Origin of the sequence: Infirmifilum lucidum (assembly GCF_014876775.1) — an archaeon.
In the GTDB taxonomy this organism is placed as follows: Archaea; Thermoproteota; Thermoprotei; order Thermofilales; family Thermofilaceae; genus Thermofilum; species Thermofilum lucidum.
Genome location: NZ_CP062310.1, coordinates 1,232,673 through 1,286,411, shown reverse-complemented (window position 1 = coordinate 1,286,411; position 53,739 = coordinate 1,232,673). Strand labels below are relative to the sequence as shown.

The following is a 53,739-nucleotide window of genomic DNA, read 5'->3' as shown; positions in this document are numbered from 1 at the left end:
AGGCACCACAGCCGTGAAGTTTATAGCGACTCTCTCGCCTGGCTGCAGCGTCAGGCCCCACGAGGCACCTTCCCTAGTGCTCCTGCCAATATAGACCGTGTTGCCGTTGAACTCCACCTTCAACACAACCGTGCCGAGTTCCCAGTCACCACCCCGGTACTCAATCCTGAGACGCGCCGGGTGCTCCTCCCTATTCTCGACGACAATGCCGCAAGTATTGTAGACCGGGATGGGCACTTCTTCCCCGTTTACCAGCAACCTGACACTAATGGGGTTAACCGCCATAGCGTGCACCGGGATCTGTGGCAGAGACGCAGTTTATAAGGGATTTAGTTCAAACCTACCCGGAGTGTACCCAGGAACTCATCATGTTTTCAGGCGCGGCCAGCGTCCTCACGCTGTCGGCTATATTTTACCCTGCCCTAGCCCGTAAAATCGTTTTCCTCCAGGAGTTGCTCCCAGGTTTTGAACTAAATCTCTTAAAAAACCCTCCACTAGCGGGAAACGGGTGACATGCATGGCCTACCCGTTTAGACTGATACGGGTGAAGTGCCCGAGGTGCAGCTCAGAGGTGCTCGTGAGCATCGGCCAGGAAGTCATCGAGGAAGCCAGGTCTTCCCCGACAGGCCTCACAACAGTCGCAGTACCCCACAGTGGGCACGTGCTACTCATACACGTCGACGCAAACGGCCACGAGAGGGGGGCCAAGACCGTGAGTATAGTCCACGCGGAGGTCTTGCAGGTAGCTCCAGGTGGCAGGGAGTGAGCAGGGAAGTCGTGCTCGAGAGGGGGATCCAGCCCCTCCACTACTTCGTAGCCAAAGCTCTCGCCGCCTTCAGGGAGGAGGGTTTCCTCAAGTACGCAATAGTTAAGGGGGCCATGGCTAGAGTCGGGAAAAGCCTCGCCGACATCTACGGGAAGCCCGAAGACCCTGCTCAAGCAGTCATGTTTCTCAACGGCCTCCTAGGCTTCGCGGGGCGACTGGAAGCCCGGCTGGACGGCAACACCCTCAGAGTCGTGATTGACAGCTCCACGTGCAGGATATGCCCGAGAGTAGTTGGCGGGGCAGAGTTGACAGAGCCTCTATGCCCCATGCCCGGACTCCTGTCAGGGTACCTGGGCGCGAGGCTGAACGGGATAGGCCTGCGCAAGGAGGGCCAGACTTGCATCGTGGAGCTAGAGGCCAGCAAAACAGCGTGTCCCGCGTAGCACGAGGGTAATACGCTGTTTTGTGGACGCAAAACTGCAACATCCCCTTAAAATAACAGGCCTCCCGTGGAAAATTGGCCGTGGAGGCCCTTTTGGCGGGCTCAACGGGCCACGGTTTCTCGCAGGACTTCCACCGACCTCTTCACGTTAACGACGTCTCTGACCCTCTCGAGAAGCTTTTCGTCGTCTGAGACTAGGGTCAGCCCGTTCTCCGCGGCGTAAGTAACGTACGAGGAGTCGTACACCGTGAGCCTGAGCTTCACGGCATTCTCGAAGACCTTCTCTTCGAGCCCGTGTATACTGCGGACATCCATGGCTTCAAATACCTCGGCTAGAACCTCTACGAGCCTCCTGGCGGTCTCACCGTCTATGTTGCCGAGGAGGGCGTGCTCCTTCCAGACTGCGTTGAGCGCCTCGTAGACCACCAGGTTAATTGTCGCCCCGCGTGCTAACGTCCTAACACTCCCCCTCTTCAGCAGGTTAATGATGGCAGAGGCGTCGAAAAGGTACAACTCACTCACCTCCCTCTGTCCTCGCGTATTAGTCTCGCTATTTCTTCGTCCGGGATCCCCTGCAAAGTCTTCGCGAGCTCCTTGACTCTACCCTCGAGCCTCTCTAGGAGCTTTCTCCTAATTTCTTCTTCCAGGGCCCTCCTAACAATAGGCCCTGGCTTTATCCCCAGCTCTTCCATCATCTTCTTCATCTTCTTCGGAACCTTAACAGCGACAGTGGTATACTCTCCCACGAAGACATCTATTACAGGTTAACCTTTAAAAGGTTTACTTATTACAAGATGCCCACGCTTACCGGCTGTAGTGACTAGAGGCTGGCATTACCTCTCCCTAATAAGGGCTCTTGCCTTGAGTAGAAAGCCTAGCTTGGGGTTATACCCACCCGTCAGGTATACTTGCTTGTTCTTCCACGACTCTTGCTATAATAGTGTCTGCTCTATCCAGGGTATACTCCCAAGCTCTCCGCACCTTCTCCTCGACGTGTGCTGGAGGCCGGGAGTGGGGCACAAATACTCGGCCAAGCGAGGAGCGGAGGAGCATCCACTCCCGGAAGTAGCTGTACCCGAGGTTCTCGACGGTACTCCTGTCTAGAGGTTCCCCCCTTAGCCAGTAGAGATCCCGTATGAAGTTCCCTGCAATGATCCTGACAAAATACTTCTCGTCATGTTCCCCGAGAGTTGCCGCCTTGAGTTTGCTGCGGGCTAGTTCAAGGAATGTTTCGTGTTCCGGAAGAAATAATGCTCCGCTAGCCGAGTATACGTAGTCGCGAGCGTCCAGGAGTACGCTAAAGGAACCCGAGAGGTATACGGCAGAAGCCACGAGGAAGGAAGAGAACACGCTCTTCATTAGCCTGTCTAGAGCCTCCTCGGGAGAGCCCACGTAGATCTTACCACTCCTTACAAGCGAAATGACTTCCTCGTCGGTAAAATAGCCCTGCAGGACGACTTTACCCGAGAGCTCAAAAGCCGGAACCGAGAATATGCTCTTCGAGAGCGCCAGGAGAGGATTTTGTTCCGTGTTGGCTAATTTTACCAGCTCTAGGAGCGAATTTTTCTCCAAGAGCTTGTAGACGTGCCAGGAGTCACTGCACCTAGGGTGGAGGTAGACTGTTAACACGTCTAGTCTGGCTCGTTACTGGCTAATAACTTTGCCTGTCTCTCTGAGAGGATAAAACCGGGATGAATCGAAAGTTATCCCTCTCTATCCCCAGTAGATGGGATAGGATAAATCTTAAGCCTAATCTTTCCAGAAGTTATCTATTTTATACAGTGATTTCTGTATTACGAAAGCCGTATTACAGAAATCATACTATGATATACGTAATTTGTCCTATGTTATACGTACTATGTGATACAGCCTTTATTGTGATAAATTCCTCACTTGTTCCGCGTTTTACCATGAACTCTCCTGATTTCATCATAAGATTTTATGATCGATTTCTATTTTAAAGTAACCTTTATGTAAAGTTTAAAGGATGTTATTTTATACGCTATGTTTTTATTTTAGGTTTATGGCACTATTTTACGGTAATAGCACAGCAGTAGTATTCTTGTATCTTCCCGTTGTTTTAGCCAGGTAAAAGGTATATGTTAGAGTAGAAAATCCATTTTCTGTGACTGGGATTATAATCAAGAATGCCGAGTTTATACTAACAATGGACGGGCCCGATGGCATTCTAAGGAGGCAGTCGTTGCTGATACAGGACGGGATTATAGAGGCTATAGGCGACTACTCTAGCATCGTGTCGGCCTATGGACAGCCCGATGAAGTCGTAGACGGCCGGGAGAAAATAGTCTTGCCGGGCTTCATCGACCTGCATACACATGTTGCAATGGCGGGTTTTAGGGGGCTTGCATCGGACGTTGGGGATGCTATCTACAATGTTTTTTGGCCGCTTGAAAGGAGTCTGGATGCCAGTGCCGCCTACAGGCTAGGGCTCTTAGGGGCTCTCGAAGCCGTGAAAAGTGGTGTTACGTTGGTCGCAGACCACTACTTCTTTATGGACGAGATAGCCAAGGCTGTGGTAGAAGTTGGTATTAGGGGCTTTCTCGGCCACACTTACATGGATATGGATGGGCCGTTTAGTGGGCGCCTCGAGCTCGAAAAAGCACTTAACTTTGTCGAAAAGTGGAGGGGGCACAGCCTCGTGACTCCTGTACTCGCCCCTCATGCACCCGACACCGTGCACCGTGAAAACCTGCTTATGCTTGCTGAGAAGGCGCGAGAGGGGGGTTTGTTTTTGCACATGCATCTCGCGCAAACAGAGAGGGAACTTAAGACTGTTCGGGAAAAGACGGGCGACACTCCCGTGAGGTATGCTTTGAGGCTGGGGCTCCTGGGCAGCAGGACTATTGTCGCCCATGCGAACTACGCTGACCAGCAGGAGAGAGCACTACTGGCGCACAGCGGCAGCATTATTGTCCAGTGCCCTTCAACGTATTTCCTCGCAGGAGTACGGTTCCACGCCTTCGATTACTGGCAACTTGGAGGTAATGTAGCGATAGGCACTGATGCCCCTTGCTTCAACGATAATACTGACTTTTTTGAAGAGATGCGCATGCTGGTTTATGGCCAAAGAATACTACTTGAGAGAACCAGTGTGTGGACTGCCTACGACGTCCTCGAGATGGCTACCAGGGGTGCAGCGAGACTTCTAGGTCTAAAGAACGGCGTAATTAAGAGAGGCTTCGAGGCCGACGTTATACTGGTTGATATCAAGAAGCCACACCTTAGGCCCTCGTTTAACCCCTATTCTCTCGTCGTGTACTCGGCTTCGGCTGGAGACGTCGACACGGTAATCGTCAAGGGCAATATCGTCGTGCGCGGAGGTAGGCACGTCAAACTAGACGAGGAAAGAATAATCCATCAGGGCGAAGCCACCGCTCTAAGTGTTCTGAGGAGGGCTCTGGACGAGAATCCAAACCTGGAGAAAGTCTTAAAGATTAAAGAAATATAGGGGGTGGGCGATTTCTACGGGATGGCGAAACCTCTACACATACTGGCTAAACCTGGAGACATTGCACCTAGAGTTGTTGCTTCAGGTGATCCTGCCCGCGTAAAGCAGCTTTCAACACTACTTGAAGATGCGAGACTCGTTAACGAGAACAGGGGGTTCCTCGTCTACACTGGCAAGTGGAGAGGCGTAGACGTGACCGTTGCTACGCACGGCATTGGCGCACCTTCAGCTGCCATTGTTTTCGAAGAGCTGATAATGCTGGGCGCGAAGCTCATCGTCAGATTCGGCACTTGTGGTGGATTCTTGAAGGAGATGAGAGTTGGAGACTTCGTCATTGCCACAGGGGCATCGTACGTCCCCGGCGGCACGCTGAACACGTACACTAGGGGGGATTGCCTAGTAGCTGTGCCCGACTATGAAGTCTTGAAGAGCCTTGTCGAGAAGGCCGAGGAAAGAGGGCTGCGGTACTTTCTTGGGCCGGTGATAAGCAGTGACAATTTCTATGCTGGCGTAGACTTCCTCAACGAGTGGATTAAGAGGGGTATGATAGCTGTTGACATGGAGGCGGCAACTCTGATGGTTTTGTCCAGAATTCGGGGTGTAAAAGCTGGAGCTGCTTTCGTCGTGAGCGATGTTATTGGAGAGGTTTACGCGAAAATGGCTACGGCTGAAGAGTTGCGCGAGGCGGTGGATAAGGCTTCGCGTGCAGTCCTCGACGCTGTAGTCTCCGTGAAGATATAGGCTTTACACAATGGGTGGGGTTAGTCTCTTTCTGAGGATGTTAGAGAAGACGAGTGTTGTCCCGGAATTACTCGGCTCGAGTAGTACGGTTATTCCGTTCCCTCCATACCACTTCGTGATCCCGGTATCAGAAGTTGAGGAGGCTAAGCGTAATATTGAGCACATATTTGTATATAGGGATTACGAGAGGTTTCCCGAGTTCTCGCCGGCAGAGGCTCACAGTATTGTTGACCTGGGCGCCTACCTCGGCTTCTACACAGTTAGGGCACTCCGGTTGTCTCGTAAGTCTCGCGTAGTCTCAGTAGAGGCTAACCCTGTTTCCTGTATGTACACTATCTGGAATGTAGCCTTGCAGGGGGGTGCTGATAGGGCTAGAGTACTCTGTAGAGCCGTAGACAGTGAGAGGGGGGCCGGCAGGTTCTATGTAGGGTTGAGCATGGTGAACTCTTCTCTCCTACGAGAGTACGTAGATGAGTTTACCAGTGTTGCTAGAGAAATCATAGTCCCGAAAGTCACCCTTCTGGACGTATTCCAAGCGTCGGGCTTTAGGAGGATTGACCTCTTAAAAGTCGATATAGAAGGTGTCGAAAAGCGTGTCTTCGAAAAATCACTAGAGGCCCTGGAGCAATTTGGCGTTGAAAGGATAGTGGTTGAATTGCATGAAGGTTTTTCATACGCGAGGCAGCTCAGCGATATTCTGAGCGCTGGCTACAGCGTCTATGTTGTAAGGGATGAAGATGTGCCGTTTCAAAGTTTCCTCTATGCAGTGAGGAGGAGGTAACGCTAAAATACTTCCTCTCCGGGTTAGAAGTATGCCCTTCCACATCAAGGCTGAGCGTGTAGCTCCAAGAGTCATAGCAGTCGGGGATCCGGGCAGGGCAAAACTCCTCGCAAGTATGCTTGTTAACCCCGTGCTCGTCAACGATAACAGAGGGTTGCTGGTCTACAACGGCTCGTGGAGGGGTTTAGAAGTCACCATCGCGACACATGGGATGGGTGGCCCGGGTGCCGCAATAGTCTTCGAGGAGCTGGTTCAGGCGGGTGCCAAGGCAATTATAAGGTTCGGCACAACCGGGGGGATTAGCAGGGAGGTGGCAATTGGAGACTTCATCGTTCCTACGTCTGCTCACTATGTTCACGGCGGCTTTTTCAGGCAGTATTTCGGCGACCTCAATGTCTCCGCATCCCCCGACTTAACCCTGGCGTGGACACTCTATTCCAAAGGGCTACAGAGAGGCCTCAAAGTGCACGCAGGGCCGGTCGTCAGCAGTGATGCTTTCTACGCGGAGGACAAGAGCCTCGCAGAGAAGTGGGCCAGCTTCGGCGCCCTGAGCGTCGAGATGGAGTGCGCAACACTATTCTCTATAGCCATGTTGAGGAGGATTAAAAGCGCGGCTCTCCTGCTTGTAAATGGACACCTCCTTGAGCCTGAAAAGAGGATGGTTTCAGAGGGGGAGCTTGCCGAGAAGCTCAGGCTTGGAGGCGAGCTCGTACTCGATAGCCTCGTAAGTATAAAGGTGTAGTATTTTGGCTGATTGCGCCTATAAACGCCTAACAGAGGTAAACGTTGCCTCGAAACTCATTCGAGACACGCGAAGGATTCTAGTTTATGGCTCCTGCGTTAGAGACGAATACCCAGAGATTTTCGAAGAGTTCAGACTCGAGAGAGTCCCACTGGCTGTCTGCCTAGAGGCCGAGCATTTCAACGTAGTTGCCCTCAAGCTTGCATCCATGTTCGCTAGGGTAGACCTAGAGGAAGTTGTAGTTCTGACCGTCGACGGTTCTCCACACTGTGTGGGGCTACACCATGCAGTAGAAGAGGCTCTGAAGGTCACTCACAAGAGTATACAGGCTAAACACTACGTTATAGAGGGGGGTAAAGCCTTAGAGGTCAGTGACCAGGCCGTTAAGGTTTCCAGGTACCTCTCAAAGGTACAGCAGTTATTGGAGAAAACCTTAAATTCCAGCCCGTGATGTCACTACCGTGAGTCAGAAGAGGCTGAGCGTATTCCTGGCAGTTGTCGCAATTTTCTCCGCTCTCACTGCGGCTTTAACCTCGGTATCGGCTGTTCCAAGCCCCACAAGGGGCTTTACACACGTCGGCGACACCATAATCTACTTAGCGTCGCTCCTTTTCGGTAGCAGTGCTGGACTTGCTGTAGGCCTAATCGGGCCAACGCTAGCAGACATAGTTGTGGGCTACCCGAGGTGGTATGTTACCCTTGTAGCGCACGGGCTCCAAGGCTACATAGCTGGCATGGGTAAAGGCAAGGGCCTTAAAGTCCAGGTAATAGCGATGATAGCAGCCGGCCTCGTAATGAGCTTTACTTACTTCGTCGTCAATGTTTTCGTGAAGGGGCGCGCGCCAGCACTTGTATCCCTCTTCAGGGATACATTTGGTCAAACACTAATATCTGTGCTCCTCGCAGCCTTGCTTGTCAAGCCCCTGGAAAAGAATCCCATTATAAGAAAAGCGTCTCAAATGATGCCGTGAGCAAAATAATTTAAAATAGCGCTTTCTGCCTTAACTTGTGGAGCCAGAGCAAAGGGTTTTGTGGAGGGGCAAGCCCTCGTTCGCCTCTTTCCTGGGCATGTTTTCCCTGTACTCTACGCCGGCATGGAGCCAGCTCGTAGCCTTAGCTCTCTGGGGCTTCGCGCCAGTCAGTATCAAGAGCTTCCTTTCCTCTCTAGCCTTCGTCACTAACTGGGTTACTGGGCTCAGCGAGCCCTACAGCCTGATCTATGCAATGGGGGCTGTAATCGCGGTGACGGTCTGCGTGTTGGACTGGCTCATGCACGTAGACGCCAAGCCCTTGCTATTTGTATCTGTAAGCTACGCACTCCCAGAGATAGCTAGGTTCCTTCGCGTTCTGGACGGAGGGTATTTAGCAAGGTGCGGAGTGCTAGGCGTGGCTTCTATCATAGGCGTGCTAGGTGTAGAAGTCTATAGGAGGAGTTTTGAGTACTACGTCACGCAGGACTCCGTAGTTATGAAGGGGGGATTTCTGAGAAAGTGGGAAAGAGTGGTCAAAAAGGGGGCAATAAGCGATGTCCTGGTCATTAGACCCCTTCTCGGGGCTATATTTGGTTTCGCCCACATTATGCCTATAACTCAGAGCCAGCTCGGGCTAGGAGACACTTTTAGCTTGGGCGCGGTTGTCGCAGGGGAAAAGAGTGCAGGAGTAATTATTGGTGGTGGTAAGCAGATCAAGGAGGTAGAGGCGAGGCCCTGGAACTGTATCTACGGTGTTAGGGGTTTCCGTGAAGTTAAAGAAGCTATTCTAAAGTGAGACTTCCAAGGGTGCTCCGAGAATATACGAGAAGAGAGTCGAGGCAGAAACTACCGAGAGAACAGATAGAAGGAATGCTATGTCCCGCGGAGTTATTTGCGTCTCGTATAGGAATGTTCTTTTCGGGTACTTGCCGAACCCTCTAGCCTCCATAGATATCCCCATTAACACTGACCTCCTAACAGTTGTAAACAACAGTGGTGTTATCATCGAGAGAATGAGGTTCCATGGTCTGCTCACCTTTATGTAGCCTTTCATCTTCCTGAAGGCTATGATGTTTTCAAGATCCCGCTTGATTATGGGGAACATTCTGAGAGTGACAAAGGACAGGAAGGCATATTCGTAGGGGACTTTAAGTTGTAATGTCATGGAGGTTGCCAGATCCTTTGGCCTAGTGGTTGAGGCGAAAAACAGCGAGTAGAGCATTACGATGAGTATCCTTGAAGACAGTAGCAACGTTTTCGCTAGAGCTATTTGAGGGTCTAGCTTCACGTTAACTACGTAGAGTGTATAAGTGACCCATGTGTACCCTATAAGTGTAGAGGCGATCCCTGTCGCGACAACCCTATTTACTTTAGGCCTAGATAATATCGCAAGGGAGAGTGCCAGTAACAGGTGTGAAATCGTTACAACCACGTTCTGGAGTAGGGCTACATGGAAAATCGCTATTAAGAGCGATGTGAGTTTAACCACGGGGTTAAGTCTTTTCAAAGAATCCATAGATAGCTTCCACCCTAGACCTGTAACTATTAATAAGTTCCTGGGCTTCGCCCAGGCCCGATGCATTGCTAAGCTCCGAGGGTGGGAGGAAAGCAAGTTCTCTCCAGATGTTCCTAGACAACAGGAGCTCTGGGAGTGTTCCTTGAAAAACGACTCGACCCTTTGAAAGACCGATAATCCTTGACTGGATTAAGGGGAGAACCCACGAGTCATGTGTAACGAGAAGGATCGTCTTGCCGCTCTTGGCTAAACGCTCAACCCATTTTAATACATTAAGAGTGTTTCTGAGGTCAAGGCCAAATGTTGGTTCGTCGAGTAGGTATATTTTCCTGTCGAGGAGCTCTACCTCTAACAGCGAGATGAGCCTCTTCTCACCCTGGCTTAACTCATACAGCAACCTGTTTGAGAGATGCGCTAAACCGCGCTTCTCAAGCTCCTTCACTGCCGTCTTCATGGCTTTACTCTTCGAAAAACCCCTCAATAGAAGAGGGGACGCAACTTCTTCTAGAACCGTGCGCTCTGTGAATTGCAACTCGGGGACTTGTGTCGCAAACGCTACTTTTCTATAGTTTGGGGATCCTCCCATAACACTTAGTTCCCCGGTGTACTTCGTGAAGCCGGCTACTGTCTTCAAGAGGGTAGTTTTACCGCTCCCATTGGGTCCTACTACCGCAATTATCTCGCCTTCTCGCGCCCTAAAGGAGACCCCCTCTAATATCGTCCTCCCATCTATAGTGACGCTGAGCCTTTCTGCCCTTACCGTGGGTGCGCCACTCTGCACTTGTCCTGATCGTACTACTGGAGCATCACGAGTGAGTTTGCCGAGTAGATTCCTTGGAAGCCACACTCCTGCCTCGATTAGACTCTCTAATCCTACGAGCTTCACTAACTCGTCAAAGGTTCTACACAGGATGCCCTCTCCCCCTCTAATGAAGAGTATCTTGTCTATGATACCCTCGATGTACTCTAGTCTGTGCTCGACTATAACGAGCGTTCCACCGCTATCCTTGTAGGCCTTTACTATGCTGTAGATTTCCCTAGCCGATTTTGGGTCTATGTGTGCCGTGGGCTCGTCTAGGAGGAGGACTTTTGGCTCGTAGGAGAGAGCGCTCGCTATCGCTAGCCTCTGCTTTAAGCCCGTCGATAGAGTATCTGTCTCTTCACTAGAGTACTGGGAGAGACCTGTCACCTCAAGGGATCTGTTAACTCTTTCGATAATTCTGTCCCTGCCATACAGGAGGTTCTCAAGGGGGAATGCCACCTCCTCAAAAACTGTATCCATGACAACCTGAGCTTCAGGGTCTTGGAAGACTATGCCCACGTCGCCTGCTAGCCCTCTTAAACCCTCCTCCTTGGGGTTGTGTCCAGCTATGTTTATCTCGCCTGTTACGTGGCCGTAGACAAGTTCTGGTATAACGCCACTCAGAGTCTGGAGGAGCGTGGTTTTACCAGAGCCGGTGGGCCCTACGACCAGTAGCGCCTCTCCCTTCTTTAACGTGAACGAAATATTCCTTAATACGGGTACCTTCTTAAAACCCAGAAAAACATCCAGTGATTTGACGCTAATGATACTCAAACATTTTTCACCGACTTTGCGACTTCGAATGCGTCGAGTATCGGCGTGCTTTTGACTACGGCATCTATGATAGCTTTCACGAGTAGCCCCGCTATAAGCGCGCCGCTTACGAAGTATAGAGACCAGAATACTACACGTTGCTCTGGAGTTAGCGGGTTCGTTATGCCGTAGAGTATGGTGTCTGCAGGCGCAGCCCATAGAGCTGGCGCAGCGCCAGCTATAGCCATGGTAAGCCAGCCCCACTTCTTATACCCTGTAGCCATGAACACGAGCTCTGACATCAAGCCCTGCATGAACCCGTATAGGAGGACTGTTGAGGCAAACTGTGAGCCATAGGCTAGCTCTAGAACTGCTGCTAGAAATTCTCCCAGGAGAGCAATTCCAGGTTTCCTCACTATGTAAGCTGGCACTGTTGCACCTATGAACCACATGCCATAAATTATGGGTACAAATAGTAAGCCTACCAGGAGTTTCATGAAATCCCAGACGATATTGGACCATACGAGGAAAATTGCCCCTATGACTGCAGAGAGCGAGGCTGTTAACACTAGATCTATGACGCTGACTTTCTTCTGCATACTCTTTCATATTAGTTTCTCAATAACCTAGTTATTAATTTTACCCCTAACCCCTGCGTTATAACTGCGTGTTTTTTATAACTGGGTTTTAGAGATCCTTGACACAACTCAGTAATAATTAAAACATGTTTTCTCTTGCGCAGTAACATGAGAATGTTTATAACTATGTTTTAAGTAGAGGATTTTTGTAGAAGATGTTCCCAGAGGGAATAGCCTTTAATGTATTTGTTCCTGCATTTAGGAGAGTTCTCGTTAACGAGCTAAGAAGAAGAGGTTTCTCGCAGACTGACATAGCCCGTGCACTCGGAGTTACTCAGGCCGCTGTAAGCAAGATGCTGAGGAATACTAGGGATACTTTGGCCAAGGAGTTAGGAGACCTCAATGTCCAAGTTAAGGAAGTCGAGGCAATCGCCAGTAGAGTAGCAGACCTCATTGCAAGGGGAGATATAAACGAGGCGGGGACACTGGCGAATAGGTACTGGTGGCTAATACTCGCAAGCGGCGATGCTTGTAGGGCTCACGAGAAGTACGGATGGAGGAAGAGCGAGTGTTACATATGTACAAGGGTGGTTTACCCAGACCTCGACGTTATTAGGGGGCTTGTTATGGCAGATATAGAGCGCGCACTCCTTGTTCTATCATCGTCTAAATACTTCCCTAGGGTTATTCCGGAGGTACTGTCAAATTTGGCGGTGGCTGTCCCCGGAGCCAAGAGTCTACACGATATCGTGGCTGTCCCCGGGAGGATGTCGCCCGACAAGAAAGGAGGGATTCTCTACAGGAAGCCTGAGTTCGGGGCGAGTAGGCACCTAGGAGGAGTACTGCTGTCGATTGGAGGTAAGTATAGAGCCGTGATAAACATCAAGTACGACAAACTCATTGAGGAGGCACTTGTTACCATGGAGTTGAAGTTTAAGGAATTTAGTAGCCGCGACTATCCTTCTGCAAACCCTGTCGCTGCAGCCGCACCAGCTCTTTTTGACGAGTGCCCCGAGTGTAAAGTTTTGGTTGACATAGGATCAGATTACGTCGAGCCCAACGTGTACATATTCGGCAGTAGAGCCACTGAAGTTGCTAATACTGCCATTACAATAGCTGAACTCTACTATGTTTTATTTAAAAAATATAGTTTATCTGTAGATTAAGGTGTGAATAAACATTAATAATCCTGGTTAACTGTTACTATGAGCCTCAATGAGTGAGGGCGCAATAGGGGATATCTCGGTGGGCTCCCCCCGGGAGAACGCTATTCAGCTCCTAAGGATGCTTGGTCTTACGGGGTTAGAGGCTGAACTATATCTCACACTTCTCGAAAAAGGCCCTCTCAGCGCACCTGAGATATCAGATTACCTTGTTAGGCATCGCCCCCAGATACATGTCGCGTTGACCAGACTTTCATCCAAGGGCTACATAGAGGAGCTCGGTGGCAGGCCTAAAAAGTACCGAGCTGTGGATCCACAGATACTCGTCAACACTTTTATGAAAGAGCTTGATGGGCTGACGAGGCGGGCTCTCGAGTACATGAAGAGTATTTCGAAGCCTGCACTTGAGGAGAGATTCGGCGTTTGGATTATCCGGGAGCCTGAGGTTGCCAAAAATAGGATGGCTGAAATGCTAGACGGGGCGAAGGTCGACGCACTTGTTATGGGCGATATCAAGTTCATCCACCTCCTCAGCGACAAAATTGAGAGCGCTATAAAGAGAGGGGTTAGCGTCTACGTTCTATCATACGCCCTAGGCGAAAGAGGAGCTAGGTTTATAGTAGAAGACATGCCCTTCCTTAAGAAGCTTAGAGTCGCCATTTCCGGCGACATTGTGGTAGTTGTTGACTCTAGCCTTGGAGGCGTGCTGAAGGCTAGGCCCACACTGCCTATGAGGCACGGGTTCCTCATCGAGGAGAGGACGCTTGTCGACTACCTATCCCACGACTTTGTCAACAGGTGGGTTAGTGCTAAAGTGGTAGTGGACGAGAAGTACGATTTCCCCCTGAAGTTCACGTTCCACAGGATGGCTTTATACGAGGCCAGGAGGATGCTGTTAGAGGACAAGAAACTGAGGCTGAAGGCTACGGGCTACGAAGTAGACACGGGGGCGAGGGTGAACATTGAGGGTAGAATATTGGACGCTGTCCTGGATCTCCCAGCAGGGTATGCGCACTTCAAGGTGGATACTGACAGCGGGGTTTTAAGGGTTGGAGGGCTGGACGCTATAGTAGAGGAGGTTGCCGGAGAATACTTTGAAATTTACGAGGAGGGTTCTTAAGCGTCTACATCCCAATCTTGCACATTATGATCTCTGTTAAGGATCTTAACGTAAGGTAGCTGAGGGAGAAGCGCCTTACCGGGTAGAGCTCCTCTTCCTTCAGCGTCTCCTTAGAGTCCAGTCCGTATTTTGGCCTACCCTTCCTGGCGTTCTCTATCGACTCTATCACGCTCTCGTAGTACTCCTTGTCGATAGTCCCTGCCAGAAACTTAGCCCTGGTGAGGCTTTCAACAGCACTGTACGTTGCTTCGGCTATTTCTCTTCTATTCATCCAATCTGTCTCGTAGTTCAGCATGTTGTACCACTCGTTAGCTAGGAGTAATTTGCGGTGCTCCTCGAGTGTGTGCGCGAGTATATTGTACCCGTATTTTCTGGGAGAGTGGAAGGCGGGGCTACCGGGATCCACGAAGGGGGCTAGGGGGGCTACGAAGGCATCGACGATGCCTTTTCCAGCTTCATAGAGGTTGAGGTAAAAATCGCCTAAACCTTTCACGTTATCTACTGTCTGCAGCGGGAGGCCCACCATGAAGTAGAGGTCTAGGCGAGTAAACTCCAGGTCTCTGGCGTTTTTGACGAAGCTCTTCAGAGCGTCGTTTCCGTACGGCCTTCCATAGTTTCTCCTAACTCTCTCGTCGTGAGATTCAGGGGAGAGCTGTAGGTGCACCCTGTCCCCTGTACGGCGGTAAAGTTCTAAGAGGTCTCGACTAGGTGGCGTAAAGAACTCGAAGAACAACTCTACGTCTGCCTTCTCTCCGCTTAGTAGTTGCGTGAACTCCTCTACGAATTTCCTGCCTAAGACTTGGAGGTCGTTGACGAAGAATATCGGAGCCTTTAACCTTTCCGTGATTTCCTTGTACTCCTCGAATAGAACCTTAGGACTCTTCACGCCGAGACTTTTCCTGTGAAACAATACCCTGTACGTGAAGTTGCTCCCGCCGCACCCGAGGCAGTTGTAAGGACACCCTTTATACGTGATCACAGCGGTTATAGGGTGCTTGAGAAAAGTGCTCCACGGGAGAGAGTTTCTGATCCCGCTTCGAACTAACACTTTCAGCACTACGCTGTAGTCGGGTTTTAGGTCGTCGAGCTCGATGGGGACGTACCTTATGCCTGTATAGCGTATTTTGCCGTCGTCGCGGAAGGCTATGTTCGGTATTCCGTGCAACTTCCTTCTGTCGCCCCGCTCTAGAGCCTCTACTAACTCGAAGAAGACAGGCTCAGTAGTGTCCCCTAGAACAATAGCGTCTATGAAAGGATACCTTTCTAGGATCTCCCGCCAGTAGTAGGTCGCTGAGAGGCCACCAACTATTATAGGGGCCGCGTGCATCTCCTTTAACATCCTCGCTACTTCTACTCCCCCATGGGCGTGCACGAGCCAGTGGATGTCTATTCCATAAACCTCTGCCTTTATACGTTTCAGCAACCGAGGAACGTACAGATTTGGCTCGTTGACCATCCTGGCAGCGATATTGTATATTCCCGTCTTGACCCCCCTCTTCTCCAGGTAGGATGCTATGTAGAAGAAGCCAGCAGGGTACATGTCGAATATGGGCTTCGACGGTATAACGTCGCTTATTGGTCCATAGTGCTTGAACGTCATCTGCCTGAAGTCATACACGCTTGGAGCGTGGACTAAAGCTACTTCGTCGCGACGTGGCATGCTGGCCCGGAATGAGTTGTCCAAGGCTAAATATTTCATTTACGTAAAGGCATCCATTAAGAACTTTAAAGAGTAGTAAGCCATGAGTAGTATAAGTAGTGCCTGGATACCTTTGGAGAGCTTGTAGCTTGTAGAGAAGCCCTTTTCGGCTACGAGAGAAACTGAAGATAGCCATGCGAAGTCCATCCAGACATGTACTGGATAGTAGGACAGCGCGCTGAGCATGTTTGCTGTCGAGTCTATGATGTCGGACACCATTTTTACCCCGACAGTAGCCCACCATGCCAGAAAGTACGGGTTGAAAGCTGTAAACGTAAATCCAATAGCCACGGGTCCTGCCCGCGGAGTTACGTGCTTGTTGATGCTGTCGGGTGTATTTCCTCTCAGTAGATCCTGTATGCTCAGGTACACGAAGAACAGAACCACAACTCCTCCAATGATAGAAATAACTCTTTGCAGGTCTCGTGACTGTAGTAACTGGTAGACACCCAGGCTCAAGAGGATGTACAGTGGGAGCTCGAAGAGCGTGTGTCCGATAGCTACGAGAAAACCGTACCTCCACCCGCCTTGCCTCCCTCCAAGTATTGCGGCAAAAGTTAGAGGCCCTGGTGAGAGGGCTCCACTGGCCGTTAGGGAGATTACCTCGAAGGCGAGCCCCGGGTTAATCATGCTTCTACTACACGCGGGGCTTTACTTTTCTTACTTTTGCTCCAATTCGTGTATATTTTTCACGGGATAACTTCAACGGTGTTATTAAAGGTGGGGTAAAGCAAGTCGTTTTTCTTTATGACGCCCCTGTCAAGCATGTCGATTATCAGGGGAGTTGCCGAGAGTACAAGTTTCACGAGCTCTTTTGACGCTTTACAGATCTCTTGGAAGCCTTTGTCTCCCCAGTATCTCTCCATGTACGCGTAAAGGCAACGCCCCCCGCAGTACCTGAAGTAGGAGCATTGAGTGCACGGCTGTCTAATCCAGTTGGCTTTGAGCCTGAGCCCTCTCGCTATGTCTCCGAGATCTGCCCATGCCTCTTCAACGGCTATTGGGCAAGCCTTTACTCTCCCATTTGTTAGTATAGACACAGAGTTCACGCCAGACCCACAAGGTGGAGCTGTGTACACGTCTCCGAAGATCGCCTGGGAGGCTATTGCCTTGAAGGGTGCTATTCCTAGGACTTTGCCGCTTCTAATTTCCGCGATCCACAACCTCATGAGCTTTCTCAAGCCTGGTATATAGCTCTCGTCTCTCCATTTCTCGAAATTTCTCCACCTGTCGCTCCACACGACGTCGAGTTGCCAGTGCACGTGGTCGAAGAGCCTCAATTCAAGTAGGTGCTTGACGTCTTCATATATGTCTGAGTCCTCGGTCACGGTCATACGGGCTACCAAGTCTCCCCTGAAGCCAATACTCCTGAGGTGCCCCGCGGCCTCCAAAACTTTCCTGTACACTCCCCAACCCCTGTGCTTGTCTGTCACTTCCGGCCTTCCGTCGATGGATAGAAGCACCGTTTCGAACCTCAGCCAGTAGCTGTCAGGTAGGAGGTGGTACAGGGTTCCGTTTGTTTGTATTACGAAACGCCTCGCCTTAACGTTGTCCATAAACCACTTTATATACTCTGCATTGAGGAGAGGTTCTCCGCCGTAGAACGCGACCGTGGCATCAGGATCCCGCTCTACCACGTTTTTAATGTCTTCGGCGCGGTATTGAATGCTCCACGGTACTTTGTGCTGCGGAAAGCTCCCGCCACAGTAGCTGCATTTCAAGTTACACTTACCGGTCGTGAACACTATGTAGAGCACACTAGCTTCACTCTCGCTGTTCTTAAAACTTTGATGAGAAAGATCTACTATGGGGAGACCTTTAACCTCGGCGGGTAACTATCGGCTTGAGTCCATGTCCTTCCATTTGCCGTCACAACGATATAGTAGCCCTTTAGCCTGAACGAAGACGGTTCCTTTGGGCAAAACTCATGAAGCCCAGATCCGTATCCAGCTACAGAGTAAATAGGAACGTTTGGTAAGGATAGGTAGTCTGCAAGGACATCGGCCTTGTACGTAGACGGTGGATAGGTGTATACTTGAAAGTACACACAATCTCCTAACCTGACGTCTAGGCTCTGCCACCCCGCCCACAGGAAAGGTTGCTTCTCGTATTCTGTCTGCATCTCTGTTACTCTCGTGAAATTAAGCAAGTGTAGCCCAACAAGGTGGGTTATGAGCGGATCAGGAACCCAACTGTAGGTCACTTTGCAAGCCCCTCTAGGAGGCTCTGGCGTCGACGAGTTCAGGTGCAAGATACTCGTTGTCCGAGGCATTAAAGTTACACTACTTAGTTCTCCGCGGAGCAGCACCCCGTTCGAGCAATTTACAGTGACTACAACCTTGCTAACCCTCACGGGGAGGAAGTACGTATTAGGGAAGTATAGCCTGACTTCGGTGAAGTAGTTTCCACGGCCTGTCATGTTGATTCTCGAAACCTCTACGAATGCGGGCTCCACAGAGAAGATGACGTAAAATTCTACGAGCTCGTATACGAGTAAAAGGAATACGAGCACTAGGAGAATGTGCTTCAATTTCATTGCAACCACGATACCAGTGCTGGTTAAAAATGTCTAGCCTTGGTTGCTAGAGCCTCGCTATGAGTTCCTCGATGCATGAGATGTATCTGTCAAATTTCTCGCACTTGAGTATGGTGAGCCCAGGGATGCCTTCATATCTTAGCCTTAGCTCCACGAGCCTCCCCCCTTCCTCATGGAAACGTATCTTTGCTCTTTTCACGCCCGAAACTACTTCCAGCACGTACTCGCCCTCCTCGATGACGCGCTTAGTCGAGTACCCTTTCTCTTGTAGTTTCCTCTCTACGAGTTCTAGCGCCTCCAGCGGCTCCAAGAACCTCCACCTACCTGAACCTGGAAGAAGAGACTTAAATAGTTGTCCATAGATTCTAGAAGATTGCCATGCAAAAAGTCGCCTTCCTAGGAACAGGACTTATGGGCTTCAATATGGCGAGGCGCCTCGCCGAGAGAGGCTTCACCGTGGTGGCCTGGAACAGAACTTATAGCAAAGCAAAGCCTCTCGAGTTGTATGGAGTGAAAGTAGTAGAAGATTTGCCTCGCGCAGTTGAAGGGGCAAGAGTAATCTCGGTAATGGTCTCTGACGATAATGCTTCGGAGACGGTTCTAGTAGAGGCTTTCAAGCATGCTAGTGAGGGGGCAGTCGTACTTAACCACTCGACGGTCACGCCAATGCACTCCGGTAAGATGTACCTGTCAGCGCGCGAAAGAAAGCTCTCGTACATAGCACTCCCAGTAATGGGCGGCCCCGCCGACGCATTACGCGGCGAGCTTGTGGGTATAGCGGGAGGAGATAGGGAGGTCCTCGATGAGATAAAGGGATACCAAGAAAGTTTGTTCAAGAAGGTATTTTATGTGAATAGCGCAGAGGAGGCCTCAGCAGTAAAGCTTGCCTTGAACAGTATCTACTTTTCAGCTATGATAGGCCTCGCCGAGGCATTAGTACTTGTCGAGGCTTGGGGTGTTACGCCTCAAAAGTTCCTTGATGTGGCAAGCGAGCTGTGGATCAGACCTATTATAGAGAGATATGGCAGTAGACTCCTAGCAGAGAATTACCCGGTAAGCTTCAAGCTCCGCCTCGCGGCTAAAGACATGAGTTATGCCCTGTCCTCCGGGTCAGAGAAGGGCTTCCCCCTACCGCACATTGCGACAATGGCACAGACCCTCCTAATAGCTTCTCAGAGCGGGAGGCTTGGCGAAGAAGATTACACGAGGATCTACAGATTCCTCAAGGGACTCCGCTAACCCCTACACTGCCGCGATTTCATACCACCTGTGCACCTTAACTGCCAGGTAGTCTACTATCCTAACAGGAGCGTAAAGAGCTGTTTTCACCAGGTAGGCGGCGAGAGCTTCCGATAGGCGTACTTGCACTTCGCGGGGGACTCTGCCGACGGCTACCTCAGCGTCTATGCCTGTCACAGCTTCTGGTGGAGCGTTATCGAACCCCTTCAACTGGAATTTTTCGTCGAAGTACCACCGTGCGAAAACTTTCCTTTGAGCGTTCTTTATCACGACTACTCCAATGAACCCCCTTGAAGGTCTAATAAGGTTCTCATCGATGTAAACGACGACTTTTCTAAGGCTCCTCCTACCAGAGATATCAAACTCGTGTTCCGATGCATAGGAAGCAAGGCTTTCGACTAGAAGCGAGACATCGGACACCTCCTTGGGTAGTATACTCTTAGGGATTTTTTCTACAGGGCGCTCTGAAATGAGTTCGATAAGCCTCCTCATGCTCTTCCCGTGTGCAAAAACATTCTCCCACGGTGGCTGCCACCAGTAATCAAAGCGCCTAAGCTCCTCCAGGTTAACTACTCTTTCTTCCAAGGTTCTGAAATTATTGTCGAAGAGTATTTCGGCTACAAGTTCCGGTTTTAAGTTCGCGGGTTTCGCTATGAGAGCCGCACCCCAGCTTCTTCTGCGAAGTAAGTTTCCAGGGAGGACGGCAAGTATGGACTCCTCTACTACAGGCTCTCTGTAGTGCCCTTCGAGGGCCTCGCGTACGGCCTCGATTATAGACTCGGTTTTCCCGGGGACGTACGTTTTACTCATCTTCACTACTCTCTCGTCTACATACCGTGCATTGAGGTAGGAGGCAATGACCTCCCCCGAGGCCCCTCCTACTACTACAGTTTCACTGGGCTCAAGTTTGAATTCCTCCGGGCAACGTGTAGAGGTCTTGTCTGGAGCATAGCACTTTACCGGCCTCAGATCTTCATCCAGGTATGCTAGGGGTATATCTTCATCCGATATATAGAGCATGGAGACCGGCGCACGTAGGGGCTCCGGGACGTAGATGACCTTCATGCAGGCCTACCTCTTGACTGCTACCACGGCAGCAAAGCCCCTCTCCCTGTTAACCCTTATGTTCGTGAAACGCGACTTCTGCAGATCTCCTGCGACTTGGTCTAGACTTGGGTATTCGGGAACGTCAAACAGGCCTAGGAGAGTCTTTAAGCCCTCACGGCTATTCAGGGGTAGGAGTAGTGCGAGTATCCCCCTTCGTTTTAGCAGAAGCATGGCAAGTGATACTATGCTCCGCCACCCTAGCTTCCAGCCTCCAAGGGATCCGGCGAAAAACATGTCAAGAGATTCCCTGAGTTTGTCTACTTCCTGGGCATTTTCTAGAGAAACTAGAGTTAGATTCATGGAGTAGCGGCGTACATACTCGTCTGTTATCTCCCTGAATAGTGTGTTTTCGAGGTTTGCTCTCTCAAGCATCAATACTTGTCTCCCACCTACCCTGCTCGCCACTCTAGCGAGCACTAGCGGCGTAACATTGTTTATTTCGCCGATGTTTGGAGAAGGGGGGAGCGGGGCCGTATTGAGCACCCACTCTAGAGCCCTCTTAACTGGTAGAACCTCGTAGAAGAGCTCGTTCATAAAAACATACGGGCGCCAGTCGCCGTCCCTGTAGGATCTGATGAGAGCCGTAATACTGTACCTAAAGAACTCTTGAAGTTGCGAGTCGTCCACGCTTATTCCCATACCCTTCAGCCTCTCATTAGCCGTTGCAACGAGAAACGGGAGGTCTCGCTTTAGATTATCGAAGTTCGCTGTTTTCGGGTGCCCTGCCTCTTGAAGTGCCCGATAGGCTTCTGGTAAGACGAGCACGAGTGCATCGTATACCGCTTCTTCGGACATTACTCGATCACCAAGTCAATAACGCCCCTCCTGTACAGTGACAGCAATGTTTCTGCGTACGAGTAGAGGATTTGAGGCATTTCTGTACCTAGGACTTCGCTTACTCTCAAGCCTACGGAGTCTACTGCACGCGATACGAAGTTGCCGTTATACTTCTCGTAAAGAATTGTTGGCCTATACTTCCTGACGAGTAAGGACTCTGGCAAGCGGGGCCTTATAGTAATTGTCGAAGCGTTTGCGACAAGCCAGAAAATCTGCTTAGCGTAAGTGAAAGGACTCTCCTCGACTATTACGTCAAATACTCGAATAGTGTTAATGTAGTCTGCGGGAAGCGTGGAATATGAGTTCTCGAAGACGTCTACTAAGAGCTCGAGCCATGCTTTGACGTGGTGGTAGCCTATGTCTCTCTGAAAATCCACCTCGAGGGTAGTATCCGAGGCAGACACCTTTATTGCCGTAGATGTCATACGCGTCGAGTACTTTAGCCTAAGATTGAGTTTCCTCGATTCTATGATGAAGCCTGCTATGTTGCGTAGTCCCTTCACGTCGCCTTCAGGTATGTTTACCTCGAATATACCCCTCTCAGGAGCCTGGAGGATTGAGAACACTCTAATTCCTCTTTCGTCGCCGTTCCTGTCGAAGTATACAACTAAAACGTGGTCAGAGTGGGGTACCGCTACGCCAGCTAGCCCGAGGGGATTAATCTTTGCTTCTTCCAGCACATTTGTGGAAATATTTACAGAGAACTCACTTCCACATCGCGGACACTTGATCTTTGCTATCCTCACAATTTCAGCTTTGCTCATACGTCCTACCTCTTCGATAAAATAACTTTTATGAGTTCTAGAAAAGGCTTTTCGACTTCTATCATCTGTTTGGCTGAAACTTCGAAATAGCCTATGAAGTTATGTGTTCTGGCATACTCTTCTGCAACCTCTCTTTGAACCATCCTGTACTCTTCCAAATCTTTCTTGTTTCCGACTAAGACGGAGGGCGTAGGGCCTAGCACTTGCTCCGCTATCCTGCGCCAGTCATCTATCTCCTCAAAGGTTTCTTCGCGTGTTATGTCATACACGTAAATTATACCCTTGGCACCCCTAAGAAAAGCAGGAGCCAGAAAGCGGAATCTGTGCTCTCCGCCTAGATCCCACACTGCTACACTAACCTCGCTACCGTCGCTGAACCGCATCTTCCTAAAGAAGTGCTGAATGCCTACAGTCAGTCTCTCGCTTGCGTTGAATGGGTTTCCCGAGAAAACGCGTGCTAGACTAGTTTTCCCAACTCCTCCGGGCCCGCATAACGAGATCTTCACTACATTTCCGTTCAAGCTAATCTACTTAAGAAAAAACCTAGATTAGATAAATTTTTATCCCTCAATCCAGGATCTTATCCTCTGGACTCCTTTCTCTATATCCTCCTCTCTAACCGCAAACGAAAATCTCAGGTGACCCGCACCGGCTTCCTTGGGGAAGGCTGTACCCGGGAGGACTACAACTCCTCTTTCCTCTAGAAGCCTGTCTGCCAGCTCTCTCTCGTTCTTCATCCCCTTCGCCCTTATAACTTTCGAGAAATCCGGGAAGATGTAGAACGCTCCCTCAGGCTTAACAACCTCCACGCCTTTTATTGACAGTAGTTTGCTGTATATGAGGTCACGTCTACGCCTGTATTGCTCCAGTATAGGCTTAAACCACTCGAGCCCGTCTCTCAAAGCCTTCGCAGCTGCTATCTGGGCAAAGGTTACGGGACAGGAGTACATGTTGTTGGCGATAACTGAGAGCTTGGAGACAAGCTCCCTGTTCGCTACGACGTACCCGAGCCTCCACCCCGTCATCCCGAATGTCTTGGAAAAGCCGTTCACATAGTAGACTACGTCCCTCCAGTAGTCGGTTTGCAGTGTCGAGTGGTGGTGCCCTTCGTAGACAAAGTGGTCGTAGATCTCGTCTGACAGCACCACGAATTTCCTCTCGTAGGCGAGCTCTACTAGCGATTCTACGTCTCTTCTGTCCATCGTGGAGCCTACTGGGTTTTCAGGGTAGTTTATAACGACCATCCGCGTCTTATCAGCTACGAGCCTTTCTATGTCTTCGAATTTTATCTTATAGTTGTTCCCCTTGTGGAGCCTGAAGAACTTTACCCTTGCGCCGATAAAGTTTGCTACGGATTCGTAGAGAGGGTAAGAGGGGTCGGGAATTATCACCTCGTCTCCGGGTTCTAGGAGAGCCAACATTCCAATGAAAACCGCGGCCTTTGCACCAGCAGTTATCGCTACCTCATCCGGCCTAATATCTAGTCTGTACTTCTCGTTGAGAAATTCTGCGACAGCCTCCCTTAACTCGGGCATCCCCAGGCTGGGACCATAGCCGTTGAAGCCCGCGTCCATCGCCTCCTTTGCGTACGCTATGATATGCGGTGGTGGCTGGAAGTCGGGCTGGCCTATCCCAAAAGAAACAACGTCGACGCCACGGCGCTTTAACTCCATGCTACGTGCCAGGTAGACGAAGGCTTCCTCGGCCCCGAGGCGGCTCGAAGAAGAGCTAACTCTCAGGATTGGACTTGTCACATAAGAGTAAGAGTTGTCCAGCATTTATTCCTTAGCATACATGTTCATGAACTCGCCTCCCGTAGCCAAGTAACAGCATCGTGATAAAATGTGCTTTTCTAAGTGATAAAAGTTTAAAAACCTTGCAGTGAAAATTTAAAATGAGGAGGTTATGGAGGATCTTGTAAAGAGCGTCGATCAAGTATTGAGACTAGTGGAAGAGGGCATAAAGGAGAGAAGATTCCCTGAAGCTATGCGGACTTACGTTGAACAGCTCGGGAGGAACTTGAGGCTATTCCTGGATGTTGTAGAGATAAGTGCGCTGGAAAACACTATTCAGTCCCCGATAAGTCCCAGCTCCCGGGGTGCAATGTTCAACCTCCGCAAGGCATTCTATGCCACGCTTACCAGGCTGGTAAAAGAACAGGGGGTTGACCGTAATAGGAGTCTTGAAGAGTGGAAGAAGGCGGCCAGTAGATTGATCGAGGAGATTGAGAAACGGGGGATTACTGAGGCCCCCTGCAAGATTTTCTTGACGTACACCGTTATGAGCGATGGGCAGTCCAAGTACATCAGCTTCAAGGATGCAAGAGTCTTCTACTTTGATCTCGAGGGTATTGTAAGGATAGACTTAGCGACAAAATAGGGACTCTCAAGGACTAGAGCGGCGCTCATCGTACGGCTGGTTCATAGTAGTGGAGAGTAGCGTCTTGACCTCCTCCTCTCCCAAAATAACCTCGGCTAGCTTAATGAAGGTGGTAAAGTCGCCTTTCCGTCTAACCTCCCTCACCCTCTTCTTGTAGTAGGGGTGCTCGAAGACAAGCATCCTGGCCAGTTCCTCGAAGACCTTCCTACCTTCGCTGTTGAAACTATCATCTGAGAAGTACTTGTCCCTACCTATTATCAGCTTTCTAGCCAGGGTCTTTACGTCACGACCAAACGAGGGTGGCCTCATTAACTAAGCCTAAAAAAGGCTACTTTTTAGGAGTTATTTTACTTTTACGAGGTAGAGGTTCCCCATTGATTCTATGACTACACCCGGTGGTGGGGCAACTACCTGTTTTACCCTTATCCTCTTGCCGGCAACTCTTTTGAGGAACTCCTCCATTGTTATTTCCTCCATCTCCTCCCAGCCGTAAAAACACTGCTTGTTCTGTGGTTTCAAGACAACTAAGTAAAATGCCAAGTGATTCGGTAGTACGACAAATGCTATACGCACAGCTTATTAACCTCTACTAGGAAAGACTCCTGTGTGCGGGATTGTAGGGGTCATAGGCAACGGGATTAAAGCCGGTCAGATTCTAGGCGAGTGCCTACGGAAGCTAGAGTATAGGGGTTACGACAGTGTTGGCGTGGCTACCCTGTCAAGTGGGAAGATTAGAGTGTTGAAGGGTGCGGGGAAAATCGACGAGGTCGATGCAAGGCTCTGTTTCTCCTGCCTGGAGGGAGATGTAGGTATAGGCCACACTAGGTGGGCAACCCATGGGCCTCCAACAGACGAGAACGCGCACCCGCACACTGACTGTAGAGGCCGCGTGGCCGTGGTTCACAACGGCATCATCGAGAACTACATAGAGTTGAAGGAGGAACTCGTGAGGAGGGGGCATAGCTTTAGAAGCCAGACTGACACCGAAGTAATAGCACACTTGATCGAGGACAATCTCGCACGTGGACATGAACCGTATACAGCATTCCGGGAAACAGTATTGCGGCTTAAGGGTAGTTATGCTCTCGCAGTTCTAATCTCGGACACTCCTGATAGAATTTACTTCGCTAGGCGGCATTCACCCCTCGTAATTGGAGTTGGAGACAAGCTTGTTTTCCTAGCTTCGGACATCCCAGCATTCCTAGAATACACCAGGAAGGTTATCCCAATACACGATGGCGAGCTCGGATATGCATCACAAAGCACGATAGTAATCGAGAACATTAAAGGAGAAGCGATCAGCCCAGAGGGCCGCGTTATTTTCGTTGACTGGACACCTGAGTCGGCCCGCAAGGAGGGCTTCCCCCACTTCATGCTGAAAGAGATCCACGAGCAACCACGCGTGATTAACGATACAATAGCCGGGTTCGGAAGAGACTACGAGATGGGCGCAGAAATGTTGCATAGCGGGGACACTATTTTTGTCACGGCAGCCGGAACGAGCTACCACGCCTCGATGTACTTTGCTCTCCTCACAGCGAAGCTTACAGGGAGGAAAGTGATACCGTTCATATCAAGTGAGTACGAATCGTACATCCACTCTGCAAGTAGTGGAGATGTTCTTCTAGCCGTTTCCCAGAGCGGCGAGACAATAGACACTTTGATGGCTCTTAGAGCGTTTAAGGCTTTGGGGTGTAAGGTCGTCTCTCTGACAAACGTTATCGGGAGTGTCATCTCCAGGGAGAGTGATCAAGCAGTGTACATGAAAGCCGGTCCCGAAATAGGAGTAGCAGCCACGAAGACTTTTACCACGCAGCTCACCGCGCTCACCTGGCTGGCTCTGCTCATAGCGCAGAGAGGCGGCAGGCTTGACGCGGAGGGCATCAAGAGTACCAGGGAGCGTATTAAAGCACTACCGGATCTAGTCGAGGAGGTAATTATGAAGTACGAGGGGTGGGCTAAGGGCATGAGTAGACTTATCGCGGCAAAGAGCAGCGCGTACTACCTGAGTAGGGGGCTCGGACTCCCCATAGCACTCGAGGGTGCCCTGAAGCTGAAGGAGGTTGCTTACGTTCACGCCGAGGGATATCCTGCTGGGGAAAGCAAGCATGGCCCAATAGCTCTCGTCGAGCGGGGGTTCCCTGTTGTCTTTGTATCTGTTGAAAAATCTCTTGAAAAGAAGTTGCTTGGTAACATAGAAGAAATGAAAGCTAGAGGGGCTTTCACTATCGGAATTATACCACAGGGTTCTGAGCTTGGCGCAAGGTTGGACGAGAAGGTCGTTATCCCGTCAAGGGACGAAGTTCTCTTACCTATCTTGGAAATAATCCCGCTACAGCTCCTGGCGTACTACACTGCTGTTGAAAAAGGAGTGGATCCAGACAAGCCTAGGAATCTCGCTAAAACCGTGACGGTAGAGTAGCCATGAAGATAGTAGTGTTAACTGGTGGAAGAACTAACCGAATGCTTCCCTTGACTGAGGGTTACTCTAGAGCCCTCTTGAGCATCATGGGAAGACCCCTCTTCATGTACTCGCTTGAGAGAGCAATCCGTGCTACTGGAGGTAAAGCCATTGTTGTAACATCAGAGGACGTCCCAATGGGAGAGATCATAAGGAGCATCAATGAGGCTGGCTATACTGCGAGCGTCTCTGTGAAAGTTCAAAAAGAAGCTGGCATCGAAGGGGCGTTACTGGCAGCTTCTAAGGCTCTCGAAGGAGATGAGTGGTTTATGATGGTTTACGGGGATGTTATAGTGGATGAGGATGCATTTAGGTTAGTTCTCGAAGTGCACAGAAAATCTGAGAGGCCTAGCTTACTCCTGGTTCCCAGTTCAAACGTCCAGGCATATGGTGTGGCTTTCGTCAGAGAGAACCTAGTCGCAAGGCTCGCAGAGACTGGTGCTGGGCAAGAGACTAGCTACGTCATAGGAGGAGTATTTATCCTCCCCTCTGAGTTCTTCTCGCTCATAGAAAAGGGGCTTAAATTCTTTGACGCCTTAAATAGCCTCGTCGAGAAAACCGGAGTTTACGCTGCATTCTGGACTGGCGAGTGGGTGGCTGTGGATTACCCGTGGGATCTCATCAACGCCTTTTATAGTTTAACAAAGAGGGGGTGCGGTAGAGTAGTGGCCCCCAGTGCACGGGTCTCTCCGGCGGCAATACTTGAGGGGTGCGTCATTGTTGACAATGGGGCTACCGTTGACCACTATGCTGTAGTAAAGGGGCCCGTTTACATTGGTAGGGGGGCTTTCGTGGGCAAAGGCGCCTTTGTCCGGGAGTATACGTCGATAGAGGAGGGCGCAGTTGTGGGCGCTCATACAGAGATTAAACGTAGCATTCTGCAACCATACTCGACCGTTGGGAGCTTCTCTCTAATCACGGACAGCGTGATAGGTTATAGGAGCGTCGTCGAGCCCCGTACAACCGTTCTAAGTATGCTACCGGACGACTTTACACTAGTAAGGGAGCTACCGCTCCAAGGGTTGGTTGGTAAGAAGAAGAAACTGGGGATATTCGTCTCTCCCTATGCTCGCGTCAGAGCGGGATCAATACTGGGACCTGCTCTGAAAGTTTATAGTGACGGCAGAGTCGAGGGCATACGTTGATGCCCCTAGTGTCTGTCGTAATAACAGCCCACCGTGAAGCCGAGAACTTGGAGGAACTCCTCGATTTTTTCACAGCACTTAGTGCACGAAAGTCGCTTGAAGTAATAGTCAGCGTGGACGAGCCCGGCGAGAAGTTGCGCAAGATAATTGAGGCTTATAGCGGGAAGGCTGTCTTCTCAGTTAGCGAGGCTAGAAGGGGGAAGGTAAGGGCATTGAATGATGCCTTGTCACTTTCACGTGGCGAAATAATCCTGTTCCTGGACAGCGATGTACGAGTAGAGGATCCCCTGTTCTTGGAGCGCCTCGAGTCGGTGATGGAGAAGGCTGATGTCGCCGAGATTAAGAAACTCGTCCCAGGATCATCTATTATAGGCAAGCTAGTCTACTACGACTATTTAACGTTTGGAGTAGCAAGCTACATTTTCGACAGAAGAGTAGGGCTCTGCGCCGGACTTAACGGAGCGGCATTCGCCTTCAGGCGGGCAGCACTCAAGGAATTGGGGGGATTTAAGAATAGTGTCCTCGAGGACATGGATATTGGCTTTAGGAGCTTTTTCCTCGGTCTACGGTACAAGTATTTCTACCAGTCGGCCGTGATTGTAGACCCTCCCACAAGTATTCTCGAGTGGGTTAACCAGAGGCTTAGATGGTCTACTGGTGCGTGGCTCTGGGTCAAAGAATACATGTTTCTCCTTCTAGGGAGCGCCGGCAAGCACTCACTCGAGTCGGCTGCCGCAATATTAGTGATGTTCCCCTGGATCGTCATTCTCCCAGTAGTCTTCCTTTCGTACATTCCGGGAGCCCTCGCTTTGATTATTACAGCGTGGCATCTAGCCCTCAGCTTATTCGCCTCTCTCCTCCCACTAGTCTATATTTTCGAGACCGTGATGGCTCTCCTGCCGCCTCAAGTGTTTTTCACCTTGCCGTACTTCCTCCTGTACTGTTTAAGCTTGTGGGTTGTTTCGAGAAGAATAGGCTATAGAGTTAATCCACTGTGGCTTACTCTGTACTTCTTCTTCTACTCTCCCATATGGCTGTCCATAATGTTCGCTGGCTTCATTAGAGTGTTTGTATTACGGCGAAAGGACGTCAGGGGGTGGAAACTTTAATCTAAAAGCTTTACAGTTTACCTGTGAGCGTGATGAAGGAAGAGACGGCTGAAGGCGTGACGAATAAACTAGAGGCTGAGCCCCCACAGATCCTAAACGAGGCGATGATCCTCAGCATAGGTAACGAGCTGCTCATAGGGAAGGTTTTGAATACTAATGCCCAGAGAATATCTGAGGAGCTGACAAGAATTGGTTTTATCGTCAGGGCAGCGCTAACAGTTAGAGACGATGTTTTGAGTATAGCAGAGGCCTTTAGGCACGCCATCTCCCGGCGAGTCCAGGTTGTTGTCTCAACTGGTGGCTTGGGACCGACGTTCGATGACAAGACAGTCGAAGGCCTTGCCCGAGCCTTAAATAGGCCCTTGGTTCTCAACGAGGAAGCCCTCAAGCTAGTAAGAGAAAAGTATGAGGCAAGGGGGCTCCCTCTAACGCCTGAAAGGGTTAAAATGGCATTACTGCCCCTGGGGGCTATCCCTCTCGAGAACCCCGTAGGAACAGCTCCAGGCGTATACGTCAGCTTCCGTGGGACGCACTTCTTTGTCCTGCCCGGCCCTCCGAAGGAGGTTGAAGCAATACTCACCGGTAGTGTTCTTCCGATCCTAAGGCGGATTTTCAGGGCTTTGGAGTTCTTAGAGGCGTCGTTTATTGTACGAGGCATACCTGAGTCGGAGTTTGCGCCGGTGGTGCAGAGGGCTGCCAGGAGCTACATGGGAGTCTACGTAAAAAGCCACCCGAGAGGGTTTGAACTCGGGGAGCCTGTTCTAGAGATACATTTGACGACCTATGGTGGGTTCTACAGGGGGCAACTAGCAGAATGTTTCGGTTTCCTCGTATCAATGGCCAAGAAAATGGGCGGGGAAGTAAAGATAAGCAGAGAACCCCCGTCTAGAGTATAGAGTACTTCTTGTCCGCAGCGTATGCAGATACAGCCGCCATGATCACTAAAACACCTAGGCATAAGGGCAGAGAGCTGTAGAGCCTGCAAATCTCTATGACTATGCTAGCTTCGATTAACAGGAGTGACCAGAATAGCAAGAACCCTCTCTTTGGGCATTTCCCAGAGGCGCAGGGAGTACTGAAGGCCCGAACTCCTAGAGAGAGGCCTGTGATCGAAATAGCAGATGGAAGTATGTCGTACCCGCTAATTACGCCTAATCCCACGAGTATTAGGAACAGCCCCCAGAGGACTAAGATGATAAGGTGGGAGGATTTCATCAGTGACGCCTACGTGAATTGGTATCCGCAGTACGGGCAGAACTTAGCGTTGAGCGGCACGTCACTGCCACACTTCGGACACTTCTTGGTTAGGGGTGTGCCACAGTTGTAGCAGAACTTAGCACCCGGCGGGTTCAACGTGCCGCACTTCGGGCACTGGACTCCCTGGAAGCCTGTACTTGCGACTTGTTGAGCAGGCGTAGCTGGGGCTTGTGCGGGAGGTGTAGGTGTAAGTAGCGGCGGTAGTATGACCATGCCTGTTCCTAGCGATGCACCGGGAGATTTTCCGAGTTCTTGCGCCACAGATTTAACTGTATCCATGCGCATGACTTCTGCAGCCGCCCCTGTCTGGGTAATCCAGAAAATTCTGTCACGGTACTCTGGCGTAGTATCTAGTCCTTCCATTTTTACGTCTATTAGCTCGAGCCCCACTCTCCTAAAGGATTCCAGAAGGTCGAGTTTAAGCTCTGCAGTGACCTTGTCTATGTTTGAGAAAACTTCAGCCAGCTTGTACTTGCTCAACGAGGCCATGGCGTTCTCCAAGAAGTACCCTCTCAGAAACTTGTTAACGGACTCTGTATCGAACGCCCTCTGCCCTCCGACGACTTCAACTACAAAGAGCTGGGGGTCAGCCACCCTGAACCAGAAGCTACCATAGAACTTTAGAGGGGCTAAGTCCTGCGTCTGTGTCTGCCCTCCAAACTTCCCTTGGAACTGTTTGGTGCTGATGAAAATTATTGTTGCCTTGAATGGCGTCTCTGAGTAGACGATGCCGTAAGCCCTCGACAGTAGCGGTATGTTGAGGGTTGAGAGAACATGCCTGCCAGGGCCTAGCACGTCATAGGCCTTTCCATCCCTGAAGAATACGGCCACCTGGTACTCTTCTACTATAACAACTGAGCCAAGCTGAATGTCATCGTTAGGGTACCTCCACACTATGTCGTCTGGCGACGGGTTGACCCACCTTATGACCTGTAAAGACCCCTTGGACATTACTGAACCACCTCGCCCCGCAGGATCTGTTCACGCATTTTGATGTCGTCTTCGAGTTGCCTGACAAGGTCAATTGTCGCGTTAAGTTTCTCCATGAACTCTTGGGGATCTGTTATTGTTGTCAACTCGAGCACTTTTTCCATTATCCTTGAGGCCTCGGATACAAGCTTGTAGTCGTACTCTAGGAGGCGTTGGAGCTCACTCTCCTCGACCTTAGCGCGGTCAAACAGTCCAGAGTACCCGTAGCTGGCATGCTTTATCATCTGAGAGGCCTTCATTAGCTCGAGCCTTAAATCATCTAGCCTCAGGGCTATGGATATGTTCTTCTTCTTCACCGCGGTAATCAGCCTCTCAACTTTCACGCGGGCGTCGTCGAGAATAGAGGAAATCTTCCTACGGACGAGCGCGTCATCCTCTCTCAACAACTCTTTCTGTTTGTACCCTCGGAAGCCCGGAATTAGTAACTCCATTTTTTCGAGAGGGGTGAGTTCTTTGCTCATCTAGACCATCACAGAAAAATTAGAAAAACACATTATATTTTTGATGTATTCCTTGAGTTTCTCCTGTAGCTCTACTGCTTAACTCTGCCCACAAACCTGTAGACAGTAGTGCCGCAGTGAGGGCAGGTGCCCTTGTAGGCGAGCCTGCCGTTCTTAAGCGTGACTTGCTGTGGGTTCTTCATCTCGACTTGTTTGCGGCACTTGACGCAGTATGCCATTATTTTCTGGTGGGACATTGGTTTTTCACCATGTGTATTGACCAATTGGAGATATATATTCTTTACGCGGTCAAAATCTCTTGTTTTATTTTATGAGCTAAAATCCAGCATTATTTGCAAAAAGAGATTTTTTTATCCAATTGCTCGCCGTAGGCTATTTTAAACAGAGAATTCAAATTGTATAAAGATCATATAAAGATCTGCCACGGCGAGATAACGCATTTATTGCCGATGTCATATATTCGCTCAGGTGCGTGTATGCAGGCTCCATGCGAGGCTATGAGCAGGAAACTCTTGCCGAGCATCAGGGGGATAATCGTCAAGTACATGTACGAGGAACTAGGCTTAACGCAACTACAGATAGCTCGCGTGCTCGGAGTCAGCCAGTCTAGTATAAGCCGGTATATAAACAGGCAACGCGGGACGTGGCCTGCTACGAGTGTGCCGGAGTTAGAGGGCAAAGTCAAAGAGGTTGCGAGGTTGCTTCTAGAGAACAAGATTAGGCGAGAAGAAGTGCTGTGTGAGATATGCAGGTATGTGAGGACTACGCATCCCGAAGTTCTCGAGAAATTTTCTCGTATAACTCCCTAAGTTTCTCAGGCTCCTCAATACCCTCAATATAGTCCTTCACGTAGTCCTTGAAATCCAGGTTAGTTGCATCCACTATGACCCGGGTATTTCTCTCGCTCCTCAGGGTGTCATCAGGGGAGGGAGTACTTAAGGCTAGAATCTTGTCGTGCCGCAGGCTCGTTATTAGATATTTCACCAGGTTGTCATCTTCTAGCCCTTGTATTTCACGCCCCTCTTTCAACACTATCACTGTGTCTATGTAGGGGGCTATGTTAAGCGAGAGCAGGAGGCTGCCAATCTCGAATGCGGATGTTTGCCGCGGCTCTTCTAAGGCAACTAGTAGTGTACGGTACGCATCGATACCGAGGAACTTTATCCAGGTGACGCCAGGTATGTGTAACTGAACGAGCTCTAGGACTAGTTTTTCTTCGATCCTCTTCAACTCGGCTATGTCGCTTCTCACGGGGCTTGTTATGGATGTGTAGAAGAATGCCGAAGGCTTGGCTAGTAGCGCCTTCACTCTTATAACTGGCATTGGAGAGCCGCCATACAGTCGCATGTCTTCGAACAGCATTTTACCCTCAGGCCTAACGTCTCCTGGCACTAGTTCGCCCGCAAGTATTATTTCTGCTTCAGCCGGAGCATATATGCCGTTCTCAAGCCTTACTAGGTTGAGCGGCGTGCCTGCCAGAGCCCCTGCAAGTAGGTATTTGTCTATCCAGGGAACCCAATTGATGCTTGCCGCAAGCTGCAAGTGCGGCGGTGACCCAATTGCAACCGCGACGCTGAGAGATCCTCCGTGTCGCGCTGCTTCCTCAATCAAGCTATAGGCCCTAGTACGGCGAGGCACATGCACGAGTAGAGCTTTCTCGTCGACTACTTGTACAGGTTGTGAGAATACCTCTGAGACTTTTGTCCTGGGATCCTGTAGTATAATCACGGGGTTCTTTATGACAGGGTATTCCTCTAGCGTATGGTGTCTTAATGCAGGCAGTTCCAGTAGGTTTATGTCAAAAGCTGTATACTGAAGGAAACCCTTAGTGGACTCCTGTACTTTGGGGAAAACATCCGACAACAATGCCAGGGAAGCCAGCTTGCTGAGCTTAGACGCCGAGTCTAGAGGCACACCTGAGAGCAGGGATACTAGTCTTCTGAATTTCTCGCGGAGGCCGTCTACGTCTTCTCTAAATACTACGTGAGACTTGCCGTAGTAGACATTGGTTACAAGCGGAAACTCTTTTCCCTCAATCCTGCTGAACAGCAGGGCCTTTATACTCTTCTCCGAGAGACGGGATACTAGCCATGGTATTTCATAGTGTGCCGATAGAGGTTCATCTATTTCAGCCACGAGATTATTTGCCCTCAGAACGTTCACTGTTTCCCTTAAGTTCAAGCGCTACACCTTAACTGTTGAACTGAACTAGTAACTTATGTGGAAGCGGTCTTCGCGCCTCGTTTCCTCTCTCGGAGCAAAAAGTATAGGGTTAAGCTTTCCGCTTTCTGCTAGCTTGAGTAGCATATCGCGAAACTCCGATGTGTGCTTGATGTCGAGCTCCAAGAGTTTCTTGAGGATATCCCAAACATTATGCTGTATGTCCACAAGCATTTCGCGCGGCATGTGACCTATTATGAAAGGATCCTGTAGCCATTTATCGAAGGCCTCAATAGTTTTTATCATGTGCGCAAAAGCCGCTCGCGTTGCTAGTATGAGCTCCAGCCTGTCTGCCCCCTCGAGCTCCTGTTCTATTGACTTTGCAGAGTCTAGGAATGTCTTCTGAGCCTCCACCCAGTTTGTGAGGTTATTTGCAAATAGCTTTATGAACTCGCTCACACTACTCACACTAGTTTAAGAGAGAACACGTAGCTAAAAAACTTGATGCGTGGCGTTTCATCTCTCTAGCAGAGGCCTCGAGGGTACAAAGGTTATTTTTTCAAGCATCATTTTCCTGCCTGCAATCTTGCCGATACCCACTGCTCGCAGAGTTTCAACAATCTTCTCAACAGCCTGTATCTTTACAGAACTGTACGAGTAGACTGTGAAGAGGGGGTCTCCTGCTTTAACCTTATCCCCTATCTTTACGTGGAGTAAAACTCCAGCGCCCTTGTCTATAGGTGCGCCTGCAGTCTTACCTATTAGAGCTATTGTAGGATTGTCAATATAGTAGACGAAACCGTCCTCCTCAGCGTACACGGTAAGAGTCTTTTCTCCCAAGGGAATGTCGTCGGGCTTTATCCCTGGGTTCCCACCTTGGGCTTCTATGATTTGTCTAAACTTCTTCTCAGCCTTCCCAGTCCTGAGAGCCTCGAAGGCAACGTCGAATCCGTTCTGTATCCCGATCATTTCGAGCAATGTTCCAGCTAGACTCACAGCCTTGTCTACCAGGTCGAGTGGTTTCAGCGAGTTTAGCGCCTGTAACGCTTCCCTAGCTTCTAGGGCTGGGCCCACGGCGTAACCTACGGGCTCCTCGGCATAAGTCGAGACAGCCTGTATCTTTATTCCTAGCATTGAGCCGAGTTCTATAAAGTCGTGTGCTATCCTACGCGCCTCTTCGAGAGTGCGGGCCTTGGTTCCCCGGCCCGTGGGCACGTCCAAGACTACGTGAGTTGACCCCACGGCTAGTTTTTTAGCTAGTATTGATGGCACGAAGAATGGGTCGATACCTAGTGGGTACTCCACCCTTATTATAATGTCGTCTGCCGGTGCCAGGTTCAATGCCCCACCCCAAACAATGCACCCATTTGTCTTCTCTATGACGCGTGTCATCTCCTCAAGAGGCAGGTTTACGGGAGCAATAGCCTCCATCCTATCTGCCGTACCCGCAGGAGAAGTTATAGCCCTGGAGGATGTCTTGGGTATAGTGAAGCCGAGAGAGGCTATTATGGGAACCACTAGGAGGCTTGTCTTGTCTCCCGGGACACCGCCGAGGCTGTGTTTGTCGAGAATTGTAGGTCTATTAAGTGAGAGCCTCCTCCCCGTCTCCACCATCGCCACTGTAAGGTTGTACGCCTCGTCTATCGAGAGACCTTGGAAGTGTATCGCCGTGACAAGCGCTGCCAGCTCGACTTCACTCAAAAGACCCCCAACGATGTCGCGCATTAGCTGCATTGCCTCTTCGAACGTGATTTTCCCTCTCACAAGCTTTTTCCGGATAACGTCTAGGGACTTTGGAGGCTCTGTGGGCTCAACGTGTACGGCTTCTCCCTCGTTTACTTGTAGAATCCTCGAAGCGTTCGTATAGATCCCGACAGAGTCCTGGGGGAAGTCTTTCGCTATAGTCACGGTGGCGATTATCTCCCGGGAGCCCGAAAACACTCTAACCCTATCGTTGGGCTTCAGATCGAGCTTTTTAGCTACAGTCTGATCCAGGACAACTGTGTAGTGCGCACTTTCATACGGGAGGATTACGACTTTGAGCTGCATATCTGCGCACCAGAGAGGGAGTAATGTCTATCTTTCACTGTTATATAAACTTTTCTAAGAAATTTTTAACTTTAAGCTAGAAAAATAGTTGTATGGGAGCATGAAGGGCTGGAATGGGAAGATCCTTTGGGTAGATCTTGCATCGAAGGAGGTTAAAGTCCAGGAGTATAGTGGAGACTTCGCCCAAAAATACATCGGCGGTAGAGGTTTCGCCGCCCGGCTACTTTGGGATCACCTCACCCCAGGCGTCGACCCTCTCTCTCCCGAGAACATTCTAGTAGTGGCTGCAGGGCCTCTAACAGGTCTACCTGGCCCGAGCACTGGGAAACTCGTAGTCGCTGCAAAGAGCCCGCTTACGCACGGATACGGAGACGGGAACATAGGGAGCAAAGCCGCTGTATACATGAGGTACTCAGGGTTTGATGCCGTAGCTATTACTGGGAGATCAGACAAGCCTATATACGTTCACATCTCAGATGGTAAAGTGGAGTTCTACCCCGCCGATGACTTGTGGGGGAAAGACACTTTTAGCAGTGAGCGCGTCCTAACGAGTAGACACGGCAAAAACGCTGGCGTACTGTTGATAGGGCCTGCCGGTGAAAACCTCGTAAAACTCGCGACGATAATCTCGCAGGAGGGTAGGAGCGGTGGGAGACCTGGAATCGGAGCAGTAATGGGTAGTAAGAACTTGAAGGCTCTGGTTTTCTCCGGTGAGAGGGCGCCCGAAGTCCATGACTTGGACGAGTATAGGAAAATAGCTGCAAGAGCTTACGCGGAGATCAAGAAGAAGCCTGGCTACTCTTTCTGGATGAGGCAGGGAACCATGATGACTATTCAGTGGTCTCAGGCAAATAGTGTACTACCTACGTACAACTTCAGTGAGGGCGTATTCGAGGACAGTGAGAAGATAGACGGCAACGCCATGGAAAAGGTGAAAGTCGGGCAGCGTGGGTGCCCAAACTGTAACATGACGTGCGGGAACTACATATACGACGACCAGGGAGAGATTTCCGAGCTCGACTACGAAAATGTAGCAATGCTAGGATCGAATATAGGGCTCGGAGACCTCAGAAAGATCGCGAGGCTGAACAGGCTCGCTGACATGTGGGGTGTCGACACCATAGGCCTCGGCTCAGTCCTAGGGTTTGCTGCCGAGGCGAGCGAGAAGAAACTTATCAGCGAGAAGGTGGAGTGGGGGGACTTTGAAGCTTTCGTGAAACTCTCCGAGGACATAGTCTACCGGCGGGGAGAACTTGGGAGACTCCTTGGAGAGGGCGTAGAGTATGCTTCTCAAAGGATGGGCGCAGAGGATATTGCAGTCCACGTTAAGGGCTTGAGTGTTTCGGCGTATGACTGCCACACGGCACCTGCCATGGCCTTGTCTTACGGTGTTAGCTCTGTGGGAGCGCATCATAAGGATGCTTGGGTAATTTCGTGGGAGGTTGCCCACGGCCGCTTTGAGTACTCGCGCGCTAAGGCCGAGAAAGTTCTCGAGCTCCAGAAGATCAGAGGGGGGTTATTTGAGACGCTAGTTTCCTGCAGGTTACCATGGGTAGAGGTTGGCCTCGAACTCGAGTGGTACGTTAACCTGTTTAACTCCGCGACCGGGCTAAAGTGGAAGTTTGAAGATTTCATGGTAGTCGCGGAGCGGGTGCTTAACTTGATAAGAGCCTTCTGGGTTAGGGAGTACACTGCTGAGGGTAGACGGTGGAACAGGCTCCTAGACTACCCGCCACGTAAGTGGTTCACCAAGCCTTTGACGAGGGGGCCCTTCAAGGGGGCTAGGCTGGATGCTCAGCGGTACGACGAGATGCTGGGGGCCTACTACAACCTTATCGGCTGGGATCACAGGGGAATTCCGCGGGCGTCGACGCTCGAGAAGCTTGGTTTAGGCGACGTCAGATGTGGCTTAGAGAAATTCACTGCACTAACGTATTGAGCCCTATGGCTAAGGTTAAAATCTATTACTTTGGCTTTCTCTCCGAGCTTTCGGGCAAATCCTACGACGAAGTAGAGCTCCCGGAGAGAGCCGGCGTGAAAGTCAAGGAACTTGTTAATGAAAGGATTAAACCCTTCCTCGACACTATAATAATCCTCGTAAACGACGTATCCGTTACGCCAGACAAAAGAGTGAAGCCCGGAGATACGGTTAAACTCTTGCCGCATATCGGAGGGGGGTAGAGCACGATTAATATTCTGGCCTAGCCTTATCTTTTCTCGCTGAGATTATGAGTGGATGCCCGGGACTTCTAGCCCACGTTGTTATAAAGCTTAGTGAGAGGCTCAGCCTGACAAGTGGCCAAATAGCACTGGCCGCAGAACTTGTAGCCCGAGAAAAATTCGCGGGGAAGAGTTCAAGTTCAACAGTCGATGCCATAAAGACTGTCTTGGAAAGTGTCGGAATGCATGGAGAAGTAGAAGTCGGGAACGATGCCTTTACCGTGAAAATACTGGGAGAGGAGAACTGTCCTCTAGAAAGGCTATGCCCAGTGCCGTTTTTCACAGCAGCAGGGTCTCGGATTTTAACTGGTGAGAGAGTCTATCCTCTAAGGGTAGACTCGCGGGTGGTCTTCAAGGAGAGTGGTTACTGCGTGTTTAGACTGAGAAGAGTGAAAGGTCTTTAGACGTTTATCTTTACCTCGACTTTGTCTCCATCCCTTAACTTCAGTTCATCTCGGAGTTTAACTGGCGCGATTAACTCGAGTATTTCTGGGCCGTGCTTCGTCTTCTCAATCTCCAGGGCGCCACCATATACGGTTACTCCGTTACCGGTTATCGCGGCTTTATATACCACGACACTGCAGTACTCTTTACCGTTGATTATAAAGCCAGGAATTTTCAGCCCCTTATTGCTTTTTCTCAGAAAAAGGCGTTTTTCAACGGATTCTTCGTCGAGCTTCACGTTTAGAGTACCGGGGTATGGTTCAAACCCCAGCGCGTCCCTGAATGCTTCGACGTACTTGGGTATACTCATGTACACGGCTCCCTCTCCCAGGCCTGGAACCACTACGCCCTGCAGGGTGAGTAGCGTACTCGAGTTGAAAATTGTGGCAAGGTCGGAGTATATTCTCTGGAGGAGGTCTGCCCCCCTAGGTGTGATTTTATAGGCTACGTAACGCCCGTAGTAGACTTTGCTGATATAGCCCTCACTCTCTGCTTTGTCAATTAGCTTCCTGAATTTCCAAGCGGAAAACCCCATGCTCTTCATGATTTCAGTGCGGCTGATTCGCTGTGGGAAAGCTAGGCACCCCCTTTTTGCGAGCTCCAGAAGTAAGGGCACGAGGTCGTAGAAACCCGTATTGGACATATGCGATTATACCCTGAATCTCATCACTATTTATCCCTGTTGCTAGCCAGACTTTAGGCGTTCACATGACAACATCAACTTCGCGTTTGGCGGCTACTACTCTGAAAATAAGTATCATTAGGGAACCAATAAAGGCCAGAATGTATGAGGCTACTGTGAGAACTCCCAAGAGGCTGAGAGAGACGGTGAGCGTGGCGAGATAAAATGGTGCTACGACTACGAGCCCCGCTTTCGTGCGCAGATCCCGCGCGTATAGGCTGTAGACCCTCCTGGAGAGCTCCAGGAGGAAGTAGGAGGATGTGAGAAGGGGTGGAAATATGAGGAGCCTTGCATCGGAGAAGACGTATGAGAGGACAGTACATGTAACTAGGCTGACGAGCATGAGGTTGACACTTTTCTCAGAGACTACTATAGCCTCGTCGAGTACATCTTCAAAGCGGGGCTTCATACCTAATGCTTCGACGAGTAAAGGGTGGGTTTACAGTAATGCTTTTGACTAGGAGTCCTCACACTGTAGTACTGCTGTCATATGCCTGAATACGCAATTAGGGTTGTCCCGCTGGGAGTATACCGAGAAGATGTGGAGTGGCTTGTACAGTCTCTCAGAAATATTTTAAATTCGACGGCGGTTATAGAGCCAAAACTCCTGGGCATGAGCGTTCTGCTAGACTTTTACGATGAAGAAAGGGATCAAATAAACGCCGAGAAACTTCTCAAAAAGCTCCAGTCAGTGGTTGGTGTAGTCCCTCATCAACGCATACTTGTGCTAGTCAGCGGCGACGGATTTGTGGAGGGGCTCAACTTTGTCTTCGGTATTTCTAAACCAGGCTGGGGTGGTATTGTTTTCACCGAGAGGCTAAAACCAGAGTTTTATGGCGACTCGCCCTCAGCTCCTCTATTTAGGGCTAGGCTTCTAAAGGAGAGCTTGCACGAGCTAGGGCACAGCTTTGGACTGTCGCACTGCCCTCGAAGATGTGTAATGAGGTTCAGTAACTCCATCTACGATGTTGACGATAAACCAGCGAGCTTCTGTAGCTCGTGCATAGTGGCTCTCAACAGGCTGGCTCCTGGTCTTCTGAGAGTAGCTTAGCACCAGTTAAGATATACCGAATAAGGCCCGTAGAATGGGAGTCGACTTTATAAAATCTATCGGGAGAAGCTCCCAAATGATACCCGGGGGACGTGGGTAGGCTGTCGAAGTAGCTATCAGCTGTGTTGGAGTTGCGATGTAGTCGACCGGCACATCGTGCCTATACATTGGTATCTTCTTGTCGATCACCTGTAGGTCGTGAACCGCTGTAATAATAGGGGTTTTCTCGTTAATCACGTGTAACTCCCTGAGGATTGCATACTCCAGGTCGTAGATTCCATCCCCTCTCCCCAGTCTGGAGCCATCTCTGTTGACAGCAACGCTACCTACTACTATAATATCAATGTCTACGCCCTCTGGCCACTTTATTCTTTCCCCCAGGGCTAATACGCCTCTAAGAGTTGACGCGAAAACATACTTGGATGGGGCTATCTTCTCGGGGTCTAGGACTGCATATCCCCGTAACTTAGGTAGGGATACCACAACTTTCTTACCTCTCTTGAGCGATTCTTCCCTTATAATGCGGTTAGACAGGTCAGGGGTGGTATAGACTGTTTGCGCGCGCCTGAAGCTCTCAAGCTTCAAGACTTTGGCTACAATACCGCTACTGCCTACAAACCCGGGGATTTTCCCGTAGCATGGTCTAGGGCTTGTTACCACTTCATATCTCTCAAGAGTAGCCCAGACTTCCCTCCTAATGGCGTCTTTCTCCTTATCGCGTACTCTCTGAGGCTCTGCCATACAGCTCAAAGCATACATCTGCCCTAGTGTAAATTAAAGTTTCGAGTAGGCAGTTTGTAAATTGTCCTACGGTTTTAGTGTAGACTTATCGCTAGCATGCTTTATACCTAGCTTGGAGAGAGTACTATCCGATGAGCTCGAAGAACAATCTACCAAGTAGTTATTACATCACAAATAGGGGGGACTACACGTCCGTCACAAAAGTTATCTCCGTCAAGTTACCCGTAGGCTTGATAGACGCTCTCGACCAGCTCATCGAGAAAGGGTACTTCCAGAACCGGAGCGATGCAATACGTGAAGCCATAAGGAAGCTTCTCTCGAACTACAGAGAAATGGATACCGCTAGGTTCGACCGTGGCCTTCACTTGGGAATACGCTAGGAAAATATTTTCTTCCCTCTATTTTCTTTATATTTCTACTCTCTCCTAACTTATTTTGGCTCCGGGTTTCACGTCTTTATCGGGTACTAGAAGTACGGGCTTCCCGTCTTCCACTGCAGCCAGCAACATGCCCTGCGAGATATACCCCATCAGCGTCTTCGGCTCTAGGTTAGCCAGTACGACAACAAGCTTTCCAACTAAATCCTCAGGATTGTAGAACGGTCTTAGGCCCGCGACTAGTTGTCGGACTTCGCCACCAATGTCCACCTTTAACAGTATTAGCTTCTCGCTTCTCTGTATGGCTTCGGCCTGTAGTATTTTGCCCACGCGTAAATCGAGCTTCTGGAACTCTTCAACTTTTATAGTTGGCATGGCAAGTTGGTGAGCGGGCTAGAGGTTAATTTTTATTTTGGAGTCGCAGTATGTGGTAACAAGGAAGCGTGGATATGGAGAGCATCGATAAGAAGCTAATATTTACGGAGAGCGACTTAATCCTACTCGCACTTCTCTCGGGGGAGAAGAAGATAACGGAGCTAAGACCAGCCACGGGCCTCTCCACGACTTCTATTTACAACAATGTGAAGAAGCTCATAGAGTACGGGCTCGTAGAGGAGGATAGGAAGGGTAGCCCGGGTAATAGGATTTTGAGGCTGACCGAGAAAGGGCAGAGAGTCGCCAGTATCCTCAAGATGCTAGAAGAAGAACTAAAGCCTAAAGTCGTTGTCCTTAAACCAGAGTGAGAGAAACTCTAATATAGGACTCTTGAGACGTAAACCTTGGAGCCTGTATGCCCAGGTATGCTGTCCTCGTCGTAGACATGCTCGAGGAGTTTGTCCGAGGCCGGTTGCGCGCAGAGAACGCGGAACGCATAATTCCTCACATCAGGAGGCTACTGGACTTTGCCCGCGGAAGGGGCATACCCGTAATCTACACCGTTGACCAGCATTACCAAGGCATAGATTTCGAGACAAAGTTCTGGGGGCCCCATGCGGTAAAGGGCAGCAGTGAAGCTAAGATTGTCAGCGAACTCTCTCCAGTCGAGAAAGATTTTATTGTGCCCAAGAGGAGGTACGACGCGTTTGTTTTCACGGATCTCGACATGCTTCTCAGGGAGTTGGGGGTTCACACCTTGATAGTCACCGGGATACACACCCATATATGCGTGCAACAGACGGCTCTTGGAGCCTTCTATAGAGGGTATAAGGTCGTGATCCCCCTGGAATGCGTAGCGGCTGCGAGCGAGGAATGGCACAAGATTGGGCTAGAGTACATGAAGAGCTTCGCGGGCGCAGAAATCATCGACCTGGAGGCTCTTCTTAGGAGGCTCGACGTGGAACTACGCTCCAATTTCTCTGAAGTCGTTTAAGCCCTAGATGAGCGAGTCCCAGACTCTCTCGTAGTCTCTCCGCAAGCGTTCCCGAGAGACGTGGGCGTACACTTGAGTCGTATTGAGGTTGGAGTGCCCTAGCAGTTCCTGGATCTCCCTTACATCTAGACCCGCTGCGAGGCTAAGGGTTGCAAACGTGTGGCGTAGTAGGTGGGGTGTTACCCTCTTGCTAATGCCTGCCCTTCTAGCTAGGTTCTTTAACGCCCTCTCTATGGTCGTATAGTGAACGTGCACATTGGGGTTCTTGGGAGAGGGGAATAGCCACTCGGAGTTAACACTTTCGATATACGTGGCGAGTAGTTCTGCGACTGACTGGGGGAAGTACACGTACCTTTCCTTGGAGCCCTTCCCTTTCACCCTAATTGTCCTCTTCTCCAAGTCAATATCCGACTTTCTAATATTGACTAGTTCTGCCACCCGTAGCCCGGTTGAAAACAAGAGTAGAACGATCAACTTGTCTCTAACGTTACTCGCCGCCTCGACGATCTTCTTGACTTCGCCTGGTTCAAGGTACCTCGGGAGCTTCCTCTCGCGTTTGGGGAGCTCGAATCCCCGCAGGGCGTCTCCCTTGCCTATAAACTCCAGGAACCTCTTTACTGCCACAGCGGCAGTGTATATGCTGTCAGGCTTCCATCCTCTCTGACGTAGGTGCGCCAGGAACAAGTCGATGTCGTACACTTGTACGTCCGAAATGCTCTTACCGCCTAGGAACTCTATGAAGCTTTCAAGTACGCTCCTGAAAGTCTTGATAGTCTTATCTGATCTATTACGGGCAACAAGGTGTGATACGTATAGGTCTACTAGCTCACGATTACTCAGGTCTAGTGTCGTCCTCCCTTTACTCATTCTCCTCTCTGAACCCCAGTTCTTCTAGTGTTCTCGTAAGCTTCTCCAGGTGGGCAGCGACATAAACAGGGGCGCCAGCCCGTAGAGCTATCGCTACGCTGTCACTTGGCCTAGCGTCGATAAAAATCCTTTCGGCTTTTTGATCCGTGCCTCTCCTGAGTACAATGGTCGCCGTGTATACGCTGTTGTTCAGGAGTGCATCTATAGTTACCCTCTCTACAGACACTCCCAGTGTGTCTAGGATGCTGACTATTAAGTCGTGAGTCATCGGCCTCTCCATCCTCACACCGCTCAAAGCATTCTGTATCGCTATACCCTCGCTAACGCCTATGTAGATTGGCAGAACCTTTCCCTTCCATTCCGGTGCCTCTAGCAGCATGACAAAGCCTGCTCCTCCAGCTTCAAAGACCACGGGGTAAACACCTACTACATCTACCTTTAAGTAGCCTTCCTTTTCACCACTCAACTACCTCACCCCGTGCTTCCTGAAAGAACGATGGGTTTACTCTAACAACAACGAGGTTCCCCTTAAACTGGCTTATCTCCTTTACTCTTCTTATGAGTTCATTGACCACGAAGAGCGGGTTAGAACTTATAAACTTCACAGATTCGTCCACAGACTGGTTGATAGCTACCTTATATATGACTTCCTTTAAGGCCATATCCGCCATAAGGTTCGTGAAGCACACTTCTCCTAATCTAATAAGGGAGCCGACTGCGAATTTCTTGAGCGTCATAGCTTCATCGCTTAGGCTGTCTAAGATCGGCGAGACTTTGTCTTCGAGGCGTTGAACAGCCTTGACGTTCTCGGGGTCATCCGACATTACGAGCTTTACCCTCTGCCTCCACTTGAGAGCCCATACCTCGACCCAGTCACTTAGAGTCGAGTCGAATTCCAGGGGGTTTTCCTCTGCAAGCTTTGAGGCAAGTACTAGCGACTTATACGCGTAGTCGGGGTCGTAGAGGAAGTCGTACTTCACCGCGAGGTAGTTTATAAGATCCTGTGTTGCCACGTCGCTCATGAACTCGACCTCCTGTTGCGTAAGGCCGGTGAAGCTCCTAGCTATGTAATGGGAAACTATGGATCTTAGCGTAGAATAGGCGGCGGAATTCTTCCACTCCATTACAGCAGGTGCACCTATTTCTCTATGAAAAAGGGCTCTTAAAAAGGTATTTGGTTTGGGAAAAAAGGTTCTAGGTTTATATGAGGTGTGGGATGCCAAGCATCGTTACGAAGACGCTAAAGACGTAGACCAGGAATGCTATGATCGCTGCTCCTACCCAGCTTACTCCGAATATCTTCCTTAGAGCCCAGAGCCAGACGAGTACTGCTATGATGTTCGCAAACGGTATGCGTATTATGTTGAATAAAGCGAATATCAACTCACCTACTAGCGCTGCCAGGAGTGCCCCACCTAAGTTTTCTCGCTTCTGCTTTCCAGGGTAAATTTTAAGTACAACGAATATTATGATGGCGCTAACAATCCATGCGACTATGAATTCAAGAATAGTTCCGGCCTTTATGACCATGCTCTCTACCAAGTAAAAATTATACACGTGGAAAATAAAAAATTTCATGGGAGAAGCTTTTTAAACCGTGCTCTGGCGTTAGGATTGGATGATGAAGCGACGGTAAAATGACTGGTGAAGAGTCTTCTCGCACCTGACTTCCCGAAGAAATTTCTAGTGAAGGCTGAGTTTGAAGCGTGCGTCCGCTATCTTCACCCAATCCGATGAGACGAAAGTGGGGTTCAGATCCATCTCGCTAACCACGCTGGAAAGCTCCGAGAACATTACCGAAGCTCTACTTATCGTCTCAGCAAGCATCTCGACGTTTGCACGCGGTAGCCCTCTATAACCCTCTAGGATTCTGTAACCCTTAATCTTCTTGATTATTTCGAGGGCATCCTCGTACGTCACAGGTGCTATTTCGAAGACAACATCTTTCAAGACCTCAACCAGTATCCCGCCTATGCCAAACGCAATGACCGGCCCGAACTGCTCGTCTCTTAAACCACCTATAATAACTTCGTGCGCCCTCTGAACCATCTCTTGCACTACAAAACCACTTATCCTCGCTCCGGGTAATTTTTGCTTGATGCCCGAAAGCATCTCCACCATCGCCTTCGAGAGTTCACTCTCAGAGGATAGCCCCACCTTCACGGCCCCTGCCTCTGTCTTGTGCACTACGTCTGGGCTATCAATCTTCAGTACCACCGGGAACCCTACACTGCCTACCTTTGAGACTTCCTCTGGACCCTTTACTACCACGTACTTAGCTACTGGTAGGTTGTAGCTTTCGAGTAACTTTAAGGACTCGGAGAGCGAGAGGAAAGCCCTCCCCTCACTAATAGCTTTGTCTAGAATCGGGTTACCCATCGGGCTCACTTCCTGTAATATATCAGTACCTTCTTTAAAGCCTTTGCTGTATCAATAGCGTCCTCAATGCTCATTCCTGCTAGCGTGGGCAGGGTTACGACGCTCCTAGCTGCGAGTTCGGCCCTCGGGGCTAAGCCGGGTTTATATGCTATCCTCCTGCCGTAGAATGGGCAGAACCAGGGGCACCCGTGCCCGTAGGCGTCGAGTTTCTGGAAGAGTGGGTTCTCGTATATTGTACGGGGGTACGAAACTAGTACTAGAACATTTTCCCGTTTGACTGCTTCGATGATTCTGTCCCGGTCAACTCTCAGGTTCTCGAGCCTGAGCAATACCTGGTAGATGTGCCACGTGTGCTTAACGTGTTTCTTAGGCTTGGGTAGCAGGAGAAGGTCGCCGTCAAGGCTCTCCAGCTCTTCAGTGTATATTTTTGCGATCTCCTCCCGCATTCTATTAAGCTCCTCTATGCGTGCTAGCTGGCCCAAGCCTAAGGCAGCTTGCAACTCTGTCATTCGGTAATTCCAGCCGAGGAGTACGTGGTAGTAGCGCTCTTCGGAGCCGTGCTCGACAAAGAGTCTCGCACTCTTATAGACTTCTTCACTATTCGTCGTCACCATCCCCCCCTCTCCCGTGGTCATGTTCTTAGACTGATAGAAGCTAAAGGCCCCTACGTCCCCTATGCCCCCCACCTTTCTACCCCTATACTCGCTCCCGATAGCCTGGGCACAGTCCTCAATAACTGCCAGGTTGTTCTCGCGGGCGATCTTCACGATCTCGTCCATCTCCGCAGGGTGGCCTGCGAGGTGCACTACCAGTATAGCCTTTGTCCTGGGAGTTATCTTGTCAACTATTGTTTCGGGATCCAGGTTTAAGGTATCGAGCTCTATATCGCCGAAGACGGGTATCGCGTTGTTATGGAGTATGGCCGTAGCGGTAGCGACAAAACTAAAAGGCGTGGTGACCACCTCATCTCCAACCCCTATCCCGAGGCTAGCCACAGCCGTGTGGAGGGCCGCCGTGCCGCTAGAGACGGCTAGTGCATGCCGGGTTCCCACAAACTCTTTGAACTTCTCTTCGAATTTGCGGACAAAAACACCAACGCCAGAGGCTAATCGCCCAGATTCAAGGACTGAGAGTACGAGTTGTTTTTCGTGTTCAGAGATCCTAGGGAAGTATTCCTTAAAATGCTCTCTTACGGGTTTTCCACCCTCAATGGCGGGAATTTCCATTGCAACCGAAGTCTGTAAGGCATATCTCCTGTTATTAAGGCTAATCTTTAATCGCCTAGAGAAGCGACGTTACCAGCTCTTCTCTAGCGTTGTATATGTTTACCCTCACGAGGCCCTTCAGCTTACTGGACTCGAGCTTCGGCATGAGAACTCTCTCAACCTGGAAAAATCCGGCAAGGTCTCCCATGTAGACGGAGACCTGTATCGGCACGTCCCTCCCGGGAGACAGCTCTACACGTTTTATGTTAAGAGCCGATATAGAGTGCATGTCTACCTTCCCCATCTTGTACGGTAGACGTGCGCGGCCTTCCGACATGTCTAGGCCGTCTGCGAGCTTCACTATACTGCTCTCAAGCGTTAAAGCCTTGACGTCGTACTCCGTGCTAAAAATTGCTGATAAAACCTCTTGTCTAAGCGTATATCTCCTAATGCCGATGTCAGGGTGAACCGCGTTTATAATCCTATCTGCAATGTCCTTGGCAAGTATGCTACCTATAATCTCGTGACTTTCGCGGTGGACAGAGTTCCCAATATCGTGGAGGTAGCTGGCTAGAACGAGAATTGTTTTTACTTCATCCACGCTCTTTGCTGTCCCATCTCTTAGAGTCGTGAACTCAACCCCCTTGCTGAGGAGCAAGCCCATTATCTCTAAGGAGGTTCCCGCTACTATTCTAGCGTGCACAGGCCCATGGTCGTTGTATCCGAGACGCCTAACGGCGATTATATTGCTCATTTCCAGCAGGGCTTGAACCTCCCGGTCGTCCTCTATCGTTTTTACTAGCTCGGCTACAAACTTGTCTCTCTCAACCCATATGTCGAGAATGTGCTTAGAGATTACGACTGCTGAACTAGACATAGGAGGTTAGAAAGAAGACATCTCAACTTAAAACATTTTCGCGCCCACTCCTAAAGCGATGCCATCTTGTAGTGTTTAAAAGCCGCTATTCCAAGGTATCTTGCCCGAGACCCCAGCTCCTCTTCAACCCTAATGAGCTCGTTGTACTTCGCGGTTCTCTCTCCTCTAGCCGGAGCTCCCGTTTTAATCTGTCCCGTATTCAGAGCGACGGCAATGTGGGCTATCGTGGTGTCTTCGCTCTCCCCACTCCTGTGGCTCACTATCACTGAGTAGCCGTTGTTCATAGCCAGCCTCGCCGCTTCAAATGATTCTGTTAGCGTCCCGATCTGGTTGACTTTTAGGAGTAGTGCATTGGCCGCGCCCAGTGATATGCCCTTCAATAACCTTGAAGCGTTAGTGACGAATAAGTCGTCGCCTACGACCTGCACTTTGAGCTCTCTTGTTGCAATAGCAAATCCCTCGAAGTCATCTTCTTGTAGCGGGTCTTCAATGGAAACTATTGGGAACTCATTTACGAGTTCCTTGTAGTAGTCGAGGAGCTGCTCTCGTCTAAACTCCCTCCCATCCAGCAAATAAGCCCCCCTCCCACCATCATAAAACTCTGAGGCAGCGGCATCTAATGCCAGCGCAACGTCCTTGCCGGGGTCGTAGCCGGCCAGCTTTATTGCCTCGACGAGGGCTCTTAGGGCTTCCCTAGACTCCTTCATGGGCGGCGCAAACCCACCTTCGTCCCCCACATTAATAGCCTGGCTCCCGTAGCGCTCCTTTAGGACGTTTCTCAGCGAGTGGTAGACTTCGCTGCTAATCTTCAAGGCTTCAGAGAAAGTCTTAGCCCCTACTGGGACTATCATAAACTCTTGTATCTTGAGCTCGTTCCCGGCGTGCTTGCCGCCGTTTATGACGTTCATGAGGGGTACGGGTAGGACGTGTGCTTGAAGGCCTCCTAGGTACGCGTAGAGGGGCATCCCGTACGTATTTGCCGCCGCGTGCGCTACGGCTAGTGATACAGAGAGTATAGCGTTAGCTCCTAACCTCGACTTGTTCGGAGTACCGTCTAGCTCAACCATTCTCCTGTCTATTTCCTCTTGCTTCCGTGAGTCCATTCCTACAATTTCCCTCGCAATGACAGTATTGACATTTTCAACAGCCCTCGAGACACCTCTCCCGTGGAAGTCTCTCCCACCGTCGCGGAGCTCGAGTGCCTCATGAGTGCCCGTAGAGGCGCCGGAAGGGACTATTGCCCGGCCTATCCCACCTCCCAGGGTATAAACTTCCGCTTCGACTGTTGGATTTCCACGCGAGTCGAGAACCCATCTAGCTCTAACCCTTGTTATGTCGAAGTCTTCCTCCCAGACGTATTTCGCCGTTGACACAATGCTAATCACTGATAGCCACGATTTAACTTTCGCGGCTACTATGCCTTATTATTAATCATTGTGTTATCTAAAAAACGGGGGAGAAGGGTAAATTCATATAGTTTTCCAGCGTTAAACTAGCGGTGTAAGCTTGACGCAAAACGTAATCGGTGTCGTTCTCTGCGGCGGGGAGGGGAGGCGTTTAAGGCCGCTAACGTACTACTTCCAAAAGGCCATGATACCTATTGGCTCGCAACAGAAGCCACTACTCGAGTACATCGTCCGGCTGATGAAGTACCACGGCATTAATAATATCGTGATGCTAGTCGGCTATAAGGGGCAACAAATTGTGAACTACTTTAACAATGGAGAGAGGTACAACGTTAAGATTTCCTACGTCTGGGACGACCCTAGCTTCGGCGGCAATGGCGGCGCTCTTTATAACGCTTACCTAAAGGGCGTGTTCGACAGTGCTGAAAATATTCTGGTCTACTACGGCGACATCCTAAGCGACATCAACCTCACAGAAATGTTGAAATTCCACGAAGAAGGGGGTTTCGCGGCTACTCTCGCGCTCTCTCCAAACTACAGGGTCGCGGTTGGAGTGGCTGAGCTCAACGGCCACGAAGTAGTGGAAATGGTTGAAAAGCCTCCTCTTGGAAAGCCTGTTACTATAGGTATACTCGCTGTACGGAGAAGAGCGCTGGAGCTACTCCACGAGCTAGCCGAGGTCAAGAAAGAGATAGACATAATGGGCGACCTCATAAGGGCTCTAATAGAGAGGAAGTTTAAAGTCGGAGGGTATCTGACAACGGCCTTCTGGTTCGACTTGGGGACAACTGAAGCATACGAGAAACTCGATCCCAGTGACGTTGATAAAAAATTCAGCTTTCTCTTCCAGGAGTGAGGAAGTAATACAGGAAAGTTTTTTCGCCTTTGATCACCCTCGCCATGAACTTTTCCGGTACTAGTGCAAGTAGGCCCGAGTACCTCCAGTTACTGTACATGAAGTCTACGAGCCTTCTATACCTCCTGCCTACGAGCAGTATACTCCCCACCTCCCTCCACGCCCGCTCCTGGTAAATACTAGGGTTGTCGAGCCAGACAGACTCGGCTGCTAGAATCCCGAGGGCCATCGAGGTGAAGATACCGCCGCCGTTTATGGGGTTTGTAGCCCCTAGGGAGTCGCCCGCGAAGAGTACTTTTCCGCAAGTAGGGCTGGCGTAGAAACCCGAGACAGGTATCCACCTAGACCTTGGAGGCTCTAAAGCCTTAGAGGATTCAAAGTAGTTATGAGGATTTAGCTCAATGAAATCGTGTAGCAAGCGAATGGGGTTTACGCCTTTCCTGATGAAACTGTAACGAACCCCGATGCCCACGTTCGAAACGCCGTCACGGTGGGGTATTATCCACGCATAGCCCCCGGGTGTCCTGGGAGAAGCATACATGTACAATATTCTCTCCTCCATGCCGGGCGTCTGCATCTTCATGTTTACACCCAGGGCTAAATCAGCGTCGTCGAGCCTAGCTTGACAGCCCACGAACTGACGGGTTAGGGAGGGGTACCCCTCTGCGGAGATGATATACTCGCTCTCGATGGTTCTGCCTTTCCTCGTTTTGATCACATAGTGGCCGGCCTCCCGTTTTACATAGACGACGTCGTCTCCGAGAATGTAGTTCGATCCCTCAACGAGTCTCTCAGCCAGTTCCTTCCTGCTAATAGTAAACCCCCGGATCTTCATGCGGAAAGTCTTAACCCCCTCTATTTCCAGGCGAACTTCCTCGAATGTATTTAGCCTCTTGGCTAAGCCAATATACTTGAAGGCTAGCCTAACAGAGGGTTTCTCACTAATGAATGGTATAGTCTCGGGCTCCGGCAAGAATTCCCCGCAAACAGTAGGCGTCTCAACGCTTACTTTGCGTTCTATGCCTATGGCTTCTACACCTAGCTCGTTTAACCTCCTCAGAGCCGCTGAGCCCGCAGGGCCTAGGCCAACTACAGCTACCTTGAACATAGGCAGAGCCGGATAATGAAGAGGTCAGGATATACCTGTTGATTGGCTCTCACGGCAGGCAGACTTTCTCCCGCCCCAGCACCTTCACTGCCGTCTGTATAACAGATAGGGAACGCTCGAGCAAGTCTCTTACGAACTCAACTCCTTCAGGAGTCAGCCTGTACGTCTTCTTGTCGCGCGAGCCTACCTCACGTGACTCTACAAGGCCTGCTTCCTCTACTTTCTTCAGGTAGGGGTACACTTGCGAGGGGCCGACTTGTGCCCCAAGCATCTTCTCTAGGAGCCTCATTAACTCGTAGCCGTGTTTCTCGCCCTCAGCTAACAGTATTAAGGTATAAAGTTTTATCACGGTATTCACTCTTAGAGACCCTACATCGCCAGAGTTTTTAGAGCGTGGCATACTAGACTTAGTCCATGGTTTTTTAGATATAAATTTATTGTAATATTAAAGCCGGGGGTAACTAATTTACGGGCAGGTACACTATAGATACCAGACCTAGCCCCCTTCTAGCGATGATCACTCCTCCAATTCTCTTGAAGAAATCAGCTCTAGGCATTAGCAGTAATGTAGGAAGTATAAGCTCCCAACGTCCTCTGCGTCCCCCACTTGCAACGAAGCCCATGGCCGGTGCTATGTACCCAAAGTAGAACGTTACAGCCGGGCGCAAGTAGGGGCTTGTCGAGAAGAGGTCTAGAATTACCACTCCCCTCTTCGATACGCGCCTCATGTTGAACAGCCCGAGCGCCTTATCCATGAAGTCGCGGAAGCTAAACATCGCTGTAGCGAAGTCGAAAGATTTGTCCCTGAAAGGCATGTACTCTGCTACAGCCACGACGCGGTGGAAGTTCGGAAGAGCGCTGTGATTTCTTGCCGGAAGAGGGTCTAGGCAGACGACTTCTTCCGTTCTCGAAGCCAACTGAGTTAGATACACCCCGTCCCCGCACCCGACGTCTAGAACCCTGCCGTAGACCAGGCCTAGAACCACTCTCCTAAGGGCTCCATGAGTCCCCAGGCTCATTGCAGTGTTCGCTCTCTCGTAAACCGCCTCGTTGAAGAGGTAGCCTAGAGTGCGCTCGACGCGGAGCCACAGGTCTAAGGGTAACCCTGAGGGGCCCAAAGCCTCCACCTCGAGTACAGCTCCTCTTTTAGGGTATTCCCAACTGAGCACTTACACTCCCTAAGAAACAATTCGAGTGAATACATAGCAAAGTAGGCGAGTTCTTCCGAGAGAGCCATAGCACTCCTTAGACAACGCTCTAACTCGTTTGCAAAGATTTTACCCGCATAAGATAGTGGGTCGCCGTCTGACTCCCTGAGTAGCTGTACGACGCTACCACTATCCCTGACGCCGTTCTCTATGTCAACGAGGTCATCGAGTATCTGGTAAGCTCGCCCGAGAGAAGCCCCGTAGAGTCTAGCGTATTCCACGGCTGATTCTGGGTACTGAACCGCGTAGAGAGGAAGAACAGCGGAAGCCTCGAAGACAGCCCCTGTTTTGTGTGAAATGATGTCTATATATCTGATGCCAGGATCACGCCCGTTCAGTATTTCAATGTCCCAGAGTTGCCCTAGTGCTGCGCGATACCACGCGTCCATGCTTTCAATGACAGCCTTTACTCCAGCGCGTGCAACATACTTTATCGCGGTTGACATCATTATGTGGGGGAAGACTATAGCCTCTTCCAAGCCGTAACGTTTCCAAAAGCTCTCCTTGCCACGCCTCGATTCAGATTTATCTATTATGTCGTCGTGAATGAGGCTCGCCGAGTGCATGAGCTCCAGGGCTAGAGCGACCGGAAGTGCTGGCCTTGCGTCTCCTGCAAGTACCTCAGCGGTGAACAGCGCGAGCACTCCGCGTATCTCCTTCCCCCCATGTAATGCGTACATTAATTTCTCTTTGAGAGCGTGCTCCTTGAAGAGCTCCTTCTCGATATAGTGTTCAAGCTCCACCCTCAGAGCCCTTACTCTCGACTCCAGAAGCGTCGCAAACTGCATTAAGTACCCTTTCAGCTCTACCACGCATAACGAATATAAGACTTACCTGTGGACTCCAACAAGTGATTGATGCGCACTGCCACTTGACGTACCCGGGGCTCAGAGAGCTACTACCGGATGTCCT

General features: G+C 50.2%; 69 protein-coding genes (2 of these 69 running past the window's edge). 27 read left to right on the top strand and 42 right to left on the bottom strand.

Annotation, left to right across the window (positions count from 1 at the left end):
• Positions 1-285, bottom strand: the 5' portion of a protein-coding gene (locus IG193_RS07300) for a hypothetical protein (RefSeq protein WP_192818526.1). The gene continues 93 nt to the left of window position 1, outside the view; only the first 285 of its 378 coding nucleotides appear in the window; it begins with the start codon at positions 283-285; its stop codon lies beyond the left edge, outside the window.
• A gap of 232 nt (positions 286-517) precedes the next feature.
• On the opposite strand from IG193_RS07300, the gene IG193_RS07295 reads away from it, so the two are divergent.
• Both IG193_RS07295 and IG193_RS07290 read left to right on the top strand, forming a co-directional pair.
• Complete coding sequence (locus tag IG193_RS07295; protein WP_192818525.1) at positions 518-766, top strand: hypothetical protein; 249 nt, start codon at positions 518-520, stop codon at positions 764-766.
• Positions 763-1,209 carry a hypothetical protein gene (locus IG193_RS07290; RefSeq protein ID WP_192818524.1) on the top strand — a complete coding sequence of 149 codons (447 nt, stop codon included), beginning with the start codon at positions 763-765 and terminating at the stop codon, positions 1,207-1,209. Before IG193_RS07295 ends, IG193_RS07290 begins: the two co-directional genes overlap by 4 nt.
• Positions 1,210-1,310: 101 nt before the next feature.
• Here the strand turns inward: IG193_RS07290 and IG193_RS07285 are convergent, their stop codons facing one another.
• From IG193_RS07285 to IG193_RS07275, 3 genes are all read right to left on the bottom strand, one after another.
• Positions 1,311-1,730, bottom strand: a complete 420-nt coding sequence (locus IG193_RS07285) for a type II toxin-antitoxin system VapC family toxin (protein WP_192818523.1) — start codon at positions 1,728-1,730, stop codon at positions 1,311-1,313.
• Complete coding sequence (locus tag IG193_RS07280; RefSeq protein ID WP_225876070.1) at positions 1,727-1,954, bottom strand: hypothetical protein; 228 nt, start codon at positions 1,952-1,954, stop codon at positions 1,727-1,729. Before IG193_RS07280 ends, IG193_RS07285 begins: the two co-directional genes overlap by 4 nt.
• A gap of 139 nt (positions 1,955-2,093) precedes the next feature.
• Complete coding sequence (locus IG193_RS07275) at positions 2,094-2,837, bottom strand: hypothetical protein (RefSeq protein WP_192818522.1); 744 nt, start codon at positions 2,835-2,837, stop codon at positions 2,094-2,096.
• A gap of 496 nt (positions 2,838-3,333) precedes the next feature.
• Here IG193_RS07275 and IG193_RS07270 point away from each other — a divergent pair, with 496 nt between their 5' ends.
• The 7 genes from IG193_RS07270 to IG193_RS07240 are packed head-to-tail and all read left to right on the top strand — an operon-like array spanning position 3,334 to position 8,708.
• Positions 3,334-4,677: an amidohydrolase family protein gene (locus IG193_RS07270; protein WP_192818521.1), complete on the top strand. Its 1,344-nt coding sequence runs from the start codon at positions 3,334-3,336 to the stop codon at positions 4,675-4,677.
• A gap of 21 nt (positions 4,678-4,698) precedes the next feature.
• On the top strand, positions 4,699-5,418 hold the full coding sequence (locus tag IG193_RS07265) for a purine-nucleoside phosphorylase (protein WP_192818520.1): 720 nt from the start codon (positions 4,699-4,701) through the stop codon (positions 5,416-5,418).
• A 10-nt stretch (positions 5,419-5,428) separates the two neighbouring features.
• Complete coding sequence (locus IG193_RS07260; protein WP_192818519.1) at positions 5,429-6,199, top strand: FkbM family methyltransferase; 771 nt, start codon at positions 5,429-5,431, stop codon at positions 6,197-6,199.
• 31 nt (positions 6,200-6,230) lie between these two features.
• Positions 6,231-6,941, top strand: coding sequence for a purine-nucleoside phosphorylase (locus tag IG193_RS07255; RefSeq protein WP_192818518.1), 711 nt, complete (start codon positions 6,231-6,233; stop codon positions 6,939-6,941).
• A gap of 4 nt (positions 6,942-6,945) precedes the next feature.
• Entirely contained in the window at positions 6,946-7,392 is a 447-nt protein-coding gene (locus tag IG193_RS07250) for a 4Fe-4S ferredoxin (protein ID WP_192818517.1), read from the top strand.
• A gap of 10 nt (positions 7,393-7,402) precedes the next feature.
• Entirely contained in the window at positions 7,403-7,912 is a 510-nt protein-coding gene (locus IG193_RS07245; RefSeq protein WP_192818516.1) for an ECF transporter S component, read from the top strand.
• A gap of 37 nt (positions 7,913-7,949) precedes the next feature.
• Positions 7,950-8,708 (top strand): PH domain-containing protein, encoded by a 759-nt coding sequence (locus tag IG193_RS07240; protein ID WP_192818515.1) that lies wholly within the window; start codon positions 7,950-7,952, stop codon positions 8,706-8,708.
• Here IG193_RS07240 and IG193_RS07235 read toward each other — a convergent pair.
• The 3 genes from IG193_RS07235 to IG193_RS07225 are packed head-to-tail and all read right to left on the bottom strand — an operon-like array spanning position 8,700 to position 11,582.
• A complete protein-coding gene (locus IG193_RS07235; protein WP_192818514.1) occupies positions 8,700-9,428 on the bottom strand; it encodes an energy-coupling factor transporter transmembrane component T family protein in 729 nt (242 codons plus the stop codon). The two genes, IG193_RS07240 and IG193_RS07235, sit on opposite strands and share 9 nt — an antisense overlap.
• A complete protein-coding gene (locus IG193_RS07230; RefSeq protein WP_192818513.1) occupies positions 9,406-11,004 on the bottom strand; it encodes an ABC transporter ATP-binding protein in 1,599 nt (532 codons plus the stop codon). Before IG193_RS07230 ends, IG193_RS07235 begins: the two co-directional genes overlap by 23 nt.
• Positions 11,001-11,582, bottom strand: coding sequence for an ECF transporter S component (locus IG193_RS07225; RefSeq protein WP_192818512.1), 582 nt, complete (start codon positions 11,580-11,582; stop codon positions 11,001-11,003). The genes IG193_RS07230 and IG193_RS07225 overlap by 4 nt, the downstream gene beginning before the upstream one ends.
• 194 nt (positions 11,583-11,776) lie before the next feature.
• Between IG193_RS07225 and IG193_RS07220 the strand changes: the two genes are divergently transcribed.
• Both IG193_RS07220 and IG193_RS07215 read left to right on the top strand, forming a co-directional pair.
• Positions 11,777-12,727: a thiamine-phosphate synthase family protein gene (locus tag IG193_RS07220; RefSeq protein WP_192818511.1), complete on the top strand. Its 951-nt coding sequence runs from the start codon at positions 11,777-11,779 to the stop codon at positions 12,725-12,727.
• A gap of 49 nt (positions 12,728-12,776) precedes the next feature.
• Positions 12,777-13,844: a TrmB family transcriptional regulator gene (locus IG193_RS07215; RefSeq protein WP_192818510.1), complete on the top strand. Its 1,068-nt coding sequence runs from the start codon at positions 12,777-12,779 to the stop codon at positions 13,842-13,844.
• Positions 13,845-13,848: 4 nt separating this feature from the next.
• Here IG193_RS07215 and IG193_RS07210 read toward each other — a convergent pair whose 3' ends face one another.
• The 5 genes from IG193_RS07210 to IG193_RS07190 are packed head-to-tail and all read right to left on the bottom strand — an operon-like array spanning position 13,849 to position 18,389.
• Positions 13,849-15,504 (bottom strand): TIGR04190 family B12-binding domain/radical SAM domain protein, encoded by a 1,656-nt coding sequence (locus IG193_RS07210; RefSeq protein ID WP_192818509.1) that lies wholly within the window; start codon positions 15,502-15,504, stop codon positions 13,849-13,851.
• A gap of 39 nt (positions 15,505-15,543) precedes the next feature.
• Complete coding sequence (locus IG193_RS07205) at positions 15,544-16,173, bottom strand: LysE family transporter (RefSeq protein WP_192818508.1); 630 nt, start codon at positions 16,171-16,173, stop codon at positions 15,544-15,546.
• A gap of 59 nt (positions 16,174-16,232) precedes the next feature.
• Complete coding sequence (locus tag IG193_RS07200; protein ID WP_192818507.1) at positions 16,233-17,300, bottom strand: TIGR04084 family radical SAM/SPASM domain-containing protein; 1,068 nt, start codon at positions 17,298-17,300, stop codon at positions 16,233-16,235.
• A 47-nt stretch (positions 17,301-17,347) separates the two neighbouring features.
• Positions 17,348-18,079, bottom strand: coding sequence for a hypothetical protein (locus IG193_RS07195; RefSeq protein ID WP_192818506.1), 732 nt, complete (start codon positions 18,077-18,079; stop codon positions 17,348-17,350).
• 46 nt (positions 18,080-18,125) lie between these two features.
• Positions 18,126-18,389, bottom strand: coding sequence for a hypothetical protein (locus tag IG193_RS07190; RefSeq protein ID WP_192818505.1), 264 nt, complete (start codon positions 18,387-18,389; stop codon positions 18,126-18,128).
• Positions 18,390-18,457: 68 nt separating this feature from the next.
• On the opposite strand from IG193_RS07190, the gene IG193_RS07185 reads away from it, so the two are divergent.
• Positions 18,458-19,318 (top strand): NAD(P)-dependent oxidoreductase, encoded by an 861-nt coding sequence (locus IG193_RS07185; RefSeq protein WP_192818504.1) that lies wholly within the window; start codon positions 18,458-18,460, stop codon positions 19,316-19,318.
• Between the two features lie 3 nt (positions 19,319-19,321).
• Here IG193_RS07185 and IG193_RS07180 read toward each other — a convergent pair whose 3' ends face one another.
• The 5 genes from IG193_RS07180 to IG193_RS07160 are packed head-to-tail and all read right to left on the bottom strand — an operon-like array spanning position 19,322 to position 23,780.
• The gene (locus IG193_RS07180) at positions 19,322-20,383 is read right to left on the bottom strand and encodes a hypothetical protein (protein WP_192818503.1); all 1,062 of its coding nucleotides are present in this window, start codon (positions 20,381-20,383) and stop codon (positions 19,322-19,324) included.
• Positions 20,384-20,389: 6 nt separating this feature from the next.
• Entirely contained in the window at positions 20,390-21,220 is an 831-nt protein-coding gene (locus IG193_RS07175; protein WP_192818502.1) for a hypothetical protein, read from the bottom strand.
• Positions 21,220-22,026 carry a hypothetical protein gene (locus IG193_RS07170; RefSeq protein ID WP_192818501.1) on the bottom strand — a complete coding sequence of 269 codons (807 nt, stop codon included), beginning with the start codon at positions 22,024-22,026 and terminating at the stop codon, positions 21,220-21,222. The genes IG193_RS07175 and IG193_RS07170 overlap by 1 nt, the downstream gene beginning before the upstream one ends.
• A 5-nt stretch (positions 22,027-22,031) precedes the next feature.
• A complete protein-coding gene (locus IG193_RS07165; RefSeq protein WP_192818500.1) occupies positions 22,032-22,547 on the bottom strand; it encodes a Rab family GTPase in 516 nt (171 codons plus the stop codon).
• 39 nt (positions 22,548-22,586) lie between these two features.
• Positions 22,587-23,780: a pyridoxal phosphate-dependent aminotransferase gene (locus IG193_RS07160; protein ID WP_225876069.1), complete on the bottom strand. Its 1,194-nt coding sequence runs from the start codon at positions 23,778-23,780 to the stop codon at positions 22,587-22,589.
• A gap of 151 nt (positions 23,781-23,931) precedes the next feature.
• Here IG193_RS07160 and IG193_RS07155 point away from each other — a divergent pair, with 151 nt between their 5' ends.
• On the top strand, positions 23,932-24,405 hold the full coding sequence (locus tag IG193_RS07155; protein ID WP_192818498.1) for a hypothetical protein: 474 nt from the start codon (positions 23,932-23,934) through the stop codon (positions 24,403-24,405).
• A gap of 6 nt (positions 24,406-24,411) precedes the next feature.
• Here IG193_RS07155 and IG193_RS07150 read toward each other — a convergent pair whose 3' ends face one another.
• Together IG193_RS07150 and IG193_RS07145 are read right to left on the bottom strand one after the other, a co-directional pair.
• Entirely contained in the window at positions 24,412-24,714 is a 303-nt protein-coding gene (locus IG193_RS07150; RefSeq protein WP_192818497.1) for a hypothetical protein, read from the bottom strand.
• A gap of 33 nt (positions 24,715-24,747) precedes the next feature.
• Complete coding sequence (locus IG193_RS07145; RefSeq protein ID WP_192818496.1) at positions 24,748-24,978, bottom strand: hypothetical protein; 231 nt, start codon at positions 24,976-24,978, stop codon at positions 24,748-24,750.
• 31 nt (positions 24,979-25,009) lie between these two features.
• On the opposite strand from IG193_RS07145, the gene glmS reads away from it, so the two are divergent.
• From glmS to IG193_RS07125, 4 genes are read left to right on the top strand one after another with little or no spacing between them, the layout of a single operon-like run.
• A complete protein-coding gene (gene glmS / locus IG193_RS07140; RefSeq protein ID WP_192818495.1) occupies positions 25,010-26,827 on the top strand; it encodes a glutamine--fructose-6-phosphate transaminase (isomerizing) in 1,818 nt (605 codons plus the stop codon).
• Positions 26,828-26,829: 2 nt separating this feature from the next.
• Positions 26,830-28,011 carry a sugar phosphate nucleotidyltransferase gene (locus IG193_RS07135; RefSeq protein WP_192818494.1) on the top strand — a complete coding sequence of 394 codons (1,182 nt, stop codon included), beginning with the start codon at positions 26,830-26,832 and terminating at the stop codon, positions 28,009-28,011.
• Positions 28,011-29,120, top strand: coding sequence for a glycosyltransferase (locus tag IG193_RS07130; RefSeq protein WP_192818493.1), 1,110 nt, complete (start codon positions 28,011-28,013; stop codon positions 29,118-29,120). The genes IG193_RS07135 and IG193_RS07130 overlap by 1 nt, the downstream gene beginning before the upstream one ends.
• Before the next feature lie 32 nt (positions 29,121-29,152).
• Positions 29,153-30,016 carry a nicotinamide mononucleotide deamidase-related protein gene (locus IG193_RS07125; RefSeq protein WP_192818492.1) on the top strand — a complete coding sequence of 288 codons (864 nt, stop codon included), beginning with the start codon at positions 29,153-29,155 and terminating at the stop codon, positions 30,014-30,016.
• Here the strand turns inward: IG193_RS07125 and IG193_RS07120 are convergent.
• The 4 genes from IG193_RS07120 to IG193_RS07105 form a co-directional block, all read right to left on the bottom strand.
• Complete coding sequence (locus IG193_RS07120; RefSeq protein WP_192818491.1) at positions 30,006-30,335, bottom strand: hypothetical protein; 330 nt, start codon at positions 30,333-30,335, stop codon at positions 30,006-30,008. The genes IG193_RS07125 and IG193_RS07120 overlap by 11 nt on opposite strands.
• 9 nt (positions 30,336-30,344) lie before the next feature.
• Positions 30,345-31,328: an SPFH domain-containing protein gene (locus tag IG193_RS07115; RefSeq protein WP_192818490.1), complete on the bottom strand. Its 984-nt coding sequence runs from the start codon at positions 31,326-31,328 to the stop codon at positions 30,345-30,347.
• Positions 31,328-31,828, bottom strand: a complete 501-nt coding sequence (locus tag IG193_RS07110; RefSeq protein ID WP_192818489.1) for a hypothetical protein — start codon at positions 31,826-31,828, stop codon at positions 31,328-31,330. Before IG193_RS07110 ends, IG193_RS07115 begins: the two co-directional genes overlap by 1 nt.
• Before the next feature lie 71 nt (positions 31,829-31,899).
• A complete protein-coding gene (locus IG193_RS07105) occupies positions 31,900-32,064 on the bottom strand; it encodes a DUF5679 domain-containing protein (protein ID WP_192818488.1) in 165 nt (54 codons plus the stop codon).
• A gap of 240 nt (positions 32,065-32,304) precedes the next feature.
• Between IG193_RS07105 and IG193_RS07100 the strand changes: the two genes are divergently transcribed.
• Entirely contained in the window at positions 32,305-32,637 is a 333-nt protein-coding gene (locus tag IG193_RS07100) for a transcriptional regulator (RefSeq protein ID WP_192818487.1), read from the top strand.
• On the opposite strand, the gene IG193_RS07095 is transcribed toward IG193_RS07100, so the two are convergent.
• From IG193_RS07095 to IG193_RS07085, 3 genes are read right to left on the bottom strand one after another with little or no spacing between them, the layout of a single operon-like run.
• The gene (locus IG193_RS07095; protein ID WP_192818486.1) at positions 32,591-34,009 is read right to left on the bottom strand and encodes a UbiD family decarboxylase; all 1,419 of its coding nucleotides are present in this window, start codon (positions 34,007-34,009) and stop codon (positions 32,591-32,593) included. The two genes, IG193_RS07100 and IG193_RS07095, sit on opposite strands and share 47 nt — an antisense overlap.
• Before the next feature lie 27 nt (positions 34,010-34,036).
• A complete protein-coding gene (locus IG193_RS07090; RefSeq protein ID WP_225876068.1) occupies positions 34,037-34,456 on the bottom strand; it encodes a DUF2153 family protein in 420 nt (139 codons plus the stop codon).
• 48 nt (positions 34,457-34,504) lie between these two features.
• On the bottom strand, positions 34,505-36,037 hold the full coding sequence (locus IG193_RS07085; RefSeq protein ID WP_192818485.1) for an AMP phosphorylase: 1,533 nt from the start codon (positions 36,035-36,037) through the stop codon (positions 34,505-34,507).
• Positions 36,038-36,137: 100 nt separating this feature from the next.
• Here IG193_RS07085 and IG193_RS07080 point away from each other — a divergent pair, with 100 nt between their 5' ends.
• The 3 genes from IG193_RS07080 to IG193_RS07070 are packed head-to-tail and all read left to right on the top strand — an operon-like array spanning position 36,138 to position 38,661.
• Positions 36,138-37,976: an aldehyde ferredoxin oxidoreductase family protein gene (locus IG193_RS07080; RefSeq protein WP_192818484.1), complete on the top strand. Its 1,839-nt coding sequence runs from the start codon at positions 36,138-36,140 to the stop codon at positions 37,974-37,976.
• A gap of 5 nt (positions 37,977-37,981) precedes the next feature.
• Positions 37,982-38,218, top strand: coding sequence for a MoaD/ThiS family protein (locus IG193_RS07075; RefSeq protein WP_192818483.1), 237 nt, complete (start codon positions 37,982-37,984; stop codon positions 38,216-38,218).
• A 47-nt stretch (positions 38,219-38,265) separates the two neighbouring features.
• Positions 38,266-38,661, top strand: a complete 396-nt coding sequence (locus IG193_RS07070; protein ID WP_192818482.1) for a hypothetical protein — start codon at positions 38,266-38,268, stop codon at positions 38,659-38,661.
• On the opposite strand, the gene IG193_RS07065 is transcribed toward IG193_RS07070, so the two are convergent.
• On the bottom strand, positions 38,658-39,344 hold the full coding sequence (locus tag IG193_RS07065; protein WP_192818481.1) for a DUF120 domain-containing protein: 687 nt from the start codon (positions 39,342-39,344) through the stop codon (positions 38,658-38,660). The two genes, IG193_RS07070 and IG193_RS07065, sit on opposite strands and share 4 nt — an antisense overlap.
• Before the next feature lie 61 nt (positions 39,345-39,405).
• The gene (locus IG193_RS07060; RefSeq protein ID WP_192818480.1) at positions 39,406-39,792 is read right to left on the bottom strand and encodes a hypothetical protein; all 387 of its coding nucleotides are present in this window, start codon (positions 39,790-39,792) and stop codon (positions 39,406-39,408) included.
• Between the two features lie 81 nt (positions 39,793-39,873).
• On the opposite strand from IG193_RS07060, the gene IG193_RS07055 reads away from it, so the two are divergent.
• Complete coding sequence (locus tag IG193_RS07055) at positions 39,874-40,434, top strand: archaemetzincin family Zn-dependent metalloprotease (protein WP_192818479.1); 561 nt, start codon at positions 39,874-39,876, stop codon at positions 40,432-40,434.
• 6 nt (positions 40,435-40,440) lie between these two features.
• Here IG193_RS07055 and IG193_RS07050 read toward each other — a convergent pair whose 3' ends face one another.
• Positions 40,441-41,175, bottom strand: a complete 735-nt coding sequence (locus IG193_RS07050; protein ID WP_192818478.1) for a 5-formyltetrahydrofolate cyclo-ligase — start codon at positions 41,173-41,175, stop codon at positions 40,441-40,443.
• A gap of 131 nt (positions 41,176-41,306) precedes the next feature.
• Here IG193_RS07050 and IG193_RS07045 point away from each other — a divergent pair, with 131 nt between their 5' ends.
• On the top strand, positions 41,307-41,555 hold the full coding sequence (locus IG193_RS07045) for a ribbon-helix-helix domain-containing protein (protein WP_192818477.1): 249 nt from the start codon (positions 41,307-41,309) through the stop codon (positions 41,553-41,555).
• A 45-nt stretch (positions 41,556-41,600) separates the two neighbouring features.
• Here the strand turns inward: IG193_RS07045 and metG are convergent, their stop codons facing one another.
• Positions 41,601-41,927 carry a methionine--tRNA ligase subunit beta gene (metG, locus tag IG193_RS07040; protein WP_192818476.1) on the bottom strand — a complete coding sequence of 109 codons (327 nt, stop codon included), beginning with the start codon at positions 41,925-41,927 and terminating at the stop codon, positions 41,601-41,603.
• Positions 41,928-42,001: 74 nt separating this feature from the next.
• On the opposite strand from metG, the gene IG193_RS07035 reads away from it, so the two are divergent.
• Together IG193_RS07035 and IG193_RS07030 are read left to right on the top strand one after the other, a co-directional pair.
• Entirely contained in the window at positions 42,002-42,295 is a 294-nt protein-coding gene (locus tag IG193_RS07035) for a helix-turn-helix domain-containing protein (RefSeq protein ID WP_225876132.1), read from the top strand.
• A gap of 47 nt (positions 42,296-42,342) precedes the next feature.
• A complete protein-coding gene (locus IG193_RS07030; protein ID WP_192818474.1) occupies positions 42,343-42,921 on the top strand; it encodes a cysteine hydrolase family protein in 579 nt (192 codons plus the stop codon).
• Between the two features lie 3 nt (positions 42,922-42,924).
• Here IG193_RS07030 and xerA read toward each other — a convergent pair whose 3' ends face one another.
• From xerA to eno, 8 genes are all read right to left on the bottom strand, one after another.
• Positions 42,925-43,788: a site-specific tyrosine recombinase/integron integrase gene (xerA, locus tag IG193_RS07025; RefSeq protein WP_192818473.1), complete on the bottom strand. Its 864-nt coding sequence runs from the start codon at positions 43,786-43,788 to the stop codon at positions 42,925-42,927.
• Positions 43,781-44,254 (bottom strand): bifunctional nuclease family protein, encoded by a 474-nt coding sequence (locus IG193_RS07020; RefSeq protein WP_192818472.1) that lies wholly within the window; start codon positions 44,252-44,254, stop codon positions 43,781-43,783. Before IG193_RS07020 ends, xerA begins: the two co-directional genes overlap by 8 nt.
• On the bottom strand, positions 44,244-44,912 hold the full coding sequence (locus IG193_RS07015; protein WP_192818471.1) for a hypothetical protein: 669 nt from the start codon (positions 44,910-44,912) through the stop codon (positions 44,244-44,246). The genes IG193_RS07020 and IG193_RS07015 overlap by 11 nt, the downstream gene beginning before the upstream one ends.
• Before the next feature lie 76 nt (positions 44,913-44,988).
• Positions 44,989-45,318 carry a hypothetical protein gene (locus tag IG193_RS07010; RefSeq protein WP_192818470.1) on the bottom strand — a complete coding sequence of 110 codons (330 nt, stop codon included), beginning with the start codon at positions 45,316-45,318 and terminating at the stop codon, positions 44,989-44,991.
• A 153-nt stretch (positions 45,319-45,471) separates the two neighbouring features.
• Positions 45,472-46,167, bottom strand: coding sequence for an acetate--CoA ligase family protein (locus IG193_RS07005; protein WP_192818469.1), 696 nt, complete (start codon positions 46,165-46,167; stop codon positions 45,472-45,474).
• A gap of 5 nt (positions 46,168-46,172) precedes the next feature.
• Positions 46,173-47,393 (bottom strand): DegT/DnrJ/EryC1/StrS family aminotransferase, encoded by a 1,221-nt coding sequence (locus tag IG193_RS07000; RefSeq protein ID WP_192818468.1) that lies wholly within the window; start codon positions 47,391-47,393, stop codon positions 46,173-46,175.
• A gap of 55 nt (positions 47,394-47,448) precedes the next feature.
• Complete coding sequence (locus IG193_RS06995) at positions 47,449-48,249, bottom strand: HD domain-containing protein (RefSeq protein ID WP_192818467.1); 801 nt, start codon at positions 48,247-48,249, stop codon at positions 47,449-47,451.
• 50 nt (positions 48,250-48,299) lie between these two features.
• Positions 48,300-49,622, bottom strand: a complete 1,323-nt coding sequence (gene eno / locus IG193_RS06990; RefSeq protein ID WP_192818466.1) for a phosphopyruvate hydratase — start codon at positions 49,620-49,622, stop codon at positions 48,300-48,302.
• A gap of 133 nt (positions 49,623-49,755) precedes the next feature.
• Here eno and IG193_RS06985 point away from each other — a divergent pair, with 133 nt between their 5' ends.
• Positions 49,756-50,511 (top strand): nucleotidyltransferase family protein, encoded by a 756-nt coding sequence (locus IG193_RS06985; protein WP_192818465.1) that lies wholly within the window; start codon positions 49,756-49,758, stop codon positions 50,509-50,511.
• Here IG193_RS06985 and IG193_RS06980 read toward each other — a convergent pair.
• The 4 genes from IG193_RS06980 to IG193_RS06965 form a co-directional block, all read right to left on the bottom strand.
• On the bottom strand, positions 50,489-51,619 hold the full coding sequence (locus IG193_RS06980) for an FAD-dependent monooxygenase (RefSeq protein ID WP_192818464.1): 1,131 nt from the start codon (positions 51,617-51,619) through the stop codon (positions 50,489-50,491). The genes IG193_RS06985 and IG193_RS06980 overlap by 23 nt on opposite strands.
• 49 nt (positions 51,620-51,668) lie before the next feature.
• On the bottom strand, positions 51,669-52,019 hold the full coding sequence (locus IG193_RS06975) for a PadR family transcriptional regulator (protein WP_192818463.1): 351 nt from the start codon (positions 52,017-52,019) through the stop codon (positions 51,669-51,671).
• A gap of 61 nt (positions 52,020-52,080) precedes the next feature.
• A complete protein-coding gene (locus tag IG193_RS06970) occupies positions 52,081-52,737 on the bottom strand; it encodes a methyltransferase domain-containing protein (RefSeq protein WP_192818462.1) in 657 nt (218 codons plus the stop codon).
• Positions 52,713-53,615, bottom strand: coding sequence for a polyprenyl synthetase family protein (locus tag IG193_RS06965; RefSeq protein WP_192818461.1), 903 nt, complete (start codon positions 53,613-53,615; stop codon positions 52,713-52,715). The genes IG193_RS06970 and IG193_RS06965 overlap by 25 nt, the downstream gene beginning before the upstream one ends.
• 62 nt (positions 53,616-53,677) lie before the next feature.
• On the opposite strand from IG193_RS06965, the gene IG193_RS06960 reads away from it, so the two are divergent.
• Positions 53,678-53,739, top strand: the 5' portion of a protein-coding gene (locus IG193_RS06960; RefSeq protein WP_192818460.1) for a TatD family hydrolase. It continues 772 nt past the right edge of the window; only the first 62 of its 834 coding nucleotides appear in the window; its start codon is at positions 53,678-53,680; its stop codon lies off the right edge, out of view.

Excerpts from the sequence above, each read along its gene's own strand:
- IG193_RS06975 (WP_192818463.1), bottom strand. The coding sequence starts at position 52,019 with ATGCCACGCTCTAAAAACTCTGGCGATGTAGGGTCTCTAAGAGTGAAT.
- IG193_RS07030 (WP_192818474.1), top strand. The coding sequence starts at position 42,343 with ATGCCCAGGTATGCTGTCCTCGTCGTAGACATGCTCGAGGAGTTTGTC.
- IG193_RS07055 (WP_192818479.1), top strand. The coding sequence starts at position 39,874 with ATGCCTGAATACGCAATTAGGGTTGTCCCGCTGGGAGTATACCGAGAA.
- IG193_RS07130 (WP_192818493.1), top strand. The coding sequence starts at position 28,011 with ATGCCCCTAGTGTCTGTCGTAATAACAGCCCACCGTGAAGCCGAGAAC.
- IG193_RS07065 (WP_192818481.1), bottom strand. The coding sequence starts at position 39,344 with ATGTCCAATACGGGTTTCTACGACCTCGTGCCCTTACTTCTGGAGCTC.
- IG193_RS07235 (WP_192818514.1), bottom strand. The coding sequence starts at position 9,428 with ATGGATTCTTTGAAAAGACTTAACCCCGTGGTTAAACTCACATCGCTC.
- IG193_RS07120 (WP_192818491.1), bottom strand. The coding sequence starts at position 30,335 with ATGAAATCCTCCCACCTTATCATCTTAGTCCTCTGGGGGCTGTTCCTA.
- IG193_RS07170 (WP_192818501.1), bottom strand. The coding sequence starts at position 22,026 with ATGAGCAAAGCTGAAATTGTGAGGATAGCAAAGATCAAGTGTCCGCGA.
- IG193_RS07215 (WP_192818510.1), top strand. The coding sequence starts at position 12,777 with ATGAGTGAGGGCGCAATAGGGGATATCTCGGTGGGCTCCCCCCGGGAG.
- IG193_RS06995 (WP_192818467.1), bottom strand. The coding sequence starts at position 48,249 with ATGTCTAGTTCAGCAGTCGTAATCTCTAAGCACATTCTCGACATATGG.
- IG193_RS07110 (WP_192818489.1), bottom strand. The coding sequence starts at position 31,828 with ATGAGCAAAGAACTCACCCCTCTCGAAAAAATGGAGTTACTAATTCCG.
- IG193_RS07125 (WP_192818492.1), top strand. The coding sequence starts at position 29,153 with ATGAAGGAAGAGACGGCTGAAGGCGTGACGAATAAACTAGAGGCTGAG.
- IG193_RS07185 (WP_192818504.1), top strand. The coding sequence starts at position 18,458 with ATGCAAAAAGTCGCCTTCCTAGGAACAGGACTTATGGGCTTCAATATG.
- IG193_RS07100 (WP_192818487.1), top strand. The coding sequence starts at position 32,305 with ATGCAGGCTCCATGCGAGGCTATGAGCAGGAAACTCTTGCCGAGCATC.
- IG193_RS07180 (WP_192818503.1), bottom strand. The coding sequence starts at position 20,383 with ATGAAGGTCATCTACGTCCCGGAGCCCCTACGTGCGCCGGTCTCCATG.
- IG193_RS07115 (WP_192818490.1), bottom strand. The coding sequence starts at position 31,328 with ATGTCCAAGGGGTCTTTACAGGTCATAAGGTGGGTCAACCCGTCGCCA.
- IG193_RS07000 (WP_192818468.1), bottom strand. The coding sequence starts at position 47,393 with ATGGAAATTCCCGCCATTGAGGGTGGAAAACCCGTAAGAGAGCATTTT.
- IG193_RS07010 (WP_192818470.1), bottom strand. The coding sequence starts at position 45,318 with ATGGTCATAAAGGCCGGAACTATTCTTGAATTCATAGTCGCATGGATT.
- IG193_RS07220 (WP_192818511.1), top strand. The coding sequence starts at position 11,777 with ATGTTCCCAGAGGGAATAGCCTTTAATGTATTTGTTCCTGCATTTAGG.
- IG193_RS07155 (WP_192818498.1), top strand. The coding sequence starts at position 23,932 with ATGGAGGATCTTGTAAAGAGCGTCGATCAAGTATTGAGACTAGTGGAA.
- metG (WP_192818476.1), bottom strand. The coding sequence starts at position 41,927 with ATGCCAACTATAAAAGTTGAAGAGTTCCAGAAGCTCGATTTACGCGTG.
- IG193_RS07045 (WP_192818477.1), top strand. The coding sequence starts at position 41,307 with ATGAGCTCGAAGAACAATCTACCAAGTAGTTATTACATCACAAATAGG.
- IG193_RS06980 (WP_192818464.1), bottom strand. The coding sequence starts at position 51,619 with ATGTTCAAGGTAGCTGTAGTTGGCCTAGGCCCTGCGGGCTCAGCGGCT.
- IG193_RS07225 (WP_192818512.1), bottom strand. The coding sequence starts at position 11,582 with ATGCAGAAGAAAGTCAGCGTCATAGATCTAGTGTTAACAGCCTCGCTC.
- IG193_RS07295 (WP_192818525.1), top strand. The coding sequence starts at position 518 with ATGGCCTACCCGTTTAGACTGATACGGGTGAAGTGCCCGAGGTGCAGC.
- IG193_RS07060 (WP_192818480.1), bottom strand. The coding sequence starts at position 39,792 with ATGAAGCCCCGCTTTGAAGATGTACTCGACGAGGCTATAGTAGTCTCT.
- IG193_RS07105 (WP_192818488.1), bottom strand. The coding sequence starts at position 32,064 with ATGTCCCACCAGAAAATAATGGCATACTGCGTCAAGTGCCGCAAACAA.
- xerA (WP_192818473.1), bottom strand. The coding sequence starts at position 43,788 with ATGAGTAAAGGGAGGACGACACTAGACCTGAGTAATCGTGAGCTAGTA.
- IG193_RS07085 (WP_192818485.1), bottom strand. The coding sequence starts at position 36,037 with ATGCAGCTCAAAGTCGTAATCCTCCCGTATGAAAGTGCGCACTACACA.
- IG193_RS07205 (WP_192818508.1), bottom strand. The coding sequence starts at position 16,173 with ATGATTAACCCGGGGCTCGCCTTCGAGGTAATCTCCCTAACGGCCAGT.
- IG193_RS06965 (WP_192818461.1), bottom strand. The coding sequence starts at position 53,615 with ATGCAGTTTGCGACGCTTCTGGAGTCGAGAGTAAGGGCTCTGAGGGTG.
- IG193_RS07035 (WP_225876132.1), top strand. The coding sequence starts at position 42,002 with ATGGAGAGCATCGATAAGAAGCTAATATTTACGGAGAGCGACTTAATC.
- IG193_RS07135 (WP_192818494.1), top strand. The coding sequence starts at position 26,830 with ATGAAGATAGTAGTGTTAACTGGTGGAAGAACTAACCGAATGCTTCCC.
- IG193_RS07070 (WP_192818482.1), top strand. The coding sequence starts at position 38,266 with ATGAGTGGATGCCCGGGACTTCTAGCCCACGTTGTTATAAAGCTTAGT.
- IG193_RS07255 (WP_192818518.1), top strand. The coding sequence starts at position 6,231 with ATGCCCTTCCACATCAAGGCTGAGCGTGTAGCTCCAAGAGTCATAGCA.
- IG193_RS07150 (WP_192818497.1), bottom strand. The coding sequence starts at position 24,714 with ATGAGGCCACCCTCGTTTGGTCGTGACGTAAAGACCCTGGCTAGAAAG.
- IG193_RS07260 (WP_192818519.1), top strand. The coding sequence starts at position 5,429 with ATGGGTGGGGTTAGTCTCTTTCTGAGGATGTTAGAGAAGACGAGTGTT.
- IG193_RS07005 (WP_192818469.1), bottom strand. The coding sequence starts at position 46,167 with ATGGGTAACCCGATTCTAGACAAAGCTATTAGTGAGGGGAGGGCTTTC.
- IG193_RS07175 (WP_192818502.1), bottom strand. The coding sequence starts at position 21,220 with ATGTCCGAAGAAGCGGTATACGATGCACTCGTGCTCGTCTTACCAGAA.
- IG193_RS07080 (WP_192818484.1), top strand. The coding sequence starts at position 36,138 with ATGAAGGGCTGGAATGGGAAGATCCTTTGGGTAGATCTTGCATCGAAG.
- IG193_RS07195 (WP_192818506.1), bottom strand. The coding sequence starts at position 18,079 with ATGAAATTGAAGCACATTCTCCTAGTGCTCGTATTCCTTTTACTCGTA.
- IG193_RS07075 (WP_192818483.1), top strand. The coding sequence starts at position 37,982 with ATGGCTAAGGTTAAAATCTATTACTTTGGCTTTCTCTCCGAGCTTTCG.
- IG193_RS07265 (WP_192818520.1), top strand. The coding sequence starts at position 4,699 with ATGGCGAAACCTCTACACATACTGGCTAAACCTGGAGACATTGCACCT.
- IG193_RS07050 (WP_192818478.1), bottom strand. The coding sequence starts at position 41,175 with ATGGCAGAGCCTCAGAGAGTACGCGATAAGGAGAAAGACGCCATTAGG.
- IG193_RS07015 (WP_192818471.1), bottom strand. The coding sequence starts at position 44,912 with ATGGAGTGGAAGAATTCCGCCGCCTATTCTACGCTAAGATCCATAGTT.
- IG193_RS07210 (WP_192818509.1), bottom strand. The coding sequence starts at position 15,504 with ATGCCACGTCGCGACGAAGTAGCTTTAGTCCACGCTCCAAGCGTGTAT.